The organism is Brachybacterium nesterenkovii, from assembly GCF_900163655.1.
GTDB classification, from domain to species: domain Bacteria; phylum Actinomycetota; class Actinomycetes; order Actinomycetales; family Dermabacteraceae; genus Brachybacterium; species Brachybacterium nesterenkovii.
On sequence record NZ_FWFG01000094.1, the window covers coordinates 1 to 44,360 of the forward strand.

At 72.8% G+C, this 44,360-nt stretch carries 34 protein-coding genes; 9 read left to right on the forward strand and 25 right to left on the reverse strand.

Features of this window, described 5'->3' with window-relative positions; translation table 11 throughout:
• The first annotated feature begins 201 nt into the window (after positions 1-201).
• Positions 202-645, forward strand: coding sequence for an SRPBCC family protein (locus FM110_RS10840; protein ID WP_087104777.1), 444 nt, complete (start codon positions 202-204; stop codon positions 643-645).
• Positions 646-885: 240 nt separating this feature from the next.
• Here the strand turns inward: FM110_RS10840 and FM110_RS10845 are convergent, their stop codons facing one another.
• The 15 genes from FM110_RS10845 to FM110_RS10915 form a co-directional block, all read right to left on the reverse strand.
• Positions 886-1,749, reverse strand: coding sequence for a GH25 family lysozyme (locus FM110_RS10845; protein WP_087104778.1), 864 nt, complete (start codon positions 1,747-1,749; stop codon positions 886-888).
• An 85-nt stretch (positions 1,750-1,834) separates the two neighbouring features.
• Positions 1,835-2,572 carry a glutamine amidotransferase gene (locus FM110_RS10850; RefSeq protein ID WP_087104779.1) on the reverse strand — a complete coding sequence of 246 codons (738 nt, stop codon included), beginning with the start codon at positions 2,570-2,572 and terminating at the stop codon, positions 1,835-1,837.
• Between the two features lie 74 nt (positions 2,573-2,646).
• Positions 2,647-3,540 carry an FAD-dependent oxidoreductase gene (locus tag FM110_RS10855; RefSeq protein ID WP_234992309.1) on the reverse strand — a complete coding sequence of 298 codons (894 nt, stop codon included), beginning with the start codon at positions 3,538-3,540 and terminating at the stop codon, positions 2,647-2,649.
• On the reverse strand, positions 3,537-3,914 hold the full coding sequence (locus tag FM110_RS10860) for an NAD(P)-binding protein (RefSeq protein ID WP_407641045.1): 378 nt from the start codon (positions 3,912-3,914) through the stop codon (positions 3,537-3,539). The genes FM110_RS10855 and FM110_RS10860 overlap by 4 nt, the downstream gene beginning before the upstream one ends.
• Positions 3,911-4,879: a glutaminase A gene (gene glsA / locus FM110_RS10865; RefSeq protein WP_087104781.1), complete on the reverse strand. Its 969-nt coding sequence runs from the start codon at positions 4,877-4,879 to the stop codon at positions 3,911-3,913. Before glsA ends, FM110_RS10860 begins: the two co-directional genes overlap by 4 nt.
• Positions 4,880-4,942: 63 nt before the next feature.
• Positions 4,943-6,289, reverse strand: coding sequence for a M20/M25/M40 family metallo-hydrolase (locus tag FM110_RS10870; RefSeq protein WP_087104782.1), 1,347 nt, complete (start codon positions 6,287-6,289; stop codon positions 4,943-4,945).
• An 84-nt stretch (positions 6,290-6,373) separates the two neighbouring features.
• On the reverse strand, positions 6,374-7,771 hold the full coding sequence (locus FM110_RS10875; protein WP_087104783.1) for an MmgE/PrpD family protein: 1,398 nt from the start codon (positions 7,769-7,771) through the stop codon (positions 6,374-6,376).
• Positions 7,768-8,511, reverse strand: coding sequence for an amino acid ABC transporter ATP-binding protein (locus FM110_RS10880; protein ID WP_087104784.1), 744 nt, complete (start codon positions 8,509-8,511; stop codon positions 7,768-7,770). The genes FM110_RS10875 and FM110_RS10880 overlap by 4 nt, the downstream gene beginning before the upstream one ends.
• A gap of 4 nt (positions 8,512-8,515) precedes the next feature.
• Positions 8,516-9,187, reverse strand: coding sequence for an amino acid ABC transporter permease (locus FM110_RS10885; protein WP_087104785.1), 672 nt, complete (start codon positions 9,185-9,187; stop codon positions 8,516-8,518).
• Between the two features lie 3 nt (positions 9,188-9,190).
• Positions 9,191-10,006 carry a transporter substrate-binding domain-containing protein gene (locus FM110_RS10890; RefSeq protein ID WP_087104786.1) on the reverse strand — a complete coding sequence of 272 codons (816 nt, stop codon included), beginning with the start codon at positions 10,004-10,006 and terminating at the stop codon, positions 9,191-9,193.
• Entirely contained in the window at positions 10,003-10,569 is a 567-nt protein-coding gene (locus FM110_RS14890) for a GNAT family N-acetyltransferase (protein ID WP_200810224.1), read from the reverse strand. Before FM110_RS14890 ends, FM110_RS10890 begins: the two co-directional genes overlap by 4 nt.
• A complete protein-coding gene (purB, locus tag FM110_RS10900; protein WP_087104787.1) occupies positions 10,566-11,921 on the reverse strand; it encodes an adenylosuccinate lyase in 1,356 nt (451 codons plus the stop codon). Before purB ends, FM110_RS14890 begins: the two co-directional genes overlap by 4 nt.
• A 294-nt stretch (positions 11,922-12,215) precedes the next feature.
• Entirely contained in the window at positions 12,216-12,845 is a 630-nt protein-coding gene (locus tag FM110_RS10905) for a mismatch-specific DNA-glycosylase (RefSeq protein ID WP_087104788.1), read from the reverse strand.
• 1,032 nt (positions 12,846-13,877) lie between these two features.
• Positions 13,878-15,305, reverse strand: coding sequence for a rhomboid family intramembrane serine protease (locus tag FM110_RS10910; RefSeq protein WP_087104789.1), 1,428 nt, complete (start codon positions 15,303-15,305; stop codon positions 13,878-13,880).
• Positions 15,306-15,690: 385 nt separating this feature from the next.
• Positions 15,691-16,227: a peptidylprolyl isomerase gene (locus FM110_RS10915; RefSeq protein WP_159458059.1), complete on the reverse strand. Its 537-nt coding sequence runs from the start codon at positions 16,225-16,227 to the stop codon at positions 15,691-15,693.
• A gap of 447 nt (positions 16,228-16,674) precedes the next feature.
• Between FM110_RS10915 and FM110_RS10920 the strand changes: the two genes are divergently transcribed.
• The 3 genes from FM110_RS10920 (at position 16,675) to gluQRS (ending at position 19,379) form a co-directional block, all read left to right on the forward strand.
• Positions 16,675-17,550, forward strand: a complete 876-nt coding sequence (locus FM110_RS10920; RefSeq protein ID WP_087104790.1) for a hypothetical protein — start codon at positions 16,675-16,677, stop codon at positions 17,548-17,550.
• Positions 17,551-17,829: 279 nt separating this feature from the next.
• On the forward strand, positions 17,830-18,462 hold the full coding sequence (locus FM110_RS10925) for a GNAT family N-acetyltransferase (RefSeq protein WP_159458060.1): 633 nt from the start codon (positions 17,830-17,832) through the stop codon (positions 18,460-18,462).
• A complete protein-coding gene (gene gluQRS / locus FM110_RS10930; protein ID WP_087104792.1) occupies positions 18,459-19,379 on the forward strand; it encodes a tRNA glutamyl-Q(34) synthetase GluQRS in 921 nt (306 codons plus the stop codon). The genes FM110_RS10925 and gluQRS overlap by 4 nt, the downstream gene beginning before the upstream one ends.
• Positions 19,380-19,401: 22 nt before the next feature.
• On the opposite strand, the gene FM110_RS10935 is transcribed toward gluQRS, so the two are convergent.
• The 3 genes from FM110_RS10935 to FM110_RS10945 all read right to left on the reverse strand — a co-directional run bounded on the left by FM110_RS10935 (position 19,402) and on the right by FM110_RS10945 (position 23,637).
• On the reverse strand, positions 19,402-20,421 hold the full coding sequence (locus FM110_RS10935; protein ID WP_087104793.1) for a TerC/Alx family metal homeostasis membrane protein: 1,020 nt from the start codon (positions 20,419-20,421) through the stop codon (positions 19,402-19,404).
• Positions 20,422-20,688: 267 nt separating this feature from the next.
• Positions 20,689-22,296 (reverse strand): iron dependent repressor, metal binding and dimerization domain protein, encoded by a 1,608-nt coding sequence (locus tag FM110_RS10940; protein ID WP_087104794.1) that lies wholly within the window; start codon positions 22,294-22,296, stop codon positions 20,689-20,691.
• Between the two features lie 42 nt (positions 22,297-22,338).
• The gene (locus tag FM110_RS10945) at positions 22,339-23,637 is read right to left on the reverse strand and encodes an Nramp family divalent metal transporter (RefSeq protein ID WP_087104795.1); all 1,299 of its coding nucleotides are present in this window, start codon (positions 23,635-23,637) and stop codon (positions 22,339-22,341) included.
• 120 nt (positions 23,638-23,757) lie between these two features.
• Between FM110_RS10945 and FM110_RS10950 the strand changes: the two genes are divergently transcribed.
• Positions 23,758-25,692 carry an amylosucrase gene (locus FM110_RS10950; RefSeq protein WP_087104796.1) on the forward strand — a complete coding sequence of 645 codons (1,935 nt, stop codon included), beginning with the start codon at positions 23,758-23,760 and terminating at the stop codon, positions 25,690-25,692.
• A gap of 199 nt (positions 25,693-25,891) precedes the next feature.
• A complete protein-coding gene (locus tag FM110_RS10955; protein WP_087104797.1) occupies positions 25,892-29,155 on the forward strand; it encodes a YhgE/Pip domain-containing protein in 3,264 nt (1,087 codons plus the stop codon).
• Between the two features lie 261 nt (positions 29,156-29,416).
• Here the strand turns inward: FM110_RS10955 and ppk2 are convergent, their stop codons facing one another.
• Together ppk2 and glpX are read right to left on the reverse strand one after the other, a co-directional pair.
• Complete coding sequence (ppk2, locus tag FM110_RS10960; protein ID WP_087104806.1) at positions 29,417-30,367, reverse strand: polyphosphate kinase 2; 951 nt, start codon at positions 30,365-30,367, stop codon at positions 29,417-29,419.
• Between the two features lie 915 nt (positions 30,368-31,282).
• A complete protein-coding gene (gene glpX / locus FM110_RS10965) occupies positions 31,283-32,245 on the reverse strand; it encodes a class II fructose-bisphosphatase (protein WP_087104807.1) in 963 nt (320 codons plus the stop codon).
• Positions 32,246-32,792: 547 nt separating this feature from the next.
• Here glpX and chvE point away from each other — a divergent pair.
• The 3 genes from chvE (at position 32,793) to mmsB (ending at position 37,020) form a co-directional block, all read left to right on the forward strand.
• Positions 32,793-33,938, forward strand: a complete 1,146-nt coding sequence (gene chvE, locus FM110_RS10970) for a multiple monosaccharide ABC transporter substrate-binding protein (protein ID WP_087104798.1) — start codon at positions 32,793-32,795, stop codon at positions 33,936-33,938.
• Positions 33,939-34,315: 377 nt separating this feature from the next.
• The gene (mmsA, locus tag FM110_RS10975; protein WP_200810226.1) at positions 34,316-35,836 is read left to right on the forward strand and encodes a multiple monosaccharide ABC transporter ATP-binding protein; all 1,521 of its coding nucleotides are present in this window, start codon (positions 34,316-34,318) and stop codon (positions 35,834-35,836) included.
• Positions 35,833-37,020 (forward strand): multiple monosaccharide ABC transporter permease, encoded by a 1,188-nt coding sequence (gene mmsB / locus FM110_RS10980; protein WP_087104799.1) that lies wholly within the window; start codon positions 35,833-35,835, stop codon positions 37,018-37,020. The genes mmsA and mmsB overlap by 4 nt, the downstream gene beginning before the upstream one ends.
• 391 nt (positions 37,021-37,411) lie before the next feature.
• On the opposite strand, the gene araA is transcribed toward mmsB, so the two are convergent.
• The 5 genes from araA to xylB form a co-directional block, all read right to left on the reverse strand.
• Entirely contained in the window at positions 37,412-38,920 is a 1,509-nt protein-coding gene (araA, locus tag FM110_RS10985; RefSeq protein ID WP_087104800.1) for an L-arabinose isomerase, read from the reverse strand.
• Between the two features lie 3 nt (positions 38,921-38,923).
• On the reverse strand, positions 38,924-39,667 hold the full coding sequence (locus tag FM110_RS10990; RefSeq protein ID WP_087104801.1) for an L-ribulose-5-phosphate 4-epimerase: 744 nt from the start codon (positions 39,665-39,667) through the stop codon (positions 38,924-38,926).
• Between the two features lie 159 nt (positions 39,668-39,826).
• The gene (locus tag FM110_RS10995; protein ID WP_234992311.1) at positions 39,827-41,575 is read right to left on the reverse strand and encodes a xylulokinase; all 1,749 of its coding nucleotides are present in this window, start codon (positions 41,573-41,575) and stop codon (positions 39,827-39,829) included.
• A 202-nt stretch (positions 41,576-41,777) separates the two neighbouring features.
• Positions 41,778-42,797 (reverse strand): LacI family DNA-binding transcriptional regulator, encoded by a 1,020-nt coding sequence (locus FM110_RS11000; RefSeq protein ID WP_087104802.1) that lies wholly within the window; start codon positions 42,795-42,797, stop codon positions 41,778-41,780.
• Between the two features lie 120 nt (positions 42,798-42,917).
• A complete protein-coding gene (gene xylB, locus FM110_RS11005) occupies positions 42,918-44,309 on the reverse strand; it encodes a xylulokinase (protein WP_087104803.1) in 1,392 nt (463 codons plus the stop codon).
• Positions 44,310-44,360: the final 51 nt, after the last annotated feature.

A 44,360-nucleotide genomic window follows, 5' to 3' on the forward strand; every position in this document is an offset into this window, starting at 1 on the left:
GCCGGGGCACGACGACTCGGGCCGGACGAGGGGGCAGGACGACTGGGACAGACGGGTCGGGCAGGCCGGGCACGCGGATCCGCGACGGGAGAGCGGCCCGGCAGACGCCCGGTGACGTCCCGGGGACACGCCGGTGAGGGGTCCGCGAACTCCCCGGCCACCCCCTCGACCGCGCCCCGCACCGTTCCCTAGCGTGGGGGCATGACCTCCACGAAAGCACCCCTCGGCCTCACCCGCGACGCCGGGTGGGAGCTCGGAGTCCGCACCGCGATCCCCCTGCCCGTCGATGACGCCTGGCCGCTCCTCGTCGAGGAATGGCTGCCGCGCTGGCTGGGCGTCGACGCCGTCCCCACCCTGGTCGGCGCGCCCCTGCGCCAGGGCCGCCGCGAGGTCGGCCGTGTGGCCGGCTACCACATCGGCACCCGCGTGCGGGTCCGCTGGGATCAGCCCGGCACCGCCGACGAGACCGTCTTCCAGGTGACCCTCGAGCCCGACGGGGAGGCGACCATCGTGTCGCTGCGCCAGGAGCGCCTGGCCGATGCCGCCGAGCGCGACCGCCTCCGCGAGCACTGGACGCGGGTGCTCGAGCGGCTGAACACCGAGGTCGGCGCGGTCCCCGAGGCGCCGGGCGCCGACCTCGCCTGATCCGGTCCACCCGATACGCGCTCGCCTGGCCCTGCCCCGACGAGGCCGGGCAGGCTCGGGACTGCGACGGGCTCCGGGACGAGCTCGCCTCACCCTGCCGCCCCGCGGGGCCCACCCGCCTCGGACTGCGCCGCCCCGCCCTGTCCTGCCCCGTCCCGAGGCCAGCCATCACGGACTGCGCCGGGCCGCCCCGTCCCGTGGCCAGCCGTGGCCAGGCGCCGCCAGCTGCCGCCAGCGCCGTCAGGCGTCGAGCGCCGAGGCCTCGCGTAGATCGTCGACCTTCATGACGTCGAGGTCGACGTCGTGGTCGATCCCCGGCAGGCGCGCGTCGAAACGGACCTGCCAGATGTCCCAGTCCGTGTCGGGGCGCTCGTCCACATCGGAGTGCCACTGCGGCCGGGTCGTCTCCTCGGGCAGGCCGTAGGTGTTGCGCCAGTCCCAGGAGGAGTAGACGACCACGCGTCGGCCCCACGCCTTCTCGACGGCCTCGACGAAGGTGCTCACCTCGCGGTCCACGGTCGCCCGGTCGGGCGCCGCCTCGCAGGAGCCGTCGAGCTCCAGGTCGATCACCGGCGGGAGGTGGTCGTCGCTCGGCGGGACGGCGTTCAGGAAGTCGATCGCCTGCTCCTCACCGCCGGAGCACAGCGTGAAGTAGTGGTAGGCGCCGCGCGCGAGGCCCGCCTGGTCAGCCCCCTGCCAGTTCGCGGCGAAGCGCTCGTCGACATGGCCCGTGCCCTCGGTGGCCTTGATGTACGCGAAGGAGACGCCGCTGCCGCGGATCTGCTCCCAGTCGATCGCGCCCTGGTGGGCGGAGACGTCGATCCCGAGGGCCTCGCCGTCGGCCAGGGACTCGCCCGCGGGCAGCTGCGACAGGGCGGCGGCGTCGCGAGGGGTCGCGGGGACGTCGACGGCCGAGGGGTCGGCGCGGCGGGTGCGTTCCGGGGTCGCGGTGATCTCGGCGGCCTGGGACTCGGCCGCGGAGCCGCCGATCACGCGCACCATCCCCGCGGTGCACGAGCCCACCACGACGAGCAGCAGCGCGGCGAGGATCAGGGCGGCGACGCGGCGCCGGCGGCGCACCTGCTCACGGGTGTATCGGGGCACGCGCCACATGCTAGGGGGCCGCGCCCGTATTCCCGCAGGTCGCGCGGTGCCCGGCGTGTCCCGGGCGCGCCCGCGGGCAGGCCCGTCAGCGGGCGAAGAGCTCGACGAATCCCCGCAGCACCCCGGCCGATGCCGCGAGGTCGGCGCGCCGCACGGCGGCGAGGACGTCGTCGAGCTCGGAGGGGTCGATGTACCCGGCGTGCAGATAGGCGTGCAGGCGCTCGGCGAGCCCGTCGGCGTCGAGCTCCGGATGGAACTGGGTCGCGTACTGGCGCTGGCCGATGCGGAACATCTGCACGGGGCAGGACGCGCCCTCAGCCAGCAGCGTCGCGTGCGGCGGCAGGGCGCTCACGGCCTCCTTGTGGCCGACGATCGCGGCGAACGCGTCGGGCAGTCCGGCGGCCTGCACGAGCGGGTCGGTGCGCCCGGCGTCGGTCAGGCGCACCTCGATCGCGCCCGCGGGCTCGGCGAAGGCGCGGTCGACGGAGGCTCCCTGGTGCAGGCCCAGCGTGCCGACGCCGTAGCAGGCGCCGAGCAGCGGGATGTCCTGGTCGATCACGCGGTCGAGCAGGCCGACGAGGTCGGTCTCGACGCGGCGCTGCAGCGCGGACTTCGTCTCCGGCGCATCGGAGCTGGTGAAGGGGCTGCCCGCGATGATCACGCCGGAGACTGCGGCGAGATCGAGGTCGGGCAGCGGGCCCTGCTCGAGGCGGATGCGGCGCAGTTGCTCGGGGGCGAGCCCGGAGGCGCGGCAGAACTGGGCGTGCTCGGCGTCGGCGACCGCGTCCTCGGGGCGCGTCGCGAGCAGGACGAAGGGCATCATGCGCTGGATCGTACGGCGGCGGAGGCCTCGGGGGGCCACGGGGACCCGGCGGTGGACAGCGTCGGACGTCTCCGCTAGCGCGCGTCGGCACTGGCCCGCACGAGCGCGGCCACGGCGCGCGCGGCCTGACGCGCGGCGCGCGAGGCCCCGATCGTGGAGGCCGAGGGCCCGTAGCCGACGAGCTGGATGCGCTCATCGACCGCGGCAGTCGTCGCGCCCTGGACGTTCCCGGGAACCCGGCGCAGCGCGATCCCGCCGCGCGGCGAGCGCAGGCGCAGCGGTGCGAGGTGCTGCGTCGCGGGGCGGAAGCCGGTGGCCCAGAGGATCACGTCAACGCGCTCGACGCGGCCGTCGGCCCAGCGCGCTCCCTCGGGCACGAGGCGCTCGAACATCGGCAGCGGATGGTCGTAGGCGCCGAGCGCCCGCGCCGCCTGCTCCTGTTCGCGCAGCACGAGGCCGGTCGCGGCGACGACGCTGCGGGGCGCCTCGCCCAGCACCGCCCGCCGCTCCACCTCGGTCACGGCGGCGAGGCCCTCGATCTCACCGCCGTCGCGCCACTGCGGCGGCCGCCGCGTGACCCACAGCGTGTCGGCGACCGGCGCGATCTCGCCGAGGAACTGGACGGCGCTCGCGCCGCCGCCGACCACCATCACGCGGCGGCCGCGCAGGGCATCGGCGCCGGGGTAGGAAGCCGTGTGGAACTGCTCGCCGGTGAAGTCCGCGGCCCCGGGGACCGCGGGCACGAAGGGCCGCGTCCAGGTGCCGGTGGCGCTGATGAGGGTGCGGGCGAGCAGGGAGCGGGTGCGCGCACCTGCGCCGTCGGCGGCGTCGGGAGCGCCGACAGCGCCAGCAGCTCCTGCAGCTCCTGCAGCTCCTGCAGCTCCTGCAGCATCCTCGCTCTGCATCCCCTCAGCCCGCACGCCCTCGCCCCGATCCGACGCGATGGCTCGGTGGTCGAGGACGGTCACGCGCAGGAGCGCCCGACCATCCGTGCCCCGCGCTCCATCGGGTCGTCTTCGACGCGCAGCACCCGGACGGGCCTGCGCACGGGCAGACCGTGCCGGGCCTCGTACGCGCCGAAGTACCCGGGGATCACGAGGTTCGCGCGCTCGGAGCTGCGCGGCGGCGCGGGCTCGCCCGGGAGATCGGCGACGCCGTGGACGTCGCGCATCGTCAGCGAGTCCCAGCGGTGGCGCCACGCTCCGCCCGGGCCGTCCTCCGCGTCGAGCACGACGTGGTCGATGCCCAGGGCGCGCAGGTGGAAGCTCGCGGCCAATCCCGCCTGGCCCGCGCCCACGACGATCGCGTCGAGCACCGGCGAGTCGGGCCCGGGCGCTGTCACCGGACGTCGCCGATGAGCTCCGCGGCGCGCTCGGCGAGGTCGGGCACGTGCGGGCCCTCCATGACGTGCCAGCCGAAGTCCTCGGTCATGCGCTCGAACGCCCGCACCCCGCGCACCGAGTTCCCGTGGGCGTCGAGCTGCGGCGAGTACGCGGCGACCCCGAAGCGCGTGGGCAGGGCCGCGATGATCCCGCCGCCCACGCCGGACTTCGCGGGCAGGCCCACGTCGCTCACCCAGTCGCCCGCGTTGTCGTACATCCCGCAGGTCATCATGACGCTCATGGCCTGCCGGGCGGCGAGCGCGGTGAACACCCGCTCCCCCGTCACCGGGTTCACGCCCGCGTGCGCGAAGGTGCCGGCGACGACGGCGAGGTCACGCACGGTCGCCAGCACCGCGCAGCCCTCGAGGTAGCCGGCCACGACTTCCTCCGCGTCATCGCCCATGGAGCCCGCGGCCCGCAGCATGTAGGCGAGGGCCCGGTTGCGGTCGGCCCCGGCGAGCTCCTCCCGCAGCGTCTCCTCGTGCAGCTCCAGCTCGCGGCCCGCAGCGGCGTCGAGGGTCCGCCGCAGCAGGGCCGTGCGCTCGGCGCGGTCGGTGCCGAGCATCGCGTGCACGCGGATCGCCCCGATGTTGACCAGCGGGTTCTTGGGCCGACTGGTGCGCTTGTCGATGCTGATCGCGTTGAACTCCTCGCCGGTGGGCTCCTCGTCGACCTCGGAGACGACGTGGTCCTTGCCGTGGCGGTCGATCGCCGCGGCGTACGCGACGGCCTTGGAGATCGACTGGATCGGGAAGGCGTGCTCGCTGCCCGCGGCGGTCACCTCGCCGTCGGCCGTGCAGACGGCCAGGGCCATGTGGTCCTCGCGGGCGCCGGAGACGCGGGCCAGCGGCTCGATCGCCCCGTCGGGCTCGAAGCCCAGGAGGTCGTCGCACAGCCGGGAGAGGTACGTCTCGAGGGGGTTCATGGGGCCGACGCTACCGGCCGTGCGGCGCGGCCTCCCAGGTCCGGCCCAGCAGGCGGCCGGTCCTCAGCAGGTCCGCACGAGCCGCAGCAGCACGCGGGCGCCGAACTCGATCGCCGCGATCGGAACGCGCTCGTCGACCCCGTGGAACAGGGGCGCGAAGTCGAGGTCCGCGGGAAGCTGCAGGGGCGCGAAGCCGTAGCCGTCGATCCCCAGGGACTTCAACTGCTTGTTGTCGGTCCCGGCGCTCAGGCAGTACGGCACGAGCTCGGCGCCCGGGTCCTCCGCGCGGATCGCCTCGCGCATCGCGTCGACGAACGGCGTGTCCTCCGGGGAGTCGTAGGCGATGCCGATCTTGTCGACGATCACCTCGACGTCCTCGCCGGCGAGCTCCCGCACGAGCGAGAGCACCTCGTCCTCGTGGCCGGGCAGGAAGCGGCAGTCGAAGGAGGCCTCGGCGGTCTGCGGGATCACGTTGCCCTTGTAGCCGGCCTTGAGGGTCGTGACGTTGACGCTGTCGCGCAGGGTTCCGGCGACGAACTGGCGGGCCCCGCCCATCAGCGGCAGGAACGCCTCGATGTCGTCGCCGTCCCAGCCCTCACCGGTGATCTCGGTGACGCGGTCGAACAGGGTGCGGACCGTCGCGACGTACTCGAGCGGGAAATCGTGCTCGTCGATCGCGGCGATCGCGCGGGCCAGGCGCACGATCGCGTTCTCGTCGTTGGGCACGGAGCCGTGGCCCGCACGGCCCGTCGCCCGCAGGCGGCCCCAGGCGTAGCCCTTCTCGGCGGTCTGCAGGAGGTAGGCGCGGGTCTCGCCGTCGCCGTCCGCGCGCGGGAGCGTCACGGAGTAGCCGCCGACCTCGCTGATCGCTTCGGTGCAGCCGGCCACGAGGTCGGAGCGCTCTGCCTCGAGCCAGCGCGAGCCCCATGTGCCGCCGGCCTCCTCGTCCGCGAACATGATGATGACGAGGTCGCGCGGAGGCTTCTGGCCGGTGCGGGCGAGGTGGCGGACGACGGCGAGGATCATGCCGTCCATGTCCTTCATGTCGACGGCGCCGCGGCCGTACAGCATCCCGTCGACGATCTCCGCGCCGAAGGGGTCGTGCGTCCAGTCCTCCGCGTTCGCGGGGACCACGTCGAGGTGGCCGTGAATCACGAGGCCCCCGCGCTCGCGGTCCTCGCCCTCGATGCGCAGGTGGACGGTGGTGCGGCCCGGGGCGGGCTCGAAGACCTCGGGCTCGTAGCCGACCTCGCGCAGGAGCGCGACGACGTAGTCGGCGGCCTCCCGCTCCCCCGGGCCCGGGTCCTCCCCGTAGTTGGAGGTGTCGATGCGGATGAGGTCGCGCGCGATGCGCACGGCCTCCTCCTGCAGGAGAGCGAGCTCGTCAGCGGTCGGTTCGGCGATCGGCATGGGGTCATCCTTCCAGGCGGGTCCGGCGGTGGGCGAGGGCTGGGGACAGGGCGTGCATGGGGAGGGGAGCGCGCACGGAGGCCGTCAGGGCGCTCCGGCGACGGCCAGGGCGGTGAGGGCGCCGACGGTCGCGTCGGGGCCCGCGAGCAGCGCGACGAGCGCGGCGGCCCGCTCCTCCCCGAGCGCCTCGGCGGCCTTCGCCCGCAGCGCGGTATCGGGCAGGGGGCGCTGGGGCGAGCCGGCGGGGCGGTCGACCTGCGCCGCCAGGACGCGACCGTCGGCCAGCTCGACGTCCACACCGCTCCACATGTCCCGCACCGCACGCCCTGTGCGCGGGTCGGGACCGGGGGCCGACGGCGTGCCGCGGGTTCCGGCGCTCACGTGCTCGCGCACGACGCGGCCGGCGAGCGCGCGGGCACGGGGGTCGAGGGGCTCGGCGCCGAGATGCGCGAGGTCGCGAGGCACGCCGAGGAGGGCGAGGGCGACGAGGGCCTCGGCGCTGAAGCGGGCCTCCTCCCCCGTGCGGGGGGCGCGGTGGACGAGGGCGGCGTCGGCCCCGGGCCGCATGCGCACCCGCACGCCGACGATGCGCGCCGCCCGCTCGTCCACCGTCCCATCTAGCTCGTCGGCGAGCTCCGCGGCGGCCTCGACGAGGCCCATCGCGGCCGAGCAGAACGGGCTGCGCTTCATCCACAGCCCGGGGGCCGCGATCGCCCAGGTCTGCCCGAAGCCGCTGGTCAGGGCTTCGCGCACGTCCGCTTCGACGCCGTGGGACGCGAGCAGACCGACGCTCCCGGCCACCGCGTCGTCGGCCGCGCCGATCCCCGCGAGCGCCCACTGCACGGCCTCGACGCCCGCCTGGGCGGCCATGCCCGCGTGCAGGGGCTTGGCGGGGGTGCCGAACTGGGCGCGCACGCCCGCGGACCGGGAGGCGGCGAGCGAGAGCGCCCGCGCGGTCGTCCCCTCGTCGAGGCGCAGCAGGTGCGCGCCCGCGGCCGCCGCGCCCACGGCCCCCGCGGTCGCGGTCGGGTGGAAGCCCGCCGCGTAGTGCGCGGGGCCGAGGGCCCGGCCCAGACGGGCCATGGCCTCGAGGCCGACGGCGTGGGCGGCGAGCACGTCCGGGAGCGGCGCCGCGTCGTCGGCGAGGGCGATCAGGGTCGGCACGAGGGACGCCGACGGGTGCCCGCGCACGTCCTCGTGGGTGTCGTCGAGGTCGAGCAGGTGGGCACGGAAGCCTCCGACGAGGGCCGCGCGGGACGGCGCGAGCCGCGCGTCGGTCCCCAGCACAGGACGGCCGGCGACGGGCTCCCCCTCGGCGCGCGCCCACGCGAGCAGGTGCGAGGCCTGGTCACGTGCTGCGGGATCGGCGTCGCAGAGCGCGGCGCACGCGACGTGGTCGAGCACGGCGCGCTCCGCCGCCGCGCGGACTCCCGTCGCGCCGAGCGGATCGGCCGCGACGACGGCCCGGGCGAGCGCGCTCACGGCGCGCCCAGCTCCTCACGCAGGAAGCGCTTGGTGCGCTCGTGCTGCGGATGCTCGATGACCTCGCGCGCCGGTCCCTGCTCGACGATCCGGCCGCCGTCGATGAACACGACGCGGTCGGCGACGTCGGCGGCGAAGGCCATCTCGTGCGTGACGATCACCAGGGTGATCCTCTCGGACGCGAGGTCGCGGATCACGGCGAGGACCTCGGAGACGAGCTCGGGGTCGAGCGCGCTCGTCGGCTCGTCGAGGAGGATCGCGTGCGGCCGCACGGCCAGGGCCCGGGCGATCGACACGCGCTGCTGCTGTCCGCCCGAGAGCGTCACGGGGTACTGCGCCTGCGTGGACTCGGAGATGCCAACGCGGGCCAGGAGCTCCTGGGCCCGCGCGCGGGCCTCGTCGGCGGGGACCTTCCGGCCGATGACCATCGGGTCCATGACGTTCTGCAGCGCCGTCCGGTTGCGGAACAGGTTGTAGCCCTGGAACACCATCGCGGTGCGGCTGCGCAGCGCGTGCGCCTCCTTCTGGCTGATGCGCGGCGCCGTGACCTGCGCGTCCTCGATGCGGATGGTGCCCGCATCGGGGGCCTCGAGCAGGTTCAGGCACCGCAGGAGGGTGGACTTGCCCGAGCCCGAGGGCCCGATGACGGCCTTGACCTCGCCGGTCCCGACCTCCAGGTCGATCCCGTCCAGCACTGTGTTGGCGCCGAACGCCTTGCGGATCCGTGTCGCCTCGATCATGCGATCACCTCCGGTATGCGCGGCCGAGCCGCTGCTCGAGCCGCTGCTGCAGCCAGCTGTAGACGACGACCATCACCCAGTACACGAGCCCCACCACGAGGAACGTCTCGAAGAAGCGGAACGACGACGAGGCGATGATCTTGGCCTCGGCGAAGATCTCCGTGAGCCCTAGCGTGAAGGCCACGGACGTCTCCTTGAGGAGCGAGACGAAGATGTTGCCGGTGGCCGGCAGGGCGTTGAACGCGGCCTGCGGGATGATGTAGCGCCGGTAGACCTGGACTCGGGTCATCCCCGTCGCGAGCCCCGCCTCGTACTGCCCGCGGTCCACGCTCGCGAGCGCGGCCCGGAAGATCTCCGCGAGGTACGACGCCTCCTTGAGGGAGAAGCCGATGATCGCGGCGGTCAGCGCGCTCATCGTGGACATCGCGGGGAACAGCTGCGGTAGCCCGTAGTAGATGAGGAACAGCTGCACGAGCGTGGGGATCCCGCGGAACAGCGAGATGTACAGCTGCGCGATCTGGTCGAGCACGGGGATCCTCGCGAAGCGGATGAGCGCGAGCACGAGCCCGAGCAGCACCGCGAGCACCATCGAGACGACGGCGATCAGCAGCGTGACCGGCAGGTACGGCAGCAGCTCCGGCAGGACGCCGAGCATGTATCCGGGATCGAGGTCCATGGCTCAGCTCCCCGTGTAGCCCTCGGGCTTCGCCGAGATGTCGGAGCCGAAGTGCTTCTCGGCGAGGGCCTTCAGGGAGCCGTCGGCGCGCATCGCCTCGATCTGCTCGTCGACCTGCGCGACGAGCTCAGAGCCCTGGGCGAAGGGCAGGCCCACGGCCTCCCACGCGATGGGGTCGCCCACGAACTTTAGGGGCGCGGACGTCTTCTTGATCTCCGCGAGCAGGATGCCCGTGGAGTTGATGTAGCCGTCGATGCGGCCGGCGAGGACGTCCTGCATGGCGCCATCGCGGGTCTCGTAGGTGCGGATGGCGACCTGCGTGCCCGTCTCGGCGATCCAGTCCTCGAGGTGCGTGACGTTGTTGGATCCCAGGACGCCGCCGACGGTCTTCCCGGCGAGGTCCGGCAGGGCATTGATCTGTGCGTTCGCCTCGAGGGTCACGATGGTCGCGCCCATGTACGCGTACGGCTTCGCGAACGAGTACTGCTCCTCGCGCTTGGCGGTCATGGCGACGTTGTTGGCGACCGTGTCGAGCTTCTTGGCCTCGAGCTGGCCCATGAGGCCCGAGAAGTCGGCGTTGGTCCACTGGACCTTCTTGCCGAGCTTTCCCGCGATGGCCTCGAGGACCTCGACGTCGTAGCCGACGAGCTTCCCTCCTTCCTTGTAGGAGTTGGGGAACGACTGTCCGGTCGCGCCGGCGCGCAGCGTCGAGGATCCCGCCCCGCCGGAGCAGGCGGCGAGCAGCGGCAGGGCGAGGGCGCCGAGGCCGAAGGCGCGGCGGCTGAGGGATGCGGGGGTGCGGGGGGCGGTGGCGGTCATCGGGCGATTCCTTCCAGGTAGGAGACGTGCGCGGCGCGCCAGGTCTCGAAGGCGGCGGGGTCGAGCGGCTTGAGGTGGTAGTCGGTCAGGTGGCCCAGTCCCAGGTCGCGGCTGCCGATGCGCTCGTAGCCGCGGCGGACGTAGTAGTCGCCGAGCCACGGGTGCTCGCGGGCCGTGCCGAGGGTGACGGCGGGGGCGCGCAGCTGCTCGCGCAGGACGTCCTCGATGCGCTCGAGGACCTCGGAGCCGAGGCCGCGCTCGGGACAGGCGGGGTCGGCGGCGAGCCAGCCGAGGTGCGGCAGCGCGAGCGGCCCCGGGTTCGGGCCCCACGGGACGCGGATCGAGATCGTCGCGAGGATCCGCTCGGGGGCCGCGGGGTCGACGAGGCCGTGGGCGAGGTTCCCCCGCAGGTGGGCGAGGACGTCGTCCCGCGTGGCGTCGGAGGCGCCGAAGCGCACCCCGAGCTCGAGGTCCGCGGCGTAGGCGGCGTGGAGGATGGCGAGGAGGGCGTCGGCGTCGGCCGCCCCGAGGCGTCGCAGGACGCGCCCCGCGCGCTCGGTCATGCCAGGCCCGCCGCGTCGTAGCCGGCGAGGACGGCGTCGACGGCCTCGCCGGTCTCGCCGAGGTACTCGCGGGGCTCGAGCCACGAGGCGATCTGCGCCTCGTCGAAGCGCTCGGCCACGCGGGGGTCGGCGGCCAGGAGGTGCTCGAGGCGATCGCCCGTCTCAGCGGCGGTCATCGCGGCGTCGTACACGATCGTGTGGGCGGTCTGCTTGCCCAGGACCCGGCCGATCTCGAACATCGCCTTCTCGCTCAGGAGGAGCCCGCCCTGGAGGTCGAGGTTGCGGGCCATCGCGTCGGCGTGGACGACGAGGGTCGACAGGATGCGGCCCATGCCCGCGAGCTGCGCGGACAGGTACTGGTGGATCTCGGGGAGCGCCACCCACTCGGCGCGCCACGAGATCGCGTCGCGCTCGTGGACCGTGGCCATGCCGTCGAGGACCAGGGCCGCGGCGTGCTTGACAGGCGCGGTGAGCGCGGCGGCGCCCTCGAGGAGGGCGGGGTTGCGCTTGTGGGGCATCGTCGTGGAGCCGATCTTGCCGCTCGTGAACGCCTCCTCGACCTCGCCGATCTCGGTGTGCATGAGGGTCGACAGCTCGGTCGCGATCTTGCCCAGGGTCGCGGAGACGAGCGCGAGCGTCGAGGTCCACGCGGCGATGCGGTCGCGCGAGGACTGCCAGGAGATGCGCGGGGCGGCGAGCCCCAAGAGCTCGAGGGTCCCGCGCTCGACCTCCCGGCCGCGGCCGTCGAACGAGGCGTACGTGCCGACGGCGCCGTTGATGTTGCCCACCAGCACGTCCGCGGCGGCCCGGTCGAACCGCTCGACGTGGCGGAGGATCTCGTCGAGCCAGATCGCGGCCTTGAAGCCGAAGGTCGTGGGCAGCGCCTGGACGAAGTGGGTGCGGGCGACCATCGGGGTGTCGCGGTGGGTGCGGGCGAGGTGGGCCAGCGCCGTCGCGACGGCCACGAGGTCGGCGCGCAGCAGCGCGATCGCATCGCGGATCTGCAGGATCGTGCCGGTGTCGACGACGTCCTGGGTGGTCACGCCGTAGTGGACCCATTCGCCGTGCTCCCCCGCCGCGTGCTGGAGGGCGTGGACGGTCGCGTTGAGCGAGTGCATCACCCGGGCCGCCTCGGCGGCGATGGCTCCGAGGTCGAAGTCGCCGGTCGCGGCCTCGGCGATCGCATCGCCGGCCTCGGCGGGGATGAGTCCGAGCCGTGCCTCGGCGCGGGCGAGGGCGGCCTCGACGTCGAGCTGGCGGCGCAGGCGCGCCTCCTCGCTCCACACCTCGCGCATCGCGGGCGTGCCGAAGCTGTTGCCGATCGTCAGCATGTCGAGGACGTGGGAGGACACGGGGCTCCTTCGGGGGCGGGCGCTCGGCGCGCCGACTGACGAGCGCACCTTGGGGGCACCATAACGCTAGGTGACGCGCGTTCTTATGGCGAGCCAAAGGTGACGTGATGTGACGTGGTGATCAGCCGGGCGCCGACGGGAGCGGCGACCAGGCGGGACGCTCCGGGGGCGACATCACGCCCTCGACGGGCGCGGCGATCCGCTCGGACCTCGTCCGGGCGGCGCGGTCGGACCGGGGCCGGTCGGCGCGGTCGGGCCAGGGCCGGTCGGGCCGGGGCCGGCCCCGGACCGTGATCAGCGCGAGGGCGCGAAGCGCTCCATGCCCGCGGCATCGGCGGCCTCGCGGTAGGCCGCGGCGAGCGAGGCGACGGTCTCGTGGGCGTTGAGCCCGCTCGGGTTCGGGACGACGAGCAGCGGGGTCGCCTCGAGCACCGGCGCCTGGGCTCCGGCCTCCTCGAGCGCGCGCCGCGGCCAGCCGTCCTGGCGCCCCGCGCGTGCCCGCCGTTCGCCGAACGCGATGCGGTAGGCCGTGATCCCGGCGACCGCGACGGCCGCGGGCCGGTGCGTCAAGACCGTGCGCACGAGGCGCGCCGCCCCCTCGCGCAGCTCGTCGTCGCTCAGCTCGTCGGCGCGGGCGGTCGCGCGGCGGACCAGGTTGGTGATGCCCAGGCCGATCGCCCGCAGGTGCGCGAGGTCCTCGGGCGCGTAGCCCTCCGCCGGGTCGATGAGGCGGTCGGTGATGCCCGCGGCGGCGAGGGCGGGGTGGAAGCGGTTGCCGGGGCGCGCGAAGTGGGCGCCCGTCGCGCCCGTCCACAGGCCGGGGTTGATGCCGACGATCAGCAGGCGCAGCGGGTCGGGCAGGAGGTCGTCGACGACGGCATCGCGGGCGGCCTCGAGATCGGCGGGGGTGGGACGCGGAGTCATGGGGGAAGTGTGGCAGGGGCGGCGGCCCGGGGTCTCCCCGGCGCGGGGACAGGGGGCCGTCCGGCCTCGATCCCCACATCCATGGCATGCCCACCTCGCACTTATCCACATCGCTGTCCACGACTGGGGACGAATGACAGACGTGTAGTTCCGCAGGCCGGGGGACTTCGTCCCCACGGTGTGCAGTACCTGTGGGGATCTGCGTCCCGCTCTCCTCCACCGACATCGCAGCCCCCGGTCGAACGCGGCGCTGGGTCATGGAAGATGCAGGTCATGGGCTCCTTGCAAGTGAACTTCCCCATGTGGCAGACGCATCTGCACGCCTGCGGACGGGGCGCTCGAGCTCGCTCGTCCGCCCGCTGCTGGCGGATCAGGCGGGGATGGATAGGGGGTGCGGTCCGCGACATGACGCCCCGAGATCCACAGGTCCACCCTTGTTATCCACACTTTCGTGGCGTCGTCCCCCAACAGCCCCGAGTTATCCCCAATTCACTCCACAGCTGGGGATAATCACACGCTTGTCATTCCCGCACACCCGTTCGACTCGGCAGCCACGAGGGCGCGCACGACCCCGCATACCGTGCATCTTCCCTCCCGCGCAGCATGCACCCCCTCCCGCACACCGCGAATCTCCCCTCCCGCGCAGCGCGCGCACGACCCCGCGTACCGAGCATCTTCCCTCCCGCGCAGCGCGCACTCCCTGCCGCCCGACCGTCTGACTCCACGACGCCCGGCCCCATGGGAAGAACCGCAGTCATACGCACCATCAGCCGCATATACGGCCCGACTGCGCGCATACGTGCGTCTCTTCCCATGCCCGCGGAGATCATCGGACCGAGCAGCAGCCACAGTCACTGGCGCTGGCACTGGCTTCGGCACTGGCACCTCAGACCGCATGCCTCACGTCCCAGACCCCAGACTCCAGACCCCAGACCCCAGACCCCAGACCCCATGCTGCGCGCGGCGCCCGGCCGTCACCAGCCGTCGCGCGCCACCCCGACCGTCACCAGCCGGCGCGCGCCACCCCGACCGTCACCAGCCGGCGAGCGCCCCCGTCGGCACCGTCATCGCGCGCACCGCCACCAGTCCCAGGCACAGCAGCACCGCCCCGGCGATCACCCCCGCATGGATCAGGGCGGAGCGCCTCGCGAGCGCCACCCGGTCCGCCCCCGGGGACGCCTTGGGCCGCGTCGCGAACAGGGCGGCCGTCGTCGCCGTGCCCACGAGCAGTCCGCCCAGGTGCCCCTGCCAGGAGATCCCCGGGACCATGAACGTGATCAGCAGGTTCAGGACGATCAGCACGATGATCTGCCCGGACTCCGCGCCCATGCGCCGGTTGATGACGAACATCGAGCCGAACAGGCCGAACACACCGCCGCTCGCACCGACCGTGCCTCCGACCCACGAGGTGGTCATCGGGTCGGTCAGGAGCAGCACCGCCGTATGCCCCGCGAGGATCGACACGAGGTAGACGGCGAGGTAGCGCCACGGCCCCATCGCCCGCTCGAGGTACTGGCCCACCACCCACAGGGCGTACATGTTGAACGCCAGGTGCATGAGGCTGCCGTGGAGGAAACCGCTGGTCAGGAAGGTCCACGGCATGGCGAGCGCCCGGAACGGCGCGAACATGAGGAGGTTCTCGACCACGCCGGGAGCCACCGTCTGCCCCAGGTACGCGAGCACACACAGGCCGATGATCGTGTAGGTGACGAGCGGTCGCCCCGAGGAGGTCGCGCCGCCGAGCGTGGTCCGCGGCGCGGTCTGCCGCTGCTGGCGCTCCATCTCGCGGGCGCAGTCGACGCACAGGACGCCGACGGCGGCCGGCCGCTGGCACTCCGGGCACGCGGGGCGGTCGCAGCGCTGGCAGCGGACGTAGGCGACGCGGTCCGGGTGACGGGGACAGACGGAGGCGGGGGTGGGATCGGCGACGCCGTACTCGGAGCCCGCCCGGCGACGGCCGCTCGCGCCGCGGTTGATGTCCGCGGCGCCGTAGGCATCGGCCGTGGCGCTGTAGCCCTCGCGTTCGGCGGGCCGCTCCCCCGTCCCGTAGCTCTCGACGGGGTCGGGGTCGGACGGATCGAAGGAGCGCGGGATCTGCCCGTAGCGCTCGGCGTAGGGATCGGCGTCGGCATCTGCGCCGTCGTCCTCCACCGGGAGCGGGGTGTAGGACTGGCCGGCGTCGTGCCCCGGCGACCATTCCGGGTCCCCGGTGGGGGCCGTGTCGTACTGCCGGGACCAGTCCGGGTCCTCGGCGGGCCGGTCCGCGTCGTGCGCGGTCGGCGCACCGTCGGGCACGTCGTCATCGACGGATCGGCCCTCGTTGTCGGGTGCCGTCGCGCGGTCGCGCCCCAGAGGGATCGGGCGCTCCCCCGTGATCGGGTCGCGCGCCCCCTCGTACTCGTACGCGTAGGGATCCTGCGAAGGGTCGTCGGCACCGTAGCCGGAGTCGGAGCGGCTCATGGGGACATTCTCCCCTATGGCCCTGCGCGCACCGCACGGCCAGTCCGCGGACAGCGCGACCATCGGTCGGCAGGCTCCCGCCCCACGCCCTCGAACCCCGGGCCCCGGGCCCCGGGCCCCAGATGCGGCCTCCGCACCCCTCCACGGAGCCGCTCGCCGCTCGGCCGTCCAGATTCTGCAGACCAGCGGCGTGCGCCCTGCAATACGCGAGGCACCTGCCGCAGGGATGCAGATTCTGGACGCTCTCGCCCGACGACCGAGCTCCAGGACCCCGGGACGACGAACGGGGGCGCCCACCGTGCGGTGAGCGCCCCCGTGCAGAAGGTGCGAGTTGAGGGATCGGCCTCCGAGTTCGTCGATCAGCAGACCTGATCCTCCCCGTCGATCAGTCCTCGATATCGACCGACTGGATCACGACGTCGTCGACCGGGCGGTCGCGGCGATCGGTCTCGACCTTGGCGATCGCGTCGACGACCTGGCGCGACGCGTCATCGGCGACCTCGCCGAAGACGGTGTGCTTGCCGTGGAGGTACTGGGTCGGGGCGACGGTGATGAAGAACTGCGAGCCGTTGGTGCCCGAGGGCTTGCCGGTGATCGCGTTCATGCGCTTGCCGGCGTTGGCCATGGCCAGCATGTACGGCTGGTTGAAGTTCTTCTCCGAGATCTCGTCGTCGAAGTTGTAGCCGGGGCCGCCGGTGCCGGTGCCCAGGGGGTCGCCGCCCTGGATCATGAAGCCGTCGATGATGCGGTGGAAGATCACGCCGTCGTAGAACGGGCGCGAGACCTTCTCGCCCGTCTGCGGGTCGGTGAACTCCTTGGTGCCGCGCGCGAGGCCGACGAAGTTCTCGACCGTCTTGGGGGCGTTCTCCGGGAACAGCTCGATGCGGATATCGCCGTGATTGGTGTGCAGAGTTGCGAACATGCGGTCATCCTCGCACAGCCGCATGCGCACGATCCCGACAGGCGCCCAGCCGCGCGCGGGCGCATGCGCGCATGGGCGCAACCGCGCACGGGCATGGGCGCAACCGCGCACGGGCATGGGCGCGAGCCCGTAGCCGCCCACGGCCCCGCAGCCGCCCACGGCGAGGATCCGCGCATGGACGCGTACGAGGAGGATCCGCGCCCAGGGTGGGACGCCTCTGTGCTTCGCGCTGCCGCCGCCGGACTGCCGACCGCGTACTCCGTGCGCCGCATGGCCGACCCCGGCCAGCCGACCGACCGCGTGCCTGGAAACCTGCACATCCGCTGGGACGACGTGCTCGGCGTCACGCTATGGTGGACGGGTACGACGCACCGCTGTGCTCCAGCGGCGCTCGCTCCCACGGTCCCGCCGGGAACCCGGCGACCTCGATCGAAAGGGGACCACCCCATGGGCATCCGCTCCAAGAAGAAGAAGCGCGAGGCCGAGAAGGCCGCGCTCACCGCCTCCGCCCGCGCGGGCCGCCTCGCCGGCATCGCGCAGAAGTCCGCCCAGGACTCCGTGGCCAAGTTCCAGGGAACCGTCGTCCCGGCGCTCTCCGAGGGCGCCAAGGATGCGCGCAAGCGCGCCGACGAGCTCGTCGAGCAGTACCTCCCCGCCGTCCAGGAGCAGGTCCAGGCGCGCGGCGAGAAGGTCGCCGCCTTCGCCGACACCCTGAGCCCGCGCGCGGAGAAGCTCCGCCACGACCTCCAGGACGACTACCTCCCGCGCGCCCGCCGCACGGCCGGTGCGACCAACGCGGTGATGGCCGCGATGGTCACCGCCGCGGTCGATGCCGCGCGCAAGGAGCTCGAGAAGGGCCAGGGCGACATCAAGAAGGCCGCCCTCGCGACCCCGCCGGAGAAGAAGAAGGGCCGCGCGGGCAAGGTCCTGCTGGTCCTGGCCCTCACCGCGGCGGGCGCCGCCGCCGGCTACGCCGCCTGGAAGAAGAGCCGCCCGGTCGAGGACCCCTGGGCCCCGCCGGCCGACTTCGCCCGCGCGCACTACCCGGCCTCGGCCGCGACCGACACCGATTCCTCCGAGGTCTCCGACACCGTCGGCGGCGCGGAGGCGGGCGATCTCGCGAACTCGCTCACGTCCGATGCCGATCGCGCCTCCGACACCGCCCCGCGCGACGTGAAGGTCGACTCGGCGGACTCCTCCGATCTCCCGGAACAGGGCAAGGTCATCGACCCGGTCATGAACCCCGAGGAGAACCCGGCGGACCCGGAGAACGGCGACGCCTCCGAGGGCGGCAAGCGCGGCACCCACCGCGGCGAGGCCTGATCCTCGCCGGTACCGTCCGCGGGCGCGCCCCGCACCTGACGCCGAGCGGCCGTCCGACCTCCGGGTCGGGCGGCCGCTCGTCCATGTCCGGCCGCTCCTCGGCAGGCGGCCGGGCATCGGTCTCCGACGATCCTCCGTGCCCCGGCAGCTCGTTCACCCCCGGTTGCTCGGGCATGCCCGCCCGCCCGCTCGTCCATGCCCGCCCGCTCGTCCATGCCCGCCCGCTCCTCCGGCTTCGGCCGTCGCCGCGGCGCGCACGGCGCTCCTAGACTGTCGGCCATGCCGTTCCTGCCGCAGCCCGGGGCACCGCTGCTGACGTCGCGGCTCGAGCTGCGTGCGCTGTCGGGCACGGACCTGGGCCAGATCCACGCCATCCACGCCGATCCGCGCACCTTCGCCCACGACTCCACCCCGCCCGTGACCTCGCGCGAGGCCATGGAGTCGGTGCTCGCGACGTGGATCGCGGAGTGGGAGGCGCAGGGCTTCGGGTATTGCGCCGTCCGCCCCCGTGAGCGGCATCCGGTCGACCCCGACGCCAACCTGCGCGACCCCGACACGATCCTGCGCGATCCCGCGCTCGTGCTCGGCGTCTGCGGCCTGACCCGCTACCGGCTGGGCGACCGAGTCGTGCTCTCGGCCTACTACCGCTTCCGCCCCGAGTGCTGGGGGCTGGGGACCGCCCGTGAAGCCCTCACCGCGGTCCTCGACCAGGCCGCCCGCGCCTTCCCCGGCGCGGAGAGCGCCGTCATCACCGATGGCGGGAACACGCCGTCGCTGGCCCTCGCCGCGCGCCTCGGCTATCGCCGGACCGCGGAAGCCATCCCCGGCGAGCCGGACCTCGTCATCCTCACCCGCACGCTCGGCTCCGCCCCCGAGGCGCAGCTCGGCCCGGCCCCTGAGGCGCAGCGATGAGCCCCGGCGGCGCACACGAGGGCGCCGGGCGCTACGCCCCCTCCCCCAGCGGCGACCTGCACCTGGGCAACCTGCGCACGGCGATCCTCGCCTGGGCTCTCGCCCGACGCACAGGCCGCGCGTTCCGCCTGCGCATCGAGGACCTCGACCGGGTCCGCCCCGGAGCCGCCGAGCGCCAGCTCGAGGACCTCGCGGCCATCGGCCTGGACTGGGACGGGCCCGTCGTGCTCCAGTCCGAGCGCGAGGCCGCGCACGACGCCGCGATCGCCCGCCTCACCGACCTGGGTCTCGTCTACGAGTGCTTCTGCACGCGGCGGGAGATCCTCGAGGCGCCCCGCGCACCCCATGCCCCGCCCGGCGCCTATCCGGGCACCTGCCGGGATCTCGACGGGGCGGCGCGCGAGCGCGGACGTGCCCGCATGCGGGAGCTGCGCCGGGAGCCCGCGCTGCGGCTGCGCGCCGAGGCGCACGAGTGGACGGTGCAGGACGTGTTCGCGGGCGAGGTCACGGCCGCCGTCGACGACCTCGTGCTGCGCCGCGGCGACGGCGTGGTGGCCTACAACCTCGCGGTGGTGGTCGACGATGCCGCCGTCGGCGTCGACCAGGTGGCACGGGCCGATGACCTCCTGACCTCGGCCCCACGGCAGGCGCACCTCGCGCACCTGCTGGGCCTGCCCGAGCCCGTGTACGCGCACGTACCGCTCGCGGTGTCGCCGAGCGGGGCGCGCCTGGCCAAGCGGGACGGGGCCGTCACGCTGCGCGACCGCCTCGAGCGGGGCGAGACCGCGGCCGACGTCGTCGAGCGCATCGGCGCGTCGCTGGGGATCGCGGGCTGCCGCAGCGCGCGCGACGTGCTCGAGCGCTGGGAGCCGCAGACGCTGCCGCGCGAGCCCTGGATCGTGGACCTGCCGGCCTGACGGGATCCAGCCGCTGCGAGGGTCAGTGCGAGGCGCCTCGGTGGTGGACCTCGTCGGTGATCTCGCGATCCTGCGTCTTGGGCCCGAGCACCAGGGAGGCGACGGTCGCGATCAGCATCGAGCCGATGATCACGCCGAGGGACACGAACGTGTTGACCTCGGGGATCTTCTCGAGCACGTGGAAGCCGGGGATCCACTCCAGCGGGGCCTCGTGGATCGCGTGGATGATCAGCTTGACGCCGATGAACGCGAGGATCGCCGCGATGCCGTAGTGGAGGTAGACGAGGCGGTCGACGAGGCCGCCCAGCAGGAAGTACAGCTGGCGCAGGCCCATCAGGGCGAACAGGTTCGCGGTGAACACGATGAACGGGTTCTGGGTGATGCCGAAGATCGCGGGGATCGAGTCGATCGCGAACATGACGTCGGTCAGGCCGATCACCACGAACACCATGAGCATCGGCGTGAAGACCTTCTTGCCGTCCACGACGGTGCGCAGCTTGTTGCCGTCGTACTCGCTGTGGACGGGCAGCACGCGGGCGACGGTGCGCTGGATGAAGCTGTCGCCGTCACCCTCCTCGTCGTCCTCGCCCTTGGCCTGGGTCCACGCGGTGTACAGCAGGAAGATGCCGAAGATGTAGAAGATCCACGACAGGTGCTCGATGGCGACGGCGCCGATCAGGATGAAGATCGCACGGGCTACGAGCGCGATGATGATGCCCACCATCAGCACTTCCTGCTGGTACTTCCTGGGCACCGCGAAGCGGCTCATGATCAGGATGAACACAAACAGGTTGTCGACACTGAGCGAGTACTCCGTGAGCCAGCCCGTGAGGAACTCGAGCGCGACGTGGTGGGTGTCCCCGACGAAGAACAGGATCCCCGCGAAGATCAGGGCGAGGGAGACGTAGAAGCCCACCCAGGCCACGCATTCCTTCACCGAGGGGACGTGCGGTCGCTTCAGGACGATCAGCAGGTCGGCGACGATGATCAGGACGAGCACCACCAGGGAGGCGATCTCGAAGGTCAGGGACAGTTCACCCATGCGGCGGCCTCTCGATGGCGGGGTCGGTGGTCCGGGGAGGGGCGGGCGGAAGCACTCCCAGCCCCAGCGCCCGATCGGCCAATCCTATCGGGCGCTATGTGGACGGACCCTGGACGGGGCAGCGTGCTCTGCGAACGGACGCATCCGCGGTCCGCGCTCCGCATGGCCCGTCGCCGAACTCGGTACGCCCCGTCGCCGCGCGCAGCACGCCCCGCCGCAGGGCTCAGCACACCCCACCGCTGGGCTGAGCTCGCCTCGTGGTCGCGATCAGGCCCGGCGCAGCAGGATGACCCCGTCCTCCAGCTCCGCCTCCTGGCCGTCGGGGCCCTGGGCGATGCGGGTGCGGGTCTCGGCGAGCACGGTCCGCCACTGACCCGCGGGCAGGCCCAGCGCCGCGATCTCCTCGGCGGGAGGCAGGAGGCCCATGCTGTCGTGGTGCGTGTGCTCGTCGTGGCCGGCGGCCTCATCGTTCTGCGTGTGACCGTCGTGCTGCGCGTGATCGTCGTGCTGCGCGTGGCGCGACCACGGCGGCGGAGCGGCGTGGGAGACGACCAGCAGGTGCCCGCCCGGAGCCAGCACGCGGGCCGCCTGGCGCAGGATCGCGGTGCGCCCGAGGGCGGCGCGCGAGTGCAGGAACGATGACGTGACCAGGTCGAAGGGACCCTCGAGGGCGCCTCCGGCTCCGCCTTCTCCCGCCGCCCACGGCTCGAGGTCCTGGGCGATGAAGCGCACGCGGAGGCTTCCATCGGTCCGCGCGGCCTCAACGGCGCGAGCAGCCTCAGCAGCCTGTGCGGTCTCAGCGGCGCGGGCGGCGTCAGCAGCGCGGGCGACGGCGGTCGCGGAGATATCCGTCGCGATCACGTCCCAGCCGCGGGAGGCGAGCCAGATCGCGTCGGCACCCTCGCCGCAGCCCAGGTCCAGGGCGCGCCCCGCTTCCACGGGGCCGGTGCCGTCGACGCCATCGGCCTCGAGCCGCTCGACGACGGCCGCGGTCGTCGCGTTCACGCTGCCCGACCACACGGGGGCGTCGCGGTAGCGCTCCTCCCAGTGCTCGCGAGGGCTGCCGATCGATTCCTCGACCGCGTGGTCGGCACGGTCGCGCTCGGCGACGGGGCCAGGCTCTGCGTCGGACGCCGCAACGGGAACCGCATCGGCCGCCGCAAGGGGAACCGCGTCGGACCCTGGCTCGGCCACCGCGCCGCCATCTCCCCGACCGACCGGGCGCACGCGCACAGCAGCGGCCACGTCGTCCGGGACCTCGGTCTCCGTCGCATCGGCCACGACCACCGTGAGGGGCTCGCACCCGCGCACCTCGCCCCGGGCTCCCGGGACCAGGCCCAGGGCGCGGGCGGCGACGAGCGCACCAGGGTCCGCGTCGGATACGCGCACCACCTCGACCGGCCCCGCCTCCGTCAGGTCGCGCAGCAGCAGCGTCCCCTCGGGCAGGGCGGTCGTGCCGTCGGCCGCGGGGATCGGGTCCCCGTGGGGATCCGCGGTCGGGTGCCCGAGGGCCTTATCGATGCGCTCGATCAGGCCCGGCGAGGCGGCGTGCTCGAGCCGCTCGGCCTCGTCGTGGACCTCGTCCCAGCCGTAGCCGAGGGCCGTGACCAGGTACGTCTCGAGGAGGCGGTGGCGGCGGACCATCGCAACCGCGCAGTCACGGCCCATCGGCGTGAGCGTCACGGGCCGATACGGCGTGTACTCGAGCAGGCCCTGGCCGGCGAGGCGCCGCACCGTCTCGGTGACCGTCGCGGGGGCCGCGCCCATGCGGGCGGCGAGATCGCCGGTGGTCAGGAGCGCATCGCCCCATTCGGTGCGGCTCCAGATCGCCTTGAGGTAGTCCTGCGCGACGGTGGTCAGGGCGTCGGGGTCCACGGTTCCTCCTGGCGGCGGCGCCCGGGCGGGCCGCCGGGACGATCATGCCTCGCCGAGGATCGTGAGCACCACCAGCGCCGCGTTGAGGACGATGATCGCGCCGGCCGCCGCCGCGGCGAGGACGGTCACGAGGCGGGTGTCGGCGAACTCCCCCATCACGGCCCGGCTGCGCGTGAGAGCCACGAGCGGCACCAGCGCGCAGGGGATGCCCAGGCTGAGGGCCACCTGGCTGAGCACGAGCGCGGCGGTCGGGTCGATACCGGCGCCGAGCACGATCAGCGCGGGCACGAGCGTGATGACCCGGCGGGCGAGCAGCGGGACGCGGATGCCCAGGAGGTCGCCCATGATCTCCGCCCCGGCGTGCGCACCGACGGAGGTGGAGGCGAGACCGGAGACGAGCAGGCCGATGCCGAACAGCACGCCCACCACCGGTCCGGAGGCGGCGGCGATCGCGGCGTGCGCGCCCTCGATCGTGTCGGTGCCGGGGACGCCCGGGAGGGCCTCGGCGGCCAGGACCAGCATCGCGATGTTCACGGTCCCCGCGAGGGCGAGGGAGAGCAGCACGTCCCAGCGGGAGGCGCGCACCAGCAGACGGGTGGGGATCGCATCCTCGAGCTCGCGCCGCCTGTCGCGGGCGAGCCCCGAGTGCAGGTAGATCGCGTGCGGCATGACGGTCGCGCCGAGCATCGAGGCGGCCAGGACCACGGTGCCGGGGCCCTCGAGCCGCGGGACGAGGCCGCCGGCGAGCGCGCCCGGATCCGGCGGGTCGACGACGAGCCCGGCGAGGAAGCCGATGGTGATAATCGCCAGCATCCCCACCACGATCCGCTCGAAGGGGCGGGCGCCGAAGCGGTTGCGCGTGGCCAGCAGCACGATGGCGACGATGCCGACGATGATCCCGCCGTGCACGAGCGGCAGGCCGAACAGGATGTGCAGGGCCAGCGCCCCGCCGATGACCTCGGCGAGGTCGGTGGCGGCGGCGACGAGCTCGGCCTGCGCCCAGAACAGGAGGCGCCCGCGGCGGCCGAGCCGCTCGGCCACGTGCTGGGCGAGGCTGCGCCCGGTGACCAGGCCGAGCTTGGCCGAGAGGTGCTGGACCAGCACGGCCATCGCGCTCGCGAGGACGAGCACCCACAGCAGGAGGTAGCCGTGCTGCGCGCCGGCGGTGAGGTTCGCGGCGACGTTGCCGGGGTCGACGTACGCGATGGCCGCGACGAAGGCGGGGCCGAGCAGGCGCAGCGGGGAGCGACGGTCCGGCGACGGGGCAGGAGCATCGGCCGGCGCGTCCACGGATGCGGTGCCGGAGGCGAGGAGTCCGGTTTTTAGGCTTTCCGAAAACATGTGTTTGAGGGTACCCGAAAACATATCCGCGTCCCGGTCCCTTGCTCTCCGGCGCGTCGCTCCGAACGCCCCTCAGGCCCGTCCTCGCCCGGCCGGCGGATCGGCCTCTACGATCGGTCCATGCCTCCTACGCACGCCCGCGCCCTCGACGCCGCACCGGTCGACCCCGCCCTGACCCGCTCCTTCGACCTGCGCCTGGCCCGCTACGGCGACGACATGCGCGCCGGACTGCGCGCCTGCTACGGCGACCGCGCCGACGAGACCTTCGAGCGCGTGCTGCGGATCGTCGCCGCCGCGATGCAGGACCGCCCCGAGGCCCTGCGCGGCCTCGACGAGGCGCGCCTGCTGGCCCCCGACTGGCTGCAGGACCCGCGCCAGATCGCCTACGTCGCCTACGCCGACCGCTTCGCGGGCACTCTGCGCGGCGTCGAGGAGCATCTGGACCACCTGGAGTCGCTCGCGGTCACCCACCTGCATCTGATGCCGCTGCTCGAGCCGCGGCCCGGGGAGTCCGACGGCGGCTACGCCGTGCAGGACTACCGCCGCGTGCGCGAGGACCTGGGCACGATGAAGGACCTCTCCTCCCTCGCCTCCTCCCTGCACGACCGCGGGATGAGCCTCGAGCTCGACCTCGTCCTCAACCACGTCGCCCGCGAGCACGAGTGGGCCGAGCGCGCCCGCGCCGGGGAGCAGCGCTACCGCGACTACTTCCTGACGTTCCCCGACCGCACCGAGCCCGATGCCTGGGAGGCCTCCCTACCGGAGGTGTTCCCCGACTTCGCGCCCGGCAACTTCACCTGGGACGCGGACCTCGAGCGCTGGGTGTGGACCACGTTCAACGCCTACCAGTGGGATCTGGACTGGTCGAACCCGGATGTGCTGTGCGAGTTCGTCGAGATCATCTGCTTCCTCGCGAACCAGGGCGTGGACATGCTGCGCCTGGACGCGATCGCCTTCACCTGGAAGCGCCAGGGCACCAACTGCCAGAACCTGCCGGAGGTCCATCAGCTCACGCGCGCCCTGCGCGCCGCCGCGCGGATCGCCGCCCCGGCCCTCGCCTTCAAGGCGGAGGCGATCGTGGGCCCGCAGGACCTCATCGGCTACCTGGGCCGCGGCGCGCTGTCCGGGAAGGTGTCCGAGACCGCGTACCACAACTCGTACATGGTCCAGCTGTGGTCGGCCCTCGCCTCCCGGGACACCCGGCTGCTCGCGACCGCGCTGGGCAAGTTCCCGCCCAAGCCCGCCTCGACCACCTGGGCCTCCTACGTGCGCTGCCACGACGACATCGGCTGGGCGATCACGGATGAGGACGCCGCCGATATCGGCCTGTCCGGATTCGGCCACCGCGCCTTCCTCTCCGACTTCTACGCGGGCGAGTTCCCGGGCTCGTTCGCCGAGGGCCTCGTGTTCCAGCACAACCCGACCACGGGCGACAAGCGCATCAGCGGCTCGCTGGCCTCCCTCGCCGGCCTGGAGCGGGCCGTGCGCTCCGGGGACGGCGCGGCGATCGACCTGGCGATGGCCCGGATCCTGCTGCTGCATGCGGCGATGCTCGGCTTCGGCGGGCTGCCGCTGCTGTACATGGGCGATGAGATCGCCCTGCTCAACGATCCGCACTGGGCCGACGACCCCGCGCATGCGGCCGACAACCGCTGGGTGCATCGGCCGGAGATGCCGTGGGAGCGGGTGCGGGAGGCCGCGCTCGACGCCGACCGCGACGCACCGCGCACCCCCGCCGGGCAGGTCCTCGCGGGCGTGCGCCACCTCATCGCGGTGCGCACGTCCCTCCCCCAGCTGCACGCGGCGGTCGAGTCGCAGGTGGTGAGCGGCGCGGATCGGCGTCTGCTCATCCTGCGCCGCGACCATCCGGTGTCGACGATGGCGCAGGTGCTGAACATGTCCGAGGACCCGGTCGAGCTCGACGCCGGGGTGTTGTCGGGCATCGTCGGCGACCACCCGCGCGAGGCGATCTCGGGCGCCGACTGGTCGCTCGAGATCCCGTCGATCACGGTGCAGCCGTACCAGGCGCTCTGGTTCCTGGGCCCGGAGGGCTGAGCCGAGGCGGCCCGCGGGGCGGACGCCGCGGGACACTCGCCACGAAGCGCGAGGCCGCGCGCCGCGGGGCGCGGGGCGCACACCGCGGGCCGGTCATGGCCCCTCCCGCGCCACGCCGCGCCCCCCACATCACGTCACCTGCGCCACACCACCCTTCGATGCATTGGCGTATCGGATGCACGCGCGTATCGTTCCCGCTATGTCGTTCTTCGCACGCCTGCTCGCCGCGCTCCGCGCCCTCATCGCCCCCCTCGGGCGCGCCGCGGGCACGACAGCCCGCCCCCTCCTCCGCGCCGGCTCCGCCACGGGCCATGCCCTCGGCGACGGCGCCCGTCTGCTCGGCCGCGGCGCCCGCGCCGTCGCCCGCGACATCGGCCAGGTGATCCCCGGCGAGTGGAAGCAGCGCATCGCCCTGCTGTTCGCCACCGGTCTCGCCGTCGTCCCGATCATCTACTCGGGCAACATGACCTGGGCGTTCAACGACCCCACCGGCCACCTGAACCAGATCACCGCCGCCGTCGTCGACGCCGACACCGGCGCCGACTCCAGCTCCCCCGACGGGACCACCGAGCACATCGACGTCGGCCGCGAGTTCACCGACGAGCTCCTCGACATGGACAAGAACACCGTCTACCGCTTCGTCGAGACCGACCAGGCCACCGCCGACGCGGGCCTGGCCGACGGCACCTACGGCGCGGTCATCGAGGTCCCCGCCGATTTCTCCGCGAACATCGCCACCCTCGGCGCCGACGACCCGATGCAGGCCGCCCCTGCCATGCTCACCGTCCGCACCAACGACACCATCAACTACGTGGGCGGCAATTTCACGAAGTCCGTCGGCACCGCCCTGCGCCAGAGCCTCGAGGCCAACGTCCTGGAACAGTACCTCGACAAGATCTACATCGGCTTCACGACCATGCACGACAAGCTCGGCGAGGCCGCCGACGGCGCGACCAGGCTCCACGACGGCAGCGTCCAGCTGGCCGACGGCACCGGGCAGCTCGTCGACGGCTCCGCGGACCTGGCCGACGGCGCCGGCACCCTCGCCGACGGCACCGGGGACCTCGCCGACGGCGCGCACCGCCTGTCCGACGGCAGCTACGACCTCGTGATCGGCCTGGGCCAGATCTCCACGGGCGCCGACCAGCTCTCCGCCGGGGCCGACCGCCTGTCCACGGGCGCGACGACGCTCGCGACCGGACTGGACACCCTGAGCTCGAAGAGCCCCGAGCTGGTCGACGGCGCCGACCGTCTCGCCGGCGGCAGCGCGCAGCTGGAGGACGGCGCGCAGACCCTCGCCGACGGCAGCCGCCAGGTGGCCGACGGCACCCAGCGGCTCGACGACGCCGCGACGGGCCTGCAGGGCCGGGCCCGGGAGCTGGGCATCGACCAGCAGAGCGTGGACCGCACCACCGGCGACCTGCAGACCGCCGTCGACGACCTCGCGCAGACCGCGACCGACGTGAACACGGCCCTCGCGGGCACCGGCATCGCGCCGCAGATGCAGCAGAACGCCCAGGACCTGTCCGGGCGGATCGACACCGCCGCCTCCGATGCGAAGACCCTGCAGGACGCGGTCGCGGCCCGCCAGGGCGATGCGAGCACCGTGCAGGACAGCGCGACGACGATCTCCGACCAGGTGGACACGATCGCGGACGGCGTGAAGACCGCGAACGACGCCGCCCCGCAGCTGGCCAAACACGCGAGCGCCCTCGACGACGCGACCGTCGAATACACCTCGACCGTCGACGAGCTGGCCGCCCTGTGCGCCAAGGAGCCGTCCACCGGCACGACCACCACGACGTCAGCGGGCGCCTCGGACGGCGGCGGTGCCAAGACGACCGTGTCGTCGACGCCCAGCGAGGTGTGCGACCGCCTGCAGGCGCTCGCGGGCGACTCCGCGTCCGTGCGCTCCGACGACGGGACCGTCTCCTCCGCGTCCCTGCGCTCCGACGCCGGGACCGTCTCCCAGGAGGCCGCCGCCAACCGCGACGCCCTCGCGGCCGTGACCGACGGCGCCCAGCAGGTCCGCGACTCCGCGACCGCCATGAAGGACTCCGCCGACCGCCTCGCGACCTTCCTCAGCGGCACCGACGGCTCCTCGAGCCTCACCGCGCTCGCCCAGGACGTGCAGGACCTCAGCACCGATGCGAAGACCCTCGCCGGGGACTCGAAGACCGTCTCCGACGGCGTAACCCGGGCGCGCGACATCCTGCAGACGGCCGCGACCGACCCCGCGGCCGCGCAGCAGAAGATCGACGACCTCCACAGCCAGGCGACCACCGCTGTCCAGGCCCTGCCGGACGCCTACGACCGCGCCGACCAGGCCGTCCAGGACATCCACCGCCTGAACTCGGGCGCCCAGCAGGTGGCCGACGGCAACGAGCGCCTCGCTGGCGCGACCGGACAGCTGGCCGACGGCGCCTCGACGCTCGACGACGGGGTGCGCCGCTACACCGGCGGCGTCGACCAGGCCGCCGGTGGCGCGGGCCAGCTGGCCGATGGCGCCCAGGAGCTCTCGACCGGGGCCGACCGCCTGGCCTCCGGTGTGGACACCGCCGAGGACGGCGCGCAGCAGCTCAATGCGGGCGCCGGGCAGCTCGCCGACGGCGCCGACCGCATCGCCGCCGGGGCGACCCAGCTGGCCGACGGCGCCACCCGTCTCCACGACGGCGCCGTGCAGGTCGATGATGGTGCGCAGCAGCTGGCCGACGGCAGCAAGGAGCTCGCCGACGGCCTCGGCGACGCCGTTGACCAGGTCCCCTCCTACACCGACACCGAGCGCGAGCACCTCGCCTCGACCGCCTCGGATCCCGTGGGCCTGGACTTCCACCGCGACAACGGGCTGGACCGCTTCGGCGAGGGGCTCGCGCCGCTGTTCCTGGCGATCAGCCTCTGGGTGGGCGGCATGGCGATCTTCCTGATGATGTCGCCGTTCTCCGTGAGCGCGGCCCGGGCCGGGCGCAACGCCGGCTCGCTGCTGCTGGGCGGGCTGCTGCCCGCGCAGGCCCTCGGGCTCGTCCAGACCGTCGTGGCCGTGGCGATCCTGCACTTCTGGGTGGGCATCACCGCGGTGCACATGACGCAGTTCGTGCTCATGGCGTGCCTGACCAGCGTGGTGTTCGTGGCGCTGAACCACGGCTTCGGGGCGATGTTCGGGCCGGTGGGCAAGTTCGTGGCGCTCTTGCTCATCGCCCTGCAGGTCTCGGGCGCGGGCGGCACCTACCCGGTGCAGACGCTCCCCCGGTTCTTCCGGGTGATCCACGAGTACCTGCCGATGACGCACGCGGTCGATGCGTTCCGCGGCACCATCGGCGGCGGCTGGGTGGATCCGAGCGGGGACATCGCCTGGCTGCTGGGGTGGCTGGCCCTGGGCCTGGTCCTCGGCTTCGGCGGAGCGCTCAAGACGCGGCGCCGCACGCGGCGCGGTTGGGAGGGGCACGTGGCACCGACGGCGTCGTGACAGACGGAGCCGGGCGGGGCCGGGCGGGGCCGGGCGAGGGCATGAGGCCCCACCCGCGCACTGACCGGCGGGCTGAGGATTCACCCCGTGAGGCTGTCGAGTGTTGGCGGTATAGCGGGGGCTGCGACGATGTCGTCGCAGCCCCCGCTATACCGCCAGTGCTCGACCACGCCCCGCCTGTACCGAGGGAGCCGGCACCGGGTCGGGCCCTCGCCCCGTCGCGGGCGTCAACTACTTCTCGCCCGCCGCGGGCTCCATCGACTACTTCTTCGGCTTCTTCCGCGGCGCGCGCTTCCGCTCCGCGCGCCCTGCAGATGTCTTCGACGCGGCGGTCGCCTTCTCCGCCGCCTCGGCCGCTGCCGTCGGCCCCTCCCCCGCGCGGCCCTTCTCGAGCGCGGCGGCGACGTCGTCCACGTACTGGTAGTCGGAGCGGTCGGGCCGCTCGTACCCCTTCTCCGGCGGCCGCTTCGGGATCTCGATCTTCTGCGGCTCGATGAGCTCCCACGGGATCTGCCGCAGGATGTCGGCGATGACGTTGATGCGCGAGCGCTTCTTGTCCTCGGACTCGACGGTGTACCAGCGGGCCCAGGGGGTGTCGGTCGCGGCGAACATCGCGTCCTTGGCGCGCGAGTAGTCCTCCCAGCGGGCGATGGACTGCATGTCCATCGGCGAGAGCTTCCAGCGGCGCATCGGGTCCTCGGCGCGGGAGCGGAAGCGGGCCTCCTGCTCCTCGTCGGACACGGAGAACCAGTACTTGATCAGGCGGATCCCGTCCTCGACGAGCATGCGCTCGAAGTCCGGGGCCTGGCGCAGGAAGCGGTGGTACTGCGCATCGGTGCAGAAGCCCATCACGCGCTCGACGCCGGCACGGTTGTACCAGGAGCGGTCCATGATGACGATCTCGCCCGCCGCCGGGAGATGCTGGATGTAGCGCTGGAAGTACCACTGGGTCTGCTCGCGCTCCGTCGGCGCCTGGAGGGCGACGATGCGGGCATGGCGCGGGTTCAGGTACTGGGTGATGCGCTTGATCGCCGACCCCTTGCCCGCGGCGTCGCGGCCCTCGAAGATCAGCAGCACCCGCTCGCCGCTCTCGATGACCCACTGCTGCATCGCGACGAGCTGCGCCTGCAGGCGCTCGAGCTCCGCCTCGTAGGCGGCCTTGTCGAGCTTGCGGAGGGATCCGGACTTGACCTCGTTGTCATGTGTGGACATGACGGGAGGATACGGCGCCGCGGGGGTCGCGGGAAGGGTCGGCCACGGGGCGAGCGCGGGTCGGGCGCGGCAGGCGGCCCCCATCCGAGGGGGCCTTTCGGCGCCGCCCCCACTGGGCCCCTTCTCGCCCGACCCCACCCAGTGCCGCCGCTCGCGCCCTTATCGCACGTGCCCGCTGGCCCCACGGGGCCCCTTCTCGCCCGACCTCGCCCAGTGCCGCCGCTCGCGCCCTTATCGCACGTGCCCGCTGGCCCCACTGGGCCCCTTCTCGTCCGACCTCGCCCAGTGCCGCCGCTCGCGCCCTTATCGCACGTGCCCGCTGGCCCCACTGGGCCCCTTCTCGCCCGACCTCACCCAGTGCCGCCGCTCGCGCCCTTATCGCACGTGCCCGCTGGCCCCACTGGGCCCCTTCTCGCCCGACCTCGCCCAGTGCCGCCGCTCGCGCCCTTATCGCACGTGCCCGCTGGCCCCACTGGGCCCCTTCTCGTCCGACCTCGCCCAGTGCCGCCGCGCACGCCCTCATCGCCTGTGCCTGCTGGCCTCTACCGCCCTCACCCTTCTTCTCCCCACCCTCGATACCCTTCGCGGAGTGGTCGATCCTCGTCGGAATCCGTGGGTGGAGTGGTCGATCCTCGTCGGAAAGAGCGCGTGATTCCGACGAGGATCGACCAATCCATCGTGCGAGGCACGCGAGGGGCGCGCCCGGGCGGGGGCTGATCATGCCCACGCCCGCACGCAGGCGGACAGGGGTGCCAGGTGTCCGCGGCGGGGCGCACTCGGAGCTGAGGCGCGCGGAGCTCACACCGGAGCGCACCGCAGGGAGCCGAGCAGCCACGCTCAGCACCGCGGGGAGCCGAGCAGCCGCGCTCGGCGCCCCGAGGCGCCGAGCAGCCGCGCTCGGCGCCCCGTCCGAGGTCAGCTCGCCTGCGGCCCCTGCTCGAGCCAGTGCGACCACTTGTCGCGCCGGTGCTCGGCCTCGACCACGCGCACGGTGCCGGAGGCCGCGCGCATCACGAGCGACTGGGTGATGATCCGGCTGCGTCCGAAGCGCACGCCCTTGAGCAGGTCCCCGTTGGTCACGCCGGTGGCCGCGAAGTAGCAGTTGTCGCTGGTCACGAGCTCGTTCGTGGAAAGCACGCGGTCCAGGTCGTGTCCGGCGTCTATCGCCTTCTGCGCCTCGGCGTCGTCGATCGGGGCCAGGCGCCCCTGGATCACGCCGCCGGTGGCCTTCAGCGCGCAGGCTGCGACGATGCCCTCGGGGGTGCCGCCGATGCCCAGCATCATGTCGACACCCGTGGAGGGACGAGCCGCGGCGATCGCGCCGGCGACGTCGCCGTCCATGATGAACTTGACGCGCGCCCCGGCCTCGCGGACCTCGGAGACGAGCTTCTCGTGGCGCGGGCGGTCGAGGATGCACACGGTCACCTCGCCCACGGGCTTCTTCAGCGCCTTGGCGACGGCCTCGACGTTGGCGCGGATGGGGTTGCGCAGGTCCACGACGTCAGCGGCGTCGGGGCCGACGACGAGCTTGTCCATGTAGAACACCGCCGAGGGGTCGAACATCGAGCCGCGCTCGGCGACGGCGAACACCGACAGGGCGTTATCGTAGCCCATCGCGGTCAGGCGGGTCCCGTCGATCGGGTCGACGGCGACGTCGACGGCGGCACCGGTGCCGTCGCCCACCTCCTCGCCGTTGTAGAGCATGGGCGCCTCGTCCTTCTCGCCCTCGCCGATCACGACGGTGCCGTTCATCTGCACCGTCTCGATGAAGGTGCGCATCGCGTCGACGGCGGCGCCGTCGGCGCGGTTCTTGTCGCCGCAGCCCACCCAGCGGGAGCCGGCGATGGCGGCGGCCTCGGTGACGCGCACGAGCTCCATGGCGAGGTTGCGGTCGGGGACGGCGGCGGAATCGGATCGGACGTCGTTGGTCGAGGTCACCGTGGATATCTCCCTGGTCGGAGCGGGGGCGGTCGCCGCGGGCCGTGGTCGACGGCGGCGGCGGTGCCGGGGTCGCCCCCCAGTCTAGGAGTGTCAGGCGTCACGCGGGGCGGGCACGGGGAACGGGCGAATCCAAACGGGCCGGTGGGGACCAGGGCGTCCAGAAAATGCATCGAGACGGCATGCGCCCCGTCATATGCAGGTCAGATGCTATTTCGATGCAGATTCTGGACGGGACAGGGCAGGCGACGGCGCAGATCCGAAGACGGATTCCGGGGCACGCGCGGGGCGCCTTCCCCTGTGCTGAAGGATGCGCACGGCCGCACCTCCCCCGCGCGCGCCCGGTTGACGCCAGCGGTGTGAACGTTGCCACTAGAGATGTCCGACCCCTCCGGCACCGCCGCCGGCAGCGGACATCCCTCACGGCCGAGGGGCGACGCCACGTCTCCTCCGGCCGCCTGTGCAGCGTCGCTCAAGGAGAACCACCATGACCGTTTCCCGTCGTTCCCTCATCGCGGGCATGCTCGCGCTCGGAACCCTCCCCCTCGCCGCCTGCGGCGGATCCGGCGCCGGCGGCAGCAGCGGCGGCGTCGGCAGCGGGGAGAAGAAGAACCCCGAGGACATCCTGGTGGGCCTGGCCATGCCCACGAAGTCCTCCGAGCGCTGGATCGAGGACGGGGAGAACCTCAAGAAGCAGCTGGAGGACAAGGGCTACAAGGTCGACCTCCAGTACGCCGAGGACGACATCCCCACGCAGGTCAACCAGCTCGACAACATGATCTCCCAGGGCGCCGGCATCCTGGTCGTCGCCTCGATCGACGGCACGGCGCTCACCACGCAGCTGCAGACCGCCGCCGACAACAAGATCCCCGTGATCGCTTATGACCGGCTGATCCGCAACACCCCCAACGTCGACTACTACACGAGCTTCGACAACGAGAAGGTGGGCGTGCAGCAGGGCACCTCGCTGCTCATCGGCATGGGCTACCTCGACGCCGACGGCAAGGAGACCGGCAAGACCGATCCCGCCAACATCGAGCTGTTCGGCGGCAGCCCGGACGACAACAACGCGACCTTCTTCTTCCAGGGCGCGATGTCCGTGATCCAGCCCTTCATCGACAAGGGCATCCTGACGGTGAAGTCCGGCCAGACCGATTTCGAGAAGGTCGCGATCCTGCGCTGGGACCCGGCCACCGCCCAGTCCCGCATGGAGAACCTGATCACCTCCACCTACTCCGGCGGCGACAAGGTCCAGGGCGTGCTCTCGCCCTACGACGGCCTGTCCATCGGCATCCTCGGCGCGCTGAAGTCGGCCGGCTACGGCACCGCGGACCAGCCCTACCCGATCGTCACCGGGCAGGACGCCGAGCTCGCCTCGGCCGAGTCGATCCTGGCCGGCGAGCAGTACTCGACCATCTTCAAGGACACCCGCAAGCTCGCCGAGGTGACCGTCGCGATGGTCGACGCGATCGCCAAGGGCGAGGAGCCCGAGGTCAACAACACCGAGACCTACGACAACGGCGAGAAGGTCGTGCCCTCCTACCTGCTGGAGTCCGTGATCATCACCAAGGACAACCTGAAGGCCGAGCTGGTGGACACCGGGTACTACACCGCCGAAGAGGTCGGGGTCTGATCGACTCCGCGCAGGGGCGTCCGGTGCGCATGCCGCACCGGGCGCCCCGCCCGCTCACGGCCCGCACAGGACGCGGGGGACGGCCGCGCCGATCTCCCCGCGCTCCTGGAGGGCCCTCCTGAGTACCCCTCCGCCCTTCAGCGAACGGAAGCACCATGAACTCCCATCCCGCGGAGCATCCCGATTCCGCAGCGGGCTCCGGTCCCGCTCCCCGCATCCCCGACCCCGCCGCCGCGCCCCCGCCAGAGGGCACGACGGGGGCCGCCGCGGCCCCGTCCGACGGCGCCAGCACGGCCGATCCCGATGCCCCACTGCTCGAGCAGATCGGCGCAGTCCCCGCCACCGAGGACGTGTCCTCGCACGCCCCGATCCTCGAGATGCGCGGCATCACCAAGATCTTCCCGGGCGTCCGCGCCCTGGACGACGTGAACCTCGAGGTCAAGCGCGGCGAGATCCACGCGATCTGCGGCGAGAACGGCGCCGGCAAGTCCACCCTCATGAAGGTGCTGTCGGGCGTCTACCCGCACGGCACCTACGAGGGCGAGATCCTGTTCGACGGCCGCCCCGTCCAGTTCTCCGACATCCGCTCCTCCGAGGCCGAGGGGATCGTGATCATCCACCAGGAGCTCGCGCTCTCGCCGTATCTGTCGATCGCGGAGAACATCTTCCTGGGCAACGAGATCACGAAGCTGGGCCTCATCGACTGGCACCGCACGAACGCCGAGGCGCAAAAGCTGCTGGCCCGTGTGGGACTGGCCGAGCCGGCCACCACGGCCGTCTCCCAGCTGGGCGTCGGCAAGCAGCAGCTGGTGGAGATCGCCAAGGCGCTGTCGAAGGAGGTCAAGCTCCTCATCCTCGACGAGCCGACCGCCGCGCTCAACGATGACGACTCCGAGCACCTGCTCACCCTGATGCGCCACCTCAAGGGCCAGGGCATCACGTGCATCATGATCTCCCACAAGCTCAACGAGATCGCCGAGATCGCCGACTCCACCACGATCATCCGCGACGGCCGCACCATCGAGACGCTCGACATGCGCCACGACGCCGTGACCGAGAACCGGATCATCAAGGGCATGGTCGGCCGCGATATGGACTCGCGCTTCCCGGAGCACGAGTCGAGCATCGGCGAGGAGGCCCTGCGGATCGAGGATTGGACCGTCCACCACCCGCTGGATCCGACCCGCACGGTCATCGACGCGGCGAACCTGACCCTGCGCAAGGGCGAGATCGTGGGCCTGGCCGGGCTCATGGGGGCCGGCCGCACCGAGCTCGCGATGAGCGTGTTCGGACATGCGTGGGGCCGTGACATCTCCGGGCGCCTGTTCAAGGACGGGAAGGAGATCCACGCAGACTCGGTCTCGGCGGCGATCCAGCACGGCCTCGCCTACGCGACGGAGGACCGCAAGCACTACGGATTGAACCTCATCCAGGACATCCGCAGGAACATCACCATCGCGTCGCTGCCGAAGGTGACGCGCCGAGGGTTCCTGGACGAGAACAAGGAGGTGCGGGTCTCCGAGGACTTCCGCAAGTCCATGAACATCAAGGCCCCCGGCGTCAGCTCGATCGTCGGGCAGCTGTCGGGCGGCAATCAGCAGAAGGTCGTGCTGTCCAAGTGGATGTTCTCCGAGCCGGACGTCCTGATCCTGGATGAGCCCACGCGCGGCATCGATGTCGGGGCCAAGTACGAGATCTACACGATCATCAACAAGCTCGCCGATGCGGGGAAGTCCGTCCTCGTGATCTCCTCGGAGCTCCCGGAGCTCCTGGGCATCTGCGATCGCATCTACACGCTCTGCGAGGGCCGCATCACGGGCGATGTCCCCGTAGCGGAGGCCACGCAGGAATCCCTCATGCAGCGCATGACCATGGAGACGGGAAGCAAGAACTCATGACCAGCCTGATGCAGTCCCTGAAGGCAGGGCCGCTCGCCAACCTCCGCCAGAGCGGCATCTACATCGCCCTGGCCGTCATCATCGTGCTGTTCGCGGTGCTGACCGACGGCTCCCTGCTGACCTCGCAGAACGTGACGAACCTGGTGGTGCAGAACAGCTACGTGCTGATCCTGGCCATCGGCATGGTCATGATCATCATCGCCGGGCACATCGACCTGTCCGTCGGCTCCGTCGTAGCGCTGACCGGTGCCGTCGCCGGCGTCGTCGCGGTCCGCATGGAGCTGCCGTGGATCCTCGCGATCCTCGCCGCGATCCTGGTGGGCGCCCTGGTGGGCGCCTGGCAGGGCTTCTGGGTCGCCTTCGTGGGCATCCCCGCATTCATCGTGACGCTCGCGGGCATGCTCGCCTTCCGCGGCCTGGCGATGATCGTGCTGGGCAACACGCAGATCTCCCCGTTCCCCGGCCCCTTCCGGTCCATCGCCTCGGGGTACCTCAACGGTCTGCTGGGCGGGTACGGATACGACGCCTTCACGCTCCTGCTGGGCGGCCTGTGCGTCGCGGCGTTCGCGTGGATGCAGTGGTCCGCGCGCCGCGGGCGCATCGCCTACGAGCAGACCGTCGAGCCGATGGCGCTGTTCATCCTCAAGCTGGTGCTGGTGGCGCTTCTGATCATGGCCTTCGCCTGGAAGCTCGCCACCTACAAGGGCCTGCCGATCGTGCTGATCATCCTGGCGTTCCTGATCGTGATCTACACGGTGGTGACGTCGCGGACGCCGTTCGGCCGCTCGGTGTACGCGATCGGCGGCAACCTGCCGGCGGCGCGCCTGTCGGGAATCAAGGTCAAGTGGGTCAACTTCTGGCTGTTCGTGAACATGGGCGTGCTCTCCGCGATCGCGGGCATCGTCTTCACGGCGCGCCTGAACCTGGCCAACCCCAAGGCCGGCCAGAACTTCGAGCTCGATGCGATCGCGGCCTGCTTCATCGGCGGCGCAGCCGTCTCCGGCGGCGTGGGCCGCGTGGTGGGCGCCATCATCGGCGGCCTGATCATGGGCATCATGAACAACGGCATGTCGCTGATGGGCATCGGCATCGACTACCAGCAGGCCATCAAGGGCCTGGTGCTGCTCGGAGCCGTGGCCTTCGACGTGTGGAACAAGCGCCGAGCGGGGGCCGTAGAGGCCTGATCGAGGACGACGGCGCGACGGGCGCGCGACGTCCGTCGGACGCGACCCGGCGAGCGCGGGTCGACAGCTCCGCCCTCCCCCGCTGCATGACGACGGCGCCCGGACCCTGAGGGGTACGGGCGCCGACGTGCGCGTTCCGTGGGCGGCGGAGGCGGACGCCATGCGCGGCGGGTACTCCCACGGCCCGGGACCCGGCCGGGGCCATGCACACTCGGGCGCTATGCGTGCGCACACAGGCACATATACGGCCTGTGGGCACGCATAGCGCCCGTCCTGACACGACGGCGCCCGGATCAGGTCCCTGCCCGCTGCGCCCTGCACGCACGAGGGCCCCGGAGCGCACGCGGCGCTCCGGGGCCCTCGACAGCTCAGGCTGAGGCTCCCCCGGGGCTCAGAACCCCTGGGCCAGGCGGTGGTGGACCTGGTTGACGCGCAGCTCGGTGCGGAAGCCCCGGGACGTCGTGCCCTGGTCGATCACGGCCAGCTCGATACCGGCGATCTCCGCGAGGTCCTCGAACACGTCCAGGGTCAGCGCCGTGGTCATCACCGTGTGGTGGGCCGCGCCGGCCGAGAGCCAGCACTCCGCGGACACTGCGAAGCTGGGCTCGGGCTCCCACACCGCGCAGGCCACCGGCAGCTTGGGCAGCTCCTGGTCGGGCTCGACCACCTCCACCACGTTGGCCACCAGGCGGAAGCGCTCGCGCATGTCCGACATCGCCACCACCAGGCCGGGACCGGGGTCCGCGGTGAAGCGCAGGCGCACCGGGTCCTCGCGGTCGCCGATCCCCAGCGGGTGGATCTCCAGCGTGGGCTTCGCGGTCGTGAGCGAGGGGCACACCTCGAGCATGTGCGCGCCCAGGATCTTCTCCTTGCCCGGCGTGAGCTCGTACGTGTAGTCCTCCATGAGGGAGGCGCCGCCGGGCAGGCCGTAGCCCATCACCTTGGCCACGCGCACCAGGATGGCAGTCTTCCAGTCGCCCTCGGCGCCGAAGCCGTAGCCGTCGGCCATGAGGCGCTGGACGGCGAGGCCGGGGAGCTGGCGCAGGCCGCCGAGGTCCTCGAAGCTGGTGGTGAACGCGCCGAAGCCCCCGGCCTCGAGGAAGGAACGCAGGCCCAGCTCCTGGCGAGCGCCGTAGCGCAGGGACTCGCGGCGGTCGCCGTCGGGGCCCAGCTCGGGCGCGACGTCGTACAGCTCGTCGTACTCGGCCACGAGCGCATCGACCGCGGACTCCTCGACCGCATCGACCGCCGCGACCAGGTCGTTGACGCCCCACGTGTTCACGGAGACGCCCAGGCGCAGCTCGGCCTCGGTCTTGTCGCCCTCGGTCACGGCGACGTCGCGCATGTTGTCGCCGAAGCGGGCCAGGCGCAGGGAGTGCAGCTCGGCCCAGCCGGTCGCCGCGCGCGCCCACCGGGCCACCCGGTCGCGCACCCCCTCGTGCGAGGCGTGCCCGACCACCGTGGTGCGCCGGGTGCCCAGGCGGGTGGCGATGTACCCGAACTCGCGGTCGCCGTGGGCGGCCTGGTTCAGGTTCATGAAGTCCATATCGATGCTCGACCACGGCAGCTCGACGTTCGCCTGCGTGTGCAGGTGCAGCAGTGGCTTGGCCAGCGCATCCAGGCCCAGGATCCACATCTTGGCCGGGGAGAACGTGTGCATCCAGACGATCACGCCCACGCAGGCGTCATCGGCGTTGGCCTCCAGGGCGATGCGCCGGATCGCATCCCGGTCGGTCAGCACGGGCTTCCACACCACCGGCACCGGGATCTGCTCGGCGTCGTCCAGCAGGCGCGCGACCTCCTGGGACTGCGCGGCCACCTGATCCAGCGTCTCGGGCCCGTACAGGCCCTGGCTGCCGGTCAGGAACCAGATCTCGCGTCCCTCGAACGGGTTCTTCATCTCTCAGTCCTCCTGGGTGGTCACGCCGGCCGCGCCGTGCTGGCCGTAGACGTTCTGGTAGCGGTCGAACAGCCGGTCGACGATGTCGTCCGGGATCGCGATGGGGTCGCCGAGCTGGCGGGAGATGTGCACGGTGCGGGCGACCTCCTCGCACATGACGGCGGCGGCCACGGCCTTGCGGGCCGTCGGGCCGATGGTGAACACGCCGTGGTTCTGCATGAGGACGGCGCGCGAGCGGTGGCCCGTGAGCGTCTCGACGATGCCCTGGCCGATGGAGTCGTCGCCGATGATCGCGAGCGGCCCCACGGGGATCGACCCGCCGAACTCGTCGCCCATCATCGTCAGCACGCACGGGATCTCCTCGCCGCGCGCGGCCCAGGCGGTCGCGTAGGTCGAGTGCGTGTGCACGACGCCGCTGACCTCGGGCATGTTCCGGTACACGTACGCGTGGGCCGCGGTGTCCGACGACGGGGTCAGCTCCGCGGGCGTCCCGTCGTCGATCTTCACCCCGTCCATCGTGCACACGACCATGACCTCGGGCGACAGCTCGTCGTAGGAGACGCCCGAGGGCTTGATGACGAACAGCTCCAGGTCGGAGGTGCCGGGGACGCGCTCGGAGATGTTCCCGGCGGTCCACACCACCAGCTCCCAGCGCGGCAGCTCCTCGTGGAGCCTGGTCACATTGGCGCGGGTCGCGGCGACGGCCTGCTGGACGTCTGCGGGGAGATCGGTCAGGCGGACGGTCATGGTGCCTCTTTCGGTGGGCGGTGCGGGTGGGATCGGGGCCGACGGACGGCGCGGCGATCAGGACTGGGCTGGTGCGGGACCGGTCGGGACTAACGGTCGGCGGTCGGGTCGAACGGCAGGCAGGACGGGCGAGGTCGGCCCGGAAGACCGGCCGAGATGTCAGACGATGAGCTCCCCGGCGAGGCGCTCGACGGGCAGGGCGGCGAGGTACCGGTCGAGCCAGCGGGCGTACCCGGCCTGCCCCTCCGAATCGGGGGCCAGGGTGGTCAGCTCGAGGTCGGCGAAGATCCGCTGCGCGAGGTGGTCGGCGAGCGCCGCCCCGTCTCCCTGCGCACGGGCGACGGCATGGCCCGCGAGGACGGCCATGCCCCAGGCGCCGCCCTCTCCCGCGGACTCGGCGACGGCCACGGGCACGCCGAGGGCATCGGCCAGCACCTGCTGGGCCACGCCGCGGGTGGTGAAGATGCCGCCGTGGGCGAACATCTCGTCGCAGACCACGCCCTCATCGCGCAGCAGCACGCGCATCCCGGCGGCGAGCGCGGCGAAGGCCCCGTTCAGCTGGGCGCGCAGGAACGGCGCGAGCACCAGGCCCACGCCCTCGGGCCGCACGACCATCGGGCGCCCGGTGGCCACGCCCGTCTGATGCTCCCCGGACAGGTAGTTGTAGACCAGCAGGCCGTCGGCGTCGGCGGGAGCGTCCAGCGCAGCCGTGAACAGCAGGCGGAACAGCTCGTCGCGGTCCACCTGCGCCCCGGTGAGCGCGGCGGCCTCGCCCAGCAGACCCAGCCACTGGTCGAGGTCGCCCGTGCAGTTGTTGGTGTGGATCATCGCGACGGCGTCCCCGGCCGGGGTGGCGACGAGGTCGATCTCCTCGCGCGCGGTCGGGAGGTCGCTCTCGAGCACCACCATCGCGAAGGCGCTCGTGCCCGCGCTGACGTTGCCGGTGCGCGGGCGCACCGAGTTCGTGGCCACCATGCCGGTGCCCGCGTCCCCTTCGGGCGGGGCCATCACCGCTCCCGGGCGCAGGGCGCCCGTCGGGTCCAGGAGCGCGGCCCCGTCAGCGGTGAGGGTGCCGGCCGCCTCCCCCGCGACGAGGGGGCGGGGCAGCAGCTCGCGCAGGTCCCATGGGACCTCGCGCACGGCGTCGAGGCCGGCGAAGGCGTCGAGCAGGCGCTCGTCGTACTCATGGGTCGCCGCATCGATCGGGAACATCCCGCTCGCGTCGCCGATGCCCAGCACCCGCCGCCCCGACAGGAGCTCGTGGACGTGCCCGGCCAGGGTGTTCAGGTGCGCGATGCGCGCGACGTGCTCCTCGCCCTCGAGGACGGCGTGCAGCAGGTGGGAGACGCTCCAGCGCAGCGGGATGTTGCGACCGAACGCCTCCGACAGCATCGCGGAGGCGCTCCCGGTGGTCGTGTTGCGCCAGGTCCGGAAGGGGACCAGCAGCTCGCCGTCGGCGTCGAAGGCCAGGTAGCCGTGCATCATCGCCGAGACGCCCAGACCGGCGAGCGCGGTGAGCTCGGTGGCGTGGCGCTCGCGGACGTCCTCGGCGAGCGCGGCGTACGCGGCCTGGACGCCGGAGACCACCTCGTCGAGGCCGTACGTCCAGATGCCGTCGATCAGGCGGTTCTCCCACGCGTGCGCACCGGAGGCGAGGACCGTGCCGGCCGGGTCGATGAGGACGGCCTTGATGCGGGTCGAGCCGAGCTCGATGCCCAGCAGGGCCCGGCCGGAGGAGATGACCTCGGCGGCGGTCGTCGGGTCGGCGGCGGGTGCCGTATCGGCCTCGGTCGCGGAGGCGGTCACTGGCGCGGGGTCGGTCACGGGCACTGGGTGACCGGCGGCCTCAGAGACGGCGGGCGCGGGGACGGCGGGCGAGGTCGCCATCGGGTGCACGGGGTCGGTCATCGAGAGCTCTCCCTCATCGGGTCCGGGGTGGTGCGCCGTCGCACCGGCTTGTGCCGCATCGCACCGCGGTGGTGCCGCGTCGCACCGGGCGTTGCCTGGCAGGGGCTGCGCCGCTCCTCCACCCTGGCACTGCCGACCCTGAATGTCAACGTTCACAGAGCACGGACAGCACCCTTCCGGGATCACCGGAGGAAGGCCCCGATCAGCGGTCGCGGACGCTGCTGCGCGGCACCAGTGTCGCCGGCAGGAGCGGCGCGGCCACCGTCGTATCGTCCGAGGTCACCAGGTGCACCGCCGCCCAGCCGAGGTCGGCGAAGGGCTGGCGCACCGTCGTCAGCGGCGGCGTGAAGTAGGCCGATCCCTCGATGTCGTCGAAGCCCACGACCGACACGTCGTCGGGCACCGAGACGCCGCGCTCTCGCAGCGCCCGCAGCAGCCCCAGCGCCATCTGGTCGTTCGCCGCGAAGATCGCGTCCGGCAGGGCGGAGAGGTCCAGCGCGTGCCCGTACTCGTACCCGGATTCGGCACCCCAGCTGCGCGGGGTCGTGACCTCCCCGTCGATGCCGGCGTCCGTGATCGCGGCCTCGAAGCCCGCCACGCGGCCGCGCGCATCGAACCAGGTCGTCGGGCCCTGCAGATGGACGATCGAGCGGTGCCCGCGCTCTGCGAGATGCTGGACCACGGCGCGCGCTCCCGCGGCCTGGTCCACCGACACGCAGCGGATCCCCGGGGCCTCCTGCGGCAGGGCCGACACGGACACGACCGGGGTGATCCGCGCGATCGACACCAGCGCCTCGAGCATCCCCTCGTGCGGGGCGACGACCACGATCGCCTCCGCGCCGCGCTCGAGAAGCTCCCGTCCCGCCGTCGACTCGCCGCCCTCCCCCGGCCGCAGGGCCGTCAGCAGCGTCGAGTATCCGGCGTCGCGGGCGGCCCATTCGATCGCGGCCGTGGTCGTCGCGGGCCCGAACAGCGGCGAGCCGTCCGTGACCACGCCGAGGATCCCCGTCCTCGTGGTCTTGAGCGAGCGCGCGGCGAGGTTGCGCGTGAAGCCGAGCTCGGCGATCGCCGCCTCCACCTTGGCGCGGGTCTCCGCCTTCACGATCCCGGGGTCGTTGAGCACGCGCGAGACCGTCTGGTAGGAGACGCCGGCACGGGCGGCGACATCGGTCATCGACGGGCGGCGGGCGGCCGTCGCCGTCCGGTCGCGGGGGGAGTTCATGAGGTCCATCATGCCGCGCCCGGGTGCAGGGTCCGACGCCGAGCGGCCCGGGCTACAGCCGGATGCGAGCTGTCCGCGTCGATCCTCAGGCCCGCCCGTAGACGATGCGGGGGGTCTGTGTCAGCTCCAGCCCTCGGTGCGGGCCTTGAGCTGCTGGTAGGCGTCGAGCACGTCCGGGGTCGGCGCGGCGTGGAGGGTCTCGAAGCCCTCGAGGCTCCAGGTCGGGGGCTCGGCGGTCGCGGCGAGCGCCCAGGCGGCCTGGCGGGCGGCGCCGAGGGCCACGTACTCCCCCGTCGGCGCGAGGGTCACGTCGCGGCCGAACACGGCGGGCGCGAGCGCCCGGACGGCGGCGGACTGCGCGGCGCCGCCGATGAGGATGATCCGCTCGGGCGCGCGCCCGGAGTCGGCCTCGAGCGGCGCGATGCCGTCGGCGAGCGAGCACAGCAGCCCCTCGACGCAGGCGCGGGCGATGTCCTCGCGGCTGGATGCGGTCGACAGGCCATGCAGGGTGGCGCGGGCGTCGGGCCGGTTGGGGGTGCGCTCCCCGTCGAAGTAGGGCAGGAGCGTGAGGCCGTGGGCACCGGGGACGCTCGCGAGCGCGAGGCGCGCGAACTCGTCGTGGTCGACCCCCAGCAGGGCGCGGCCGAAGTCCAGGATCTTGGCGGCGTTGATGGTGGTGGTCATCGGCAAGAAGCGACCGGTGGCGTCGGCGAAGCCGGTGACGGTGCCGCTCGCGTCCGCCGGGCGCGCATCGGAGACCATGGCGCAGACGCCGGAGGTGCCGATCGAGACGGACACGTCGCCGGGGCCGAGCGACAGGCCCAGCGCCGCGGCCATGTTGTCGCCGGTGCCGGCGCCGATGGGGGCGCCGGAAGCGGTAGCCGCCATGGCCTCGCCAGGGGCGGACGGCAGGCGCGGCAGGTCCGCGTCGTGTCCCAGCGCCCGGATCAGCAGCTCGCGGTCCCAGTCGGAGCTCGCGGTCGCGAAGTACCCGGTGCCCGAGGCGTCGCCGCGGTCGGTAAAGGGTTCGGTCCCGTGAGCGGCCAGGTGCCAGGACACGTAGTCGTGCGGGAGCAGCACACGGGCGGCGCGCGCGGCGCTGGCGGGCTCGTTCTCGGCCACCCAGCGCAGCTTGGAGGCGGTGAAGGAGGCGACCATGACGGAGCCGATGGCCTCGGCGCAGGCGGCGGGGCCGCCGAGCTCGTCGACCAGGGTGGCGGCCTGCGGGGCCGAGCGGGTGTCGTTCCACAGCAGGGCGTCGCGGACCACCTCGCCATGCTCGTCGAGCAGGACCATGCCGTGCTGCTGACCGCCGACGGCCACGGCGTCGGCCTGCTCGAGCAGGGGGCCGGCGGCCTCATCGACGGCGACGAGCCAGGCGCGGGGGTCGACCTCGGTGCCGGCGGGGTGGGCGGCGCGGCGCTCGTCGAGCACGCGGCCGGTCTCGGCGTCCACGAGGAGCGCCTTGGTGGACTGCGTCGAGGAGTCGATGCCGAGCACGGTGGGGGCCATGGTCTGACCTCTCTGTCAGGGGTGGGTGGTGCGGATACAGGTGGTGGGGGT

Coding starts and splice junctions, on each gene's coding strand:
- FM110_RS10840 (WP_087104777.1), top strand. CDS start 202: ATGACCTCCACGAAAGCACCCCTCGGCCTCACCCGCGACGCCGGGTGG.
- FM110_RS10850 (WP_087104779.1), bottom strand. CDS start 2,572: ATGATGCCCTTCGTCCTGCTCGCGACGCGCCCCGAGGACGCGGTCGCC.
- glsA (WP_087104781.1), bottom strand. CDS start 4,879: ATGAACCCCCTCGAGACGTACCTCTCCCGGCTGTGCGACGACCTCCTG.
- FM110_RS10870 (WP_087104782.1), bottom strand. CDS start 6,289: ATGCCGATCGCCGAACCGACCGCTGACGAGCTCGCTCTCCTGCAGGAG.
- FM110_RS10880 (WP_087104784.1), bottom strand. CDS start 8,511: ATGATCGAGGCGACACGGATCCGCAAGGCGTTCGGCGCCAACACAGTG.
- FM110_RS10885 (WP_087104785.1), bottom strand. CDS start 9,187: ATGGACCTCGATCCCGGATACATGCTCGGCGTCCTGCCGGAGCTGCTG.
- FM110_RS10890 (WP_087104786.1), bottom strand. CDS start 10,006: ATGACCGCCACCGCCCCCCGCACCCCCGCATCCCTCAGCCGCCGCGCC.
- FM110_RS14890 (WP_200810224.1), bottom strand. CDS start 10,569: ATGACCGAGCGCGCGGGGCGCGTCCTGCGACGCCTCGGGGCGGCCGAC.
- FM110_RS10905 (WP_087104788.1), bottom strand. CDS start 12,845: ATGACTCCGCGTCCCACCCCCGCCGATCTCGAGGCCGCCCGCGATGCC.
- FM110_RS10910 (WP_087104789.1), bottom strand. CDS start 15,305: ATGAGCCGCTCCGACTCCGGCTACGGTGCCGACGACCCTTCGCAGGAT.
- FM110_RS10915 (WP_159458059.1), bottom strand. CDS start 16,227: ATGTTCGCAACTCTGCACACCAATCACGGCGATATCCGCATCGAGCTG.
- FM110_RS10920 (WP_087104790.1), top strand. CDS start 16,675: ATGGGCATCCGCTCCAAGAAGAAGAAGCGCGAGGCCGAGAAGGCCGCG.
- FM110_RS10925 (WP_159458060.1), top strand. CDS start 17,830: ATGCCGTTCCTGCCGCAGCCCGGGGCACCGCTGCTGACGTCGCGGCTC.
- gluQRS (WP_087104792.1), top strand. CDS start 18,459: ATGAGCCCCGGCGGCGCACACGAGGGCGCCGGGCGCTACGCCCCCTCC.
- FM110_RS10935 (WP_087104793.1), bottom strand. CDS start 20,421: ATGGGTGAACTGTCCCTGACCTTCGAGATCGCCTCCCTGGTGGTGCTC.
- FM110_RS10945 (WP_087104795.1), bottom strand. CDS start 23,637: ATGTTTTCGGAAAGCCTAAAAACCGGACTCCTCGCCTCCGGCACCGCA.
- FM110_RS10950 (WP_087104796.1), top strand. CDS start 23,758: ATGCCTCCTACGCACGCCCGCGCCCTCGACGCCGCACCGGTCGACCCC.
- FM110_RS10955 (WP_087104797.1), top strand. CDS start 25,892: ATGTCGTTCTTCGCACGCCTGCTCGCCGCGCTCCGCGCCCTCATCGCC.
- ppk2 (WP_087104806.1), bottom strand. CDS start 30,367: ATGTCCACACATGACAACGAGGTCAAGTCCGGATCCCTCCGCAAGCTC.
- glpX (WP_087104807.1), bottom strand. CDS start 32,245: ATGGAGCTCGTGCGCGTCACCGAGGCCGCCGCCATCGCCGGCTCCCGC.
- chvE (WP_087104798.1), top strand. CDS start 32,793: ATGACCGTTTCCCGTCGTTCCCTCATCGCGGGCATGCTCGCGCTCGGA.
- mmsA (WP_200810226.1), top strand. CDS start 34,316: ATGCGCGGCATCACCAAGATCTTCCCGGGCGTCCGCGCCCTGGACGAC.
- mmsB (WP_087104799.1), top strand. CDS start 35,833: ATGACCAGCCTGATGCAGTCCCTGAAGGCAGGGCCGCTCGCCAACCTC.
- araA (WP_087104800.1), bottom strand. CDS start 38,920: ATGAAGAACCCGTTCGAGGGACGCGAGATCTGGTTCCTGACCGGCAGC.
- FM110_RS10990 (WP_087104801.1), bottom strand. CDS start 39,667: ATGACCGTCCGCCTGACCGATCTCCCCGCAGACGTCCAGCAGGCCGTC.
- FM110_RS10995 (WP_234992311.1), bottom strand. CDS start 41,575: ATGACCGACCCCGTGCACCCGATGGCGACCTCGCCCGCCGTCCCCGCG.
- FM110_RS11000 (WP_087104802.1), bottom strand. CDS start 42,797: ATGAACTCCCCCCGCGACCGGACGGCGACGGCCGCCCGCCGCCCGTCG.
- xylB (WP_087104803.1), bottom strand. CDS start 44,309: ATGGCCCCCACCGTGCTCGGCATCGACTCCTCGACGCAGTCCACCAAG.